Origin of the sequence: Aeromonas sp. XH (assembly GCF_033348475.1) — a bacterium.
Lineage (GTDB): Bacteria > Pseudomonadota > Gammaproteobacteria > Enterobacterales > Aeromonadaceae > Aeromonas > Aeromonas sanarellii.
Genome location: NZ_CP137630.1, coordinates 3238721 through 3294838, shown reverse-complemented (window position 1 = coordinate 3294838; position 56118 = coordinate 3238721). Strand labels below are relative to the sequence as shown.

Genomic DNA, 56118 nt, shown 5'->3' with positions numbered 1-56118 from the left:
GAACCCGGGGGGCGGGTACTGCTGCTCGGCAACGTGCGCTGCCTCGGCTTCTACTTCAGCCCGGTCAACTTCTACTTCTGCGAGCGGCAGGGGGAAGCCCGCTACCTGCTGGCCGAGGTGTCGAACACCCCCTGGAACCAGCGCCACTACTACCTGCTGGATCTGGCGGCGCTCGCCCCCCACGACAAGGATTTTCACGTCTCCCCCTTCATGGGGCTGGCCATGCGCTACCACTGGCGCATTCGGCCGCCGAAGGAGGAGGCATTGATCCACATCGAGAGCCATCCCGTATCCGGTGAGGCCAAGCTGTTCGACGCCACCCTGGCCCTGCGCCGGGCACCGCTGTCGCGCAGGGGGCTGGCGGCGCTGCTGGCCCGCTGGCCCTGGATGACCATGAGGGTGCTGCTCGGGATCTACTGGCAGGCCTTGCGCCTTTTTATCAAACGAACGCCCATCTTCACCCACCCGGAGAGCCGCTAATGGAACTTGCTCAATCAACCCTCTCTGCCTCTTTCATCGACAAGGGGGCCAGGCAATTGCTGCTCAGGCTGCTGGGGCGCCTCGAACATGGCCAGCTGCTGCTGCGCGATGGCGGCGAGCGTCACAGCTTCGGCGCCGCGGGCAGCGACCTGCACGCCGAGCTGGTGGTGCTGGATCCGGCCTTCTATCGCCGCCTGCTGCAGGGGGGCAGCATCGCCGCCGGGGAAACCTGGGTGGAAGGGCTCTGGACCAGCCCGGATCCGGTGGCCCTGGTGCGGTTGCTGGCCAGGAACCTGGCGCTGCTCGACAGCCTGGAGCGGCGCCTCGGCTGGCTCAGCTTCCCGTTCAACAAGGTGCGCCACTGGCTCAATCGCAATACCCTGACCGGGTCGAGATCCAACATCGCCGCCCACTACGATCTCGGCAACGCCCTCTATCAGGGCTTTCTCGACAGCCACATGCAGTATTCGAGCGCCATCTACCCGAGTGCCGATGCCAGTCTCGAGGAGGGGCAGCAGGCCAAGCTGCGCACCATCTGCGAACGGCTGGCACTGGGGCCTGACGATCATCTGCTGGAGATAGGCACCGGCTGGGGTGGCCTCGCCGTCTATGCCGCCCGTCACCATGGCTGCCGGGTCACCACCACCACCATCTCCCGGGCCCAGCACGACTACGCCAAGGCGTGGATCGAGCGGGAGGGGCTGGAGGATCGCATTACCTTGCTGCTGGAGGATTACCGCAAGCTGGAGGGCACCTACGACAAGCTGGTCTCCATCGAGATGATCGAGGCGGTGGGGCACGCCTTTCTGCCCGACTATTTCCGTCAGCTGTCACGCCTGCTCAAGCCCGGCGGTCGTCTGCTGATCCAGGCCATCACCATCGCCGATCAGCGCCACGCCCAGTATCTGCGCGGGGTGGACTTCATCCAGCGCTACATCTTCCCGGGTGGTTGCCTGCCCTGCGTCTCCCAGATGGCGGGGCTGCTGGCGCGGGAGACCGACATGCAGCTGGTGCGGCTGCACGATCACGGCCATCACTATGCCCGTACCCTGGCCCACTGGTGCGAGCGCTTCCTGGCGTTGGCCCCCGAGCTGCCGAGGCTCGGCTACAGCCAGGATTTCATCCGGCTGTGGCACTTCTACTTCGCCTATTGCGAAGGGGGCTTCTGGGAGCGGGCCATCAGCCTGGTGCAGCTGGAGGCGGCCAAGCCGGGCCCCCATGGCTGGGCGGGAGACCTGCCGGTAAGCGGTCACTGACCATGTGGCAGTGGGCCCACCTGCTGGGATTCAACCTCTACTGGGTGCTGGCGGTGAAATGGCAGCAACCGGGCCCGCTGCTGGCGCTGTTGCTGCTCCATTTTCTCTTCTCCCCCCGTCGCCGGCAGGACTGGCGGCTCATTCCCGTCGCCCTGGCTGGCTGCCTGCTCGACCTCCTGCTCTGGTGGCTCGGCCTGTTTCACTTTTCGTCCGGTTTTCCGCTCTGGCTGGTGCTGCTCTGGTGCGGTTTTGCCCTGACCCTCTCCCACGGCCTGCGCTGGCTGCGGCCCCTGCCGCGCTGGCAGCAGGGGCTGTTCGGCATGCTGGGGGGCGCCTCCTCCTATGTGGCGGGGGCCGCCATGGGGGCAGTAAACTTACCCTGGGGCATCTGGATCAGCACGGCACTGCTGGCGGTGATCTGGATGTGGTGGTTACCCGTACTCCTGTGGGTAACGGTCAAGCTGGAGGGTGATGCGAGATGAACACCTTTTCGACCGACGCCTTGTTGTTTTCCAAGTGGACCAGGGATGGCCAGTGCGAGCTGGCCGAGCGTTTCTATCTGGTGGTGGCCTGCCAGCGGGACGCCCAGGGCCACCTGGCGAGCGTGGTGATGCAGGATATCAATACCCTGCAGGAACAGGAGATGGACTGGCATGAACTGGAGGATCCCGCCCGTTGGCACATGGGGTGGAACTAGCCTGCTGCTGGCGGCCTTGAGCCTGCCGCTGTTTGCGACCGCCCAGACCTTAGCCGCACCCTGGCAGGGACTGCGCACCGTGGGGCAGGGGGAGATGCGCTGGCTCTGGTTCAAGCTCTATGACGCCACCCTCTACAGCGAGAGCGGCCGCTATCAGCCGGGACGCTATCCCCAGGCCCTCAGCCTCACCTATGCCAGGGCCATCGAACGCCAGGATCTGCTGGAGGCGACCGCCGCCGAGTGGCAACGGCTCGGCCTTGGCAGCGAGAGTGAGCGCCAACGCTGGCTGGCAAAACTGGCCGCCCTCTGGCCGGATGTGGCCCCCGGTGACAAACTGGTTTTCTATGTGGACGAGCAGGGCATGGGCCACTTCTGGTTGCGTGATCGCCTGCTCGGCTCTCTCGATGATCCCGCCTTCGCCCCTGCATTTCTTGCCATCTGGCTGACCGACGACAGCCGGGATCCCGCCCTTACCCGCCGCCTGCGCGGCCAATCCTGATGGAGTATTCCATGAAGCTCTCTTCCTGGTGGCGTCTTGCCTGGTTGTTGCCCCTGCTGTGGCTCTCTGGCTGCGGCGCCAGTCTGGACGATTATCGCGGCTCCCGGCCGGGTTGGGATCTGGCCCGTTTCTTCAATGGCAAGCTGGTGGCTCACGGCCTGGTGACGGACCGTAGCGGCGAAGTGACCAGTCGCTTTCGGGTCGAGATGCAGGGGCACTGGCAGGATGGCAAGGGGGAGCTGTTCGAGCAGTTCTACTTCGACGATGGCCGCAGGCAGACCCGCACCTGGTTTTTGAGCAAGGGGGCGGATGGTCACTGGCGCGGCACCGCCGCCGACGTGGTGGGGGAGGCCGTGGGCAAGACGGCAGGCTTTGCACTCAACTGGCGTTATCAGCTGGATCTGGCGCTACCGGACGGGGAGGTGGTGCGGGTGAGCTTCGACGACTGGATGTACCTGCTGGATGAAGATCGCCTGATCAACCGCGCCGAGATCAGCAAGTTCGGCATTCACCTCGGCGAGGTGATCCTATATATCGAGCGGCTCGAGCGATGAAAGGGAGGCTTTTGCCCATCGGCGATAGCCGTTCACTATGGATCGGCAAGGCAGAGCCGATTGTCCTTTGAGTCTGTGCGGGGATATGCTGACCCTGTTCCCGATAATGCTTACCACCTGGAGGTGAATCATGAAGAGCCCCATCGGTCTTGATACCGTTCAATCCCAAGCCCTGGCCGCCGAGCTGAACAGGCTGCTGGCCAGCTACCAGATCCTCTACATGAACGTTCGCGGCTTCCACTGGAACATCCGTGGCAACCAGTTCTTCGAACTGCACCTGAAGTTCGAGGAGATCTACAACGATCTGCTGCTGAAGGTCGATGCCCTGGCCGAGCGCATCCTGACCCTGGATGGGGTGCCTCTGCACAGCTTCAGCGACTACATCCAGGTGTCCGCCATCCCCGAGCAGAAGGGGTTGCACGACGGCCGTGCCTGCGTCGAATCTCTGCTGGAGAGCTTCCGCGAGCTGCTGGTGGCCCAGCGCCGCATCCTGGGGCAGGCCGCCGAGGCTGGCGACGAGGGGACAGCATCCATCCTCTCCGACTATGTGCAGCAGCAGGAGAAGCTGGTCTGGATGCTGCGCGCCTACCTGGCCTGATGACCCTGGGGCCGATGCCCATGCCCCGGCCCGTATCATTGCCCTGTTGTTGTAAACCCGAGTTGTCTCTCCTTTTATCCACCCGCTTGCCGCCCTGTTTGGGCGGCTTTTTTGTTTTTGATCTGCATCAATGAAAAGTTAATTGGTAAATTGAATGCCTATTAAGTTTTGAGTCGGAGGAATAGAATCGCCACAAAACAAACAACTGAAATGTCCAATTAGGAGAGGCATGATGTTTTGTGTGCAATGTGAACAGACAATTCGTACCCCGGCAGGCAATGGCTGCGCTTACGCACAAGGCATGTGCGGCAAGACGGCGGAAACCTCGGATCTGCAGGATGTGCTGATCTACACCCTGCAGGGTCTCAGCGCCTGGGCCCTGGCCGCTCGCGAGCACGGCATGATCGACAGCGAGATCGACGCCTTCGTGCCCAAGGCCTTCTTCGCCACCCTCACCAACGTCAACTTCGACTCCGCCCGCATCGTGGCCTATGTCAACCAGGCGTTGGCCTATCGCCGGCAGCTGGCCGCCAGGCTGGCTCACCTTGCCGTACAGGCCGATTCACTGCCCTCCGCCGCCCGCTTCGAGCCGGGTGCCGATCTGCTGACCCAGCTGGCGCAGGCGCCGCAGACCGCGGTCAACCGCGGCAAGAACGAGGTCAACGAAGACATCATGGGGCTGCGCCTGCTCTGCCTCTACGGCCTCAAGGGGGCCGCCGCCTACATGGAACACGCCCGGGTACTGGATCAGCAGGATGCCGGGGTGGCCGCCGAATTCCATCGCATCATGAGCTGGCTCGGCACGGATCCGAGCGATCTGGAACCGCTGTTCAAGTGCGCCATGGACATCGGCCTGCTGAACTTCAAGATCATGGAGATGCTGGATCTTGGTGAAACCACCGCCTTTGGCCATCCGGAGCCGACCCAGGTACGCGTCACTCCGGTACCGGGCAAGTGCATTCTGGTTTCCGGTCACGACATGGTGGATCTCAAGCTCATCCTGGAGCAGACCAAGGGCACCGGCATCAATGTCTACACCCACGGCGAGATGCTGCCGGCGCTGGCCTACCCCTTCTTCAAGCAGTACCCGCACCTGGTGGGCAACTACGGCTCCGCCTGGCAGAACCAGCAGAAGGAGTTCGCGAACTTCCCGGGCGCCGTGGTGATGACCTCCAACTGCATCATCGACCCGAACGTGGGCAACTACTCGGATCGCATTTTCACCCGCTCCATCGTCGGCTGGCCCGGCGTGACCCATCTGGAGGGGGAAGATTTCTCTGCAGTCATCGCCAAGGCGCAGGCGCTGGAAGGCTTCAAGCACGTTGAGCTCGAGCACTTCATCACCATCGGCTTTGCCCGCAACGCCCTGATGCAGGCCGCTCCCGCGGTGATCGACAAGGTGAAGGCCGGCGAAATCAGCCACTTCTTCCTGGTGGGTGGCTGTGACGGTGACCGTGCCGAGCGCGCCTACTACACCGAGTTTGCCAAGGCGATCCCGCAGGACAGCCTGCTGCTGACCCTGGGCTGCGGCAAGTACAAGTTCAACAAGCTCGATTTCGGCGACATCGGCGGCATTCCGCGCCTGCTGGACGTGGGTCAGTGCAACGACGCCTACTCCGCCATCCAGCTGGCGCTGGCGCTGTCCGAAGCGTTCGAGTGCGGCGTCAACGATCTGCCCCTGACCCTGGTGCTCTCCTGGTTCGAGCAAAAAGCCATCGTCATCCTGCTCACCCTGCTGGCACTGGGTGTGAAGGATATCCGCACCGGCCCGACCGCCCCTGCCTTCCTCACCCCGGCCCTGCTCAAGGTGCTGGAGGAGCAGTTCGGTCTGAAAGGTACCACTACCGCAGAAGCCGATCTCGCCGAGATCCTGGCGGCCTGACCCGAGACACAGCCTGACACGCTCAGCATGTTGTAAGCCTTTGGCGAGCCTGATGGCTCGCCTTTTTTTAACGACCCCTTTCCAACATTTTTCAACAATGAGGAGCCTTGCGATGACCTCCACCTCTCTCACCCTCAGGTGCATCGGCCGCCGGGCGGATACCCACGACGTGGCGAGCTGGCAGTTTGCCCCGCTGGCGGGCGAACTGCCCCCGGTGCTGGCCGGTCAGTGCGTCACCCTGCACACCGAGATTGACGGCAAGCCCCAGTGCCGCGCCTATACCCTCTCCTCCAGCCCGCAGGATCCTTTCTGGCAGGTCACCATCAAGGACGTGGGGCTGGTCTCCCACCACCTGCACCAGAGTCTGCAGGTAGGGGACGAGATCCGGGTCGACGGCCCCTTCGGCGACTTCCACCTGACGGTGCTCCCCTGCGAGCGGCCACTGCTGCTCAGCGCCGGCTCCGGCATCACCCCCATGTGGGCCATGCTGCGGGACGAGCTCGCCAAGCGGCCCGAGGCGGATATCCGCTTCATCCACAGCGCCAGATCCCCCGAGGATGTGATCTTCGCAGACGAGCTGGCCGCGCTGGCAGAGGCCCATGCCGGTGTGCGCCATGCCCTGATACTGGAAGAAGCCCCTTCAGAGTACCCCTGGGTAGGCAGGCTCACGCCGGAGATGCTGAGGGAATTGGCGCCGGATCTCTTGAGCCGCCACGTCTATCTGTGCGGACCCGCCCCCTACATGGCCGCGGTGAGCGAGATGCTGGCCGGGCTCGGCCTGCCCGCCGGGCAGTTGCACCAGGAGTCTTTCGGTCTGCCTGCTGTGACATCGAGCGCAGCGCCAGTGGAAACCGGCAGCGACCACTTCTGGCTGACCCTGAAAAAGAGCGGCAAGAAGGTGAAGATACTGCCGGGCCAGACCCTGCTGGCGGCGCTGGAGGGGGCGGGGGAGAGCATGATGGCGGCCTGTCGTGCCGGGGTGTGCGGGGCCTGTCGCTGTACCACGGAAGGGGAGATCGAGCGCCAGAGCGTGATGACATTGAGCGCGCAGGATCTCGAGAGCGGGGTGGCACTGGCCTGTTCCTGCACCGCCAGCGGGGATGTCAGCGTCGACTATTGAGGGGAGCATTGACATCCCGGCCTTTTCCCGGGCGGGTCAGGGGGGTAGACTCTGACCCAGTTTCAGCAAAGCACGGGATACACAATGACAATTCTGGTGACGGGGGGAGCCGGTTACATCGGTTCCCACACCCTGGTCGAGCTGCTCGGCACCGGGCAGCAGGTGGTAGTTCTGGACAACCTCTCCAACTCATCGCCTGAGTCCCTCAGGCGAGTGGAGCGGATCACCGGCAAGCCGGTCACCTTCGTGGAGGGGGACATTCTGGACAGGGCCTGCCTGCAGCGGCTGTTTGCCGAGCACAGGATCGAATCCGTGATCCACTTCGCCGGCCTCAAGGCGGTGGGGGAGTCCAGCCAGATCCCGCTCACCTACTATCAGAACAACATCACAGGCACCCTGGTGCTGTGCGAGGAGATGGCCAGGGCCGGCGTGTTCCGCCTGGTGTTCAGCTCCTCGGCCACCGTCTATGGAGATCCCGCGTCTGTGCCCCTGCGGGAAGACTTCCCCACCGGCGCCACCAACCCTTATGGCCGCTCCAAGCTGATGGTGGAAGAGATACTGAGGGATCTGTCCAAATCCGACCCCCGCTGGGCCATCGTCCTGCTGCGCTACTTCAACCCGGTCGGTGCCCACGAGAGCGGCCTCATCGGGGAAGATCCCAACGGCATTCCCAACAACCTGCTGCCCTATATCAGCCAGGTTGGGGTGGGCAAGCTCAAGGAGCTGGGGGTATTCGGCAACGACTACCCGACTCCGGATGGCACCGGGGTGCGCGACTACATCCACGTCGTGGATCTCGCCATCGGTCACCTCAAGGCGCTGGCCCGCATCCAGGGCGACACCGGGGTCTTCACCTACAACCTCGGCACCGGCCAGGGCTATTCCGTGCTGGAGATGGTCAAGGCGTTCGAGGCGGCCAGCGGCCGCGCCATCCCCTATCAGATCAAGCCCCGCCGCCCTGGCGACATCGCTGAGTGCTGGGCCGAACCCACCCTGGCCCGTGACGAGCTGGGCTGGCAGGCCGAGCGGGGACTCGCGCAGATGATGGCGGATACCTGGCGCTGGCAAAGCCAGAACCCCGACGGCTATCAGGCCTGAGTGTTAAAGCCTGAATAGCAAAACGCCCCGGCATGCCGGGGCGTTTTTCATGTGCCAATGGCAGAGTTACTGAATGCTCTTGCCTGCCCGCACATCCTTGACGATGGCCTTGAGGCTCGCCAGATCCCGCGGCGCGCCGCGCAGGATCTGGTCGCCGATGATGAACCCCGGGGTACCGGAGATGCTCATGGCCTCGGCCAGGGCGCGGTTGGTTCCCAGGTTCTGATCGATGCTGCCATCCTTGATCTTCGCCTCGACCTTGCTCCAGTCCACCCCGGCGGACTTGGCGACGGCCTGCACCTGGGCCTCGTCGGCCAGCGATCCCTGATGGGCGTACAGCTTGTCGTGGAAGGCCTGGTACTTGTCGGGCTGACCGAGCTGCACCGCCAGCGCCGCGCGGGCGGCGTAGTAGGAGGTCTCGCTCAGGATGGGGAACTGCTTGTAGATATAGCGGATGTCCTTGTCTTCATCGAGCAGTTGCTGGACGAGGGGATGGGCGCGTTTGCAATAACCGCAGTTGTAGTCGAAGAACTCGATCACGGTCAGGCTGCCCTTGGGATTGCCGCTCTCGGGATCCTGGTTGGAATAGAGCTGCTTGGCATGGGCCTGGATCAGCGTCTTGTCGTTCTCGGCCTGCTGGCTCTCCTGCTTGGCACGCAGGGCGTTGGACATCTCGACCAGGATCTCAGGATTTTTGACCAGATAGTCGCGCACTATCTGCTCGACATCGCTTTTGGTCAGCTCGCTCGCCTGTACCGGCGCCATGAGCAGGGTCGCGCCGGTGAGGGCGGCGAACAGGGCATGTGTGATTTTCATAAGTCCATCTTGCTGGGAATATCGTAGTGGTCACTATAGTGGGTGAGTCTGTTTTCAAGTCAAGCCATCTGCTTTAAAAAGCGGGGCTGGGGGCGAGTTTGCAGCCCTTGTGCGCCAGATAGCCCAATAAATGGGCAAACAAACTGGGTGGGGATTTACAAGGGCGGGGGGCATGGGTAATATGCGTCGCACTGCTGCGGAGGGGTGGCAGAGCGGCTGAATGCACCGGTCTTGAAAACCGGCGATGGGCGACCATCCGTGGGTTCAAATCCCACCCCCTCCGCCACATATTTAAACCCATCTCATTGAATGAGATGGGTTTTTTCGTTTATGGCCTGTCTCCTTTTCTTCCGCCTGCTGTCCTATGGGCTCCTCTGTCGGCCCCTTGCCACCAAGGTTCTTGGAGACTGGTCGCCTGCCGGGAAACCGGTATTGCCCAGGGCCGCGACCGGCCAGGCGGGGCGGGGGTCGTTGTGGCCGCGCATTGAGGCAGGGGGTCTATCGGAGTGCCGCCGCGTTGATCATTTCAATATTTCTTGTATAGTTGATTTATTGAAGTGAATGAAAGGCCTTGTCATGAACAAAGAGATCGCCACCAAGGTGTTTGAATCCCTCGCCTCCGGCATTCGCCTCGATGTGTGGCGCCTGCTGGTCAAGGCGGGGCTGGAGGGGCTGGTCGCCGGTCAGCTTGCCAGCGAGCTCGACATCGCCCCCAACACCCTCTCGTTTCACCTGAAGGCCATGCTGCACGCGGGCCTGCTCTCGGTGGAGCAGGAGGGGCGCTTCCTGCGCTATCGCGCCAACATTCCCCTGATGCTGAACCTTATCGGTTACCTCACCGAGGAGTGCTGCGCCGGTCATCCGGAAGCCTGCGGGGTGATGAGAGCCGAGTCCGGCTGCTCGCCCCATGTATTGCCTGCGCAGCCCTGCTGCAACAAGGAGTAATGCCATGTCCGTCATTCAAGTGTTCGATCCGGCACTGTGCTGTGCCAGTGGTGTGTGTGGCACCGAGGTAGAACAGCGCCTGGTGAGTTTTGCCGCCGATGTCGCCTGGGTCAGATCGCAGGGGGTGGCCATCGAGCGTTTCAATCTGGCTCAGCAGCCCATGCAGTTTGCCGAGACGCCTGCGGTCAGCGCTTTCCTGACTCATGCGGGAGAGGAGGGGCTGCCCCTGGTGCTGGTGGATGGCCAGGTGGTGCTCACCGGTCGTTACCCCGGCCGCGCTGAACTGGCCCGTTATGCCGGTCTGCCCGCCCCGCAGGCCGCCATCAAGGGGATCGTCAAGAGTGGATGCTGCTCCGGCAGCAGTGGTTGCTGCTAAATCGCCATCTCGCCAATCCTAGCCGTTGCCCAGAGAGGAGTCTCGTATGTCCCTATTGCTGGCCTGCCCGTGTCTGAACCATGCGTTTCTGACTGATGCGCCCCCGTTTCTCTTCTTCACCGGCAAGGGAGGAGTGGGCAAGACCTCGCTGGCCTGCGCCAGTGCGGTTGCCCTGTGTGACAGTGGCAAGCGGGTGCTGCTGGTGAGCACGGATCCGGCCTCAAACGTAGGCCAGGTGTTCGATACCCGGATCGGGAACCAGGTAACCCGGATCCCCCAGGTCGATGGGCTGTCGGCTCTGGAGATTGACCCGCAAGCCGCCGCGCAGGCCTATCGGGAGCGGATCGTCGGCCCGGTGCGTGGCAAGCTGCCCCCGAGCGTGGTGCGCAGCATCGAGGAGCAGCTCTCCGGTGCCTGCACCACCGAGATCGCCGCCTTTGACGAGTTCACCGGCCTCTTGACCGACAGCCGCCTGGTTGGGGAGTACGACCACATCGTCTTCGATACGGCCCCCACGGGTCACACCCTTCGTCTGTTGCAACTGCCGGGGGCGTGGAGCGAGTTCCTGGCCCAAGGCAAGGGGGATGCGTCCTGCCTGGGACCGCTGGCCGGACTGGAAAAACAGCGAAGCCAATACGCAGAGGCCGTCGCGGCCCTGTCGGATGCAAAGCGAACCCGGCTCATCCTGGTGGCCCGTGCGCAGGCCTCGACCCTGCGGGAAGTGGCGCGTACCCACGACGAGCTGGCGGCCATCGGCCTTGCCAATCAGCAGCTGGTCATCAATGGCATCTTCCCGCAAAGCGAGCTGGCCGAGGATCCCCTGGCCCGCGCCCTGTGGCAGCGAGAGCAAGAGGCGATGGCGCAGATGCCACCGTTGCTGACCAGTCTGCCGCAAGACAGAGTGCCGCTCCTGGCGACCAATCTGGTGGGGGTGGAGAGCCTGCGTCAGTTACTGGGGGCAGCGCCTGTCACTGAGACTGATGAGGTTGAGAGCGCAACCACTGAACCACACCCCGGATTGAAGCAACTGGTCGATGAGCTGGCCCGCGATGGGCACGGGCTCATCATGCTGATGGGCAAGGGCGGTGTGGGTAAAACCACTCTGGCGGCCGCGGTGGCGGTGGAGCTCGCCAGTCGCGGGTTGCCGGTGCATCTCACCACGTCCGATCCTGCCGCCCATCTGGGGGAGACCCTGGCAGGAGCACTGCCAAACCTGGCGGTGAGCCGCATCGATCCTCACGCCGAGACCGAGCGTTACCGTGCCCAGGTGCTGGCCACCAAGGGGGCGAGTCTGGATGCCCAGGGGCGCGCCCTGCTGGAAGAAGATCTGCGCTCCCCCTGTACCGAAGAGATCGCCGTGTTTCAGGCCTTCTCGCGGATCATTCGCGAGGCGGGCAGGCGCTTCGTGGTGATGGACACGGCGCCGACCGGCCACACCCTGCTGCTGCTCGATGCGACCGGTGCCTATCACAGGGAGATCGCCCGCCAGATGGGGGGCAAGGGGATGCACTTCACCACCCCCATGATGCAGCTGCAAGACCCGAAACAGACCAAGGTGGTGATAGTCACTCTGCCCGAGCCGACTCCGGTGCAGGAGGCCGCCAACCTGCAAGCCGACCTGCGCCGCGCCGGCATCGAGCCCTGGGCCTGGGTGGTCAATCATGTGCTCTCCCCGGCCGTCGTCACGTCCCCCCTGCTGGCCCAGCGCGCCCTTCGCCAGCAGCCCCATATCGCCGCGGTCAAGGAGGAGCATGGAAAGCGCTATGCCGTGGTGCCCTTGCAGGCCGTCGAGCCGGTGGGACTGAAGGCGCTGCAAGGGTTGTGTCACCCCACCCCGAAGAAGGGGTGAGCGAGTGGCAAGGTGCGGCGTGCATGGCCGCCTTCTCGTGCCCACGCGCGCCAGCCATCCCCGATTTTTCATCAATCTGACGTTCTCAACGAGACATGGAGTCGCTGTTTATCATGCACCCCTTTGACATTCTGAAGCTGGATAATGGCGCCCGCCTTATCTTCACTCCCTGCCCTGGCACCAAGGAGGCTTCCCTGCAAGCCTCCCTGAAGACCCTGCAAGCCGCCGGGGCTGATGCGGTAGTCACCATGATGCCTGATGCCGAGCTTGGCGAATTCAAGGCTGATGCCTTGCCCGCCGAATGCGCCGCCTTGGGGCTGGCCTGGTTCCACCTGCCGGTGGAGGACGACTGTGCACCCGAGGCGCCGTTCGCCGCGGCCTTTGCCAGCCACAAGGCGGATCTGCTGGCGCGGCTGGCGGCGGGTCAGACCCTGGCCATCCATTGCCGTGGCGGTTCGGGTCGTACCGGGTTGATGGCGGCCATCCTGCTGCTGGAGTCGGGTTATCCGCCCGCCGAGGTGAAGGCACTGGTACAGGGGCTGCGTCCCAAGGCGCTGACCCTGACCCCTCACGTCGACTACCTCAACACCCACTACGCATTCGCCGGTTAAGGAAAACAGCATGACTATCAAGGTTGGTATCAACGGTTTTGGCCGCATGGGCCGTCTCTCGCTTCGCGCCGCCTTCGACTGGGCGGATGTGGAGTTTGTGCGCATCAATGACCCGGCTGGCGATGCCGCCTCGCTGGCACACCTCATCACCTTCGATTCGGTCCATGGCCGCTGGCATCATGAAGCCAGCAGCGAGGGGGACGAGATGGTGATAGGCACCCACCGCATCCTCTGCACCCGCAACAAGGAGATAGGCCAGACCGACTGGTCCGGCTGTGACGTGGTGATCGAGGCCTCCGGCAAGATGAAGACCAAGGCGCTGCTTGACGCCTATCTGGCGCAGGGAGTGAAGCGGGTCGTGGTGACTGCGCCGGTCAAGGAAGAGGGGGTCCTCAACGTCGTCATGGGGGTCAACCACCATCTTTATGACAAGGCGCAGCACCCCATAGTGACGGCGGCCTCCTGCACCACCAACTGCCTGGCACCCGTGGTAAAGGTGATCCACGAGCAGCTCGGCATCAGGCACGGCTCCATGACCACCATCCACGACATCACCAACACCCAGACCATTCTGGATGCACCCCATAGCGATCTACGCCGTGCCCGCGCCTGCGGCCTGAGCCTGATCCCCACCACCACGGGTTCTGCAACAGCTATCACCCACATCTTCCCCGAGCTCAAGGGCAAGCTGAACGGTCATGCGGTGCGGGTGCCGCTCGCCAACGCCTCCCTCACCGACTGCGTGTTCGAGGTGAGCCGCCCCACCACGGAGGCCGAGGTCAATGGCCTGCTCAAGGCGGCCGCCATGAACGAGCTCGAGGGGATCATGGGCTATGAGGAGCGCCCCCTGGTGTCGGTGGATTACAGGACGGATCCGCGCTCCTGCACCATAGATGCGCTTTCCACCATGGTGGTCAATGACACCCAGGTGAAGATCTACGCCTGGTATGACAACGAGTGGGGCTATGCCAACCGCACCGCCGAGCTGATGTGCATGGTCGGCCGGATGGACAAGGCGCAAGGATAACCCGGCCATGGCAGCGACCCGCCTCTCCCCCGAGATCCGCCAGTATCTGCTGGTGACTGGCAACTACTGGGCCTTCACCCTGACCGACGGCGCCCTGCGCATGCTGGTGGTGCTCTACTTCCACGGGCTGGGCTACAGCCCCTTGGCCATCGCCTCCCTGTTCCTCTTCTACGAGATCTTCGGGGTGGTGACCAATCTGGTGGGGGGCTGGATTGGCGCTCGCCTCGGGCTCAACCGCACCATGAACATAGGCCTCGCCCTCCAGGTGCTGGCGCTGGGCATGCTGCTGGTGCCACCGCTCTGGCTGACGGTGCCCTGGGTGATGGGCGCGCAGGCGCTCTCGGGGATAGCAAAAGATCTCAACAAGATGAGTGCCAAAAGCGCCATCAAGTTGCTGGTGCCGGGAGAGGCGCAGGGTCAGCTCTACCAGTGGGTGGCACTCCTGACCGGCTCGAAGAATGCCCTGAAGGGGATGGGCTTCTTCCTCGGCGGCGCCCTGCTGACCCTGCTCGGGTTTCGGGGGGCCGTGCTGGTCATGGCCCTGGCCCTGGCGCTGGTGTGGTGCATCAGCCTGCTGACCCTGACACGGGATCTCGGCAAGGCCAGGAACAAGCCCAAGTTCAGCGAGATCTTCTCCAAGAGCCGGGCCATCAACTATCTGTCGGCGGCCCGCCTTTTCCTGTTTGGTGCCCGGGATGTCTGGTTTGTGGTGGCGCTGCCTGTCTACCTCGCCTCCAGCTTTGGCTGGGATCACGGGTATGTGGGGGGCTTCCTGGCGTTCTGGATCATCGCCTACGGGGTGGTACAGACCCAGGCCCCCCGCTTTACCGGCAAGCGCGAGGGGCGGGTGCCTGATGGCAAGGCCGCCATGGGCTGGGCACTGTCGCTGGCTCTGGTCCCGGCCCTGATTGCCCTGGCGCTCCACTATGAGGTGCATCCGGCCATCAGCCTGGTGGGCGGCCTGATGGTGTTCGGTGCCCTGTTTGCCATCAACTCCTCCCTGCACAGCTACCTCATCGTCAGCTATGCCGGGTCTGACGGGGTATCGCTGGATGTGGGCTTCTACTACATGGCCAATGCCCTGGGGCGCCTGCTCGGCACCCTGCTCTCCGGGCTGGTGTTCCAGCTTTATGGTCTCGAGGCCTGCCTCTGGATCTCCACTCTCTTTATTCTGCTGGCGGCGTTGATCTCCCTGGGTCTGCCGCGCCATCAGTTGAATGTTGGTAACGAGGGTCGCTGACCCTCGTCTGTTTGATGGGTCTGTGACCCTTTGGAGTCGTCATGTCAGCACAATGCAAGGCAGCCGAAGCGCCTGCCATCGGTTTTTTTGAACGCTATCTGACCGCATGGGTGGCAATCTGCATCCTGGTCGGGATCACCTTGGGGCAGGTATTTCCCAGCCTGTTCAAGGCGATTGGCGCCATGGAAATTGCGCAGGTCAATCTGCCTGTCGGTCTGCTGATCTGGGTCATGATCATCCCCATGCTGCTCAAGATCGACTTCTCTGCGCTGCATCAAGTGAAGGGGCATGTAAAAGGGATTGGTGTGACCCTGTTTATCAACTGGTTGGTCAAGCCCTTCTCCATGGCCTTCCTTGGGTGGTTGTTCATTCGTGTACTGTTTGCCGACATGCTTCCTGGCGATCAGTTGGATAGCTATATTGCCGGACTCATTTTGCTAGCCGCAGCGCCATGTACAGCCATGGTCTTTGTCTGGAGCAGACTGACGAACGGAGATCCCTACTTCACCTTGTCTCAGGTGGCCTTGAACGACCTCATCATGGTGTTTGCGTTTGCGCCCGTTGTGGGTCTCTTGCTGGGCGTGTCCAGCATTACCGTGCCATGGGACACCCTGCTTATCTCTGTGGTGCTCTACATCGTTATCCCGGTCATCATGGCTCAGCTTATCCGCAAAGCCTTGTTGCGCCACGGACAAGCCAGCTTTGATGAGGCGATGCACAAGATCCAGCCTTGGTCCGTGGCAGCGCTGCTGCTGACCCTGGTACTGCTGTTTGCCTTCCAGGGCAATGCCATCATTGAGCAACCCCTGGTCATTGCCCTGCTGGCCGTGCCCATCCTGATCCAGGTCATCTTCAATGCCAGCCTGGCCTACTGGCTCAACAAAAAAGTGGGAGAAAAGCATTCGGTGGCCTGTCCGTCAGCCCTCATAGGTGCATCCAACTTCTTTGAACTCGCCGTCGCGGCGGCCATCAGCTTGTTCGGTTTCCACTCGGGCGCCGCATTGGCAACCGTGGTTGGGGTATTGATCGAGGTGCCTATCATGCTGCTGGTCGTGAAGGTCGTGAATGCCACCAAGCCGTGGTACGAAGGCAAGACGGCGTAAGGCTCTGACTGCATACGCAATAAAGGGAACCATATGACTGCAATAACCATCTACCACAACCCTGCCTGCGGCACCTCCCGCAATACGCTGGCGCTTATCCGCAACTCAGGGGTTGAACCGACCGTTATCCACTATCTGGAGACACCGCCGAGCCGTGAAACCCTGATCGCACTCATTGCCGCCATGGCCATGCCGGTGCGCGAGCTGCTACGCCGGAACGTGCCCCCTTACGAGGCATTGGGGCTGGCCGAGGAGAGGTTCAGCGACGATGAACTGATCGACGCCATGCTGGCCCATCCCATCCTGATCAACCGCCCCATCGTCGTCACCCCGCTGGGCGTCCGGCTGTGCCGCCCGTCCGAAGTGGTGCTGGACATACTGCCCAACCCCCAGCGAGGGGCCTTCACCAAGGAGGATGGTGAACCGGTGGTGGACGCCCAGGGCAAGCGCATCCTGTGACCCTGATGCCCTGATCGGGGCTGCACTGGCGATATGACGACGCCGATGGCGGCCAGAGTCAGCTGGCTGGTCCCCGGGGCTGCCCTGGCATGGCGGCGCGTCGCCGCTCGCAGAGAGGGGGATGTGGCATCGTCTCCCCTCATCGTCAAGAGGATGCTCGATGAGCCCGGGTGTGTGGCAAGGTCTCGGGACTGCCTCTGGCTGTCAGGTGATATCGATCTCATTTGAGTAGCATGATGGGCTGCTTTCCCACCGCATTGTTATATGATCCCCAGGCAACACCCACAGTCTCATGCCTGCTGCCCAATCTCCATGAATGGCGTTTCTCTGCTGGCAGCTCCGGTTCTGATGACGAGGGGTTACCCCTTTGCCGCCATCGGGCGGTGCACGCGTCAAGCCCGGGCGACCTCCCGTCGCCACTTGTTGGCAGGCGATTCAGCTCCCATTGGGATTCATGCTGAACAATGTGGTTACCTTTTTTAAGCAATTCGATCACATGGAAACAACCTACGCATTAGACCTCATCTCCCGGTTCGAACGGGCTTGCGATGAGCACACCATAGTGGCGTTGCTGCGCCAGTTGACGGCACAGACGGGGTTTGACTATTTCCGGATGGCCCTGCTGTTTCCGAGCACCATACAGCGACCGGATGTGATCATCTTCAATGGCTGCCCGCAGGAGTGGGTAGACGCCTATACCCGGGCCAACTTCTTCGCCATCGATCCCGTCGTCAAGCGCGGCATGGAGCAGAGCACGCCCATCCTGTGGGCGGATCTCATGGTGTTGGGGGCCTGTGACGAGCAGAGCCTGGCCGTGATGACGCTCGCGCAGGAGGCGGGGTTGCGCGATGGCATCACCTTCCCCTGGCACGGTGCCAACGGACACGTGGGCCTGCTCTCCCTGATCAGCCGTGAACCTCGCAGTGAACAGGAGTGGCTGGCGGTCGTGCCCTCGCTGACCTGGCTCTCCATGCACATCTTCGAGGCGGTGGTGCGTGTCTGCCTGGTGGGGAATTCTCCCCACGATACCCTGAGCCTGCGCGAGCTGGAGGTGTGTCGCTGGGCGGCGGAGGGAAAGCAGACGAGCGACATTGCCCAGATCCTGGGGATCACCCCGCGCACCGTGACCTTTCATCTGAACAACGTGGTCACCAAGCTGGGTGCCAGCAGCAAGTGTCAGGCCATCTCCTGGGCTCTGAAGCAGGGTGTCGTGAGACTGAATGTGGAGTTGGCATCCGTCGCCAATGTGGATGAGCCACAGTGATCTTGTCCGCATGGCGCAAATAGTTGCGCAGGAATCGGAAGATTGAACTGCCAGGGCAATGATTGATGGTTTAAAAAGTTGAAAAGCACAATTTATTGCGCCGTGCATGCTGATGTGTGAGTGTTCATGATGCTAAGTTATTGAAATTTATCTATTAAAAAGAGTGGCATGGACGCTGCTAACAGGTTTGGGCGAGTGTCATTACCGTTCAACCCATCAGGAGCAATTCCATGCCAACTCCATGTTATATCAGCATCGAAGGTAAAACCCAGGGCAACATCACCGCAGGTGCCTTCACCTCCGATTCCGTCGGCAACATCTTCGTGCAGGGTCACGAAGACGAGATGCTGGTGCAAGAGTTCCAGCACGTCGTCACCGTGCCGACCGATCCCCAGTCCGGTCAGCCTGCTGGTCAGCGTGTCCACAAGCCGTTCAAGTTCACCGTTGCCCTGAACAAGGCCGTGCCGCTGATGTACAACTCCCTGGCATCCGGCGAGATGCTGCCGACGGTGACCCTGAAGTGGTACCGCACCTCCGTCGAGGGCAAGCAGGAGCACTTCTTCAGCACTGTGCTGACCGACGCCACCATAGTCGACATCGACTGCCAGATGCCCCACTGCCAGGATCCGGCGAAGTCTGACTTCACCCAGCTGATCCAGGTCTCCATGGCCTACCGCAAGATCGACTGGGAACACACCGTGGCCGGCACTTCCGGTGCGGACGACTGGCGCGCGCCCATCGAGGCGTGATCTTCGTCCGATTGTTGCCGTTATTCCTGTAGTGAACCCCAAAGGCCTGGTGCCGCCGTGTCAGCGGTTACCAGGTCAGTGCAAGCTTTCTCCGACCCGTTCGACCGGATGCGGTCGGAGCTTTTGTGCTTTGCCATATGGCCGCAGGGCGACCTTATGGCAAAGCACAACGTAGGCCAGCCCCGCTCGCTGTTCCGATGACAAGTCTGGGGCATGGCAGAGTTCATTGGTCGCGACCTAGCGCCAAGTCCCATCACAAGCCCCATTCGTGCAGCGCCTCTGGCTGCGGGCAGACAGGTTAAGGAGCCCTCATGGCAGACAGCACAGGATTACAATTCACCGTCAAGGTGGGAGCCCTGCCCGAGGGCACCTTGGTGGTGGCCGAATTTGCGCTGGATGAAGGGCTCAACCGGCCGTTCAGCCTGCGCCTGGAGCTGGCAAGTGCTCAGCCCGATATCGACTTTGGCGCCGTGCTGGACCAGCCGTGCGAGCTGATGGTGTGGTACAACGGCGAGCTGCAGCGCCGGGTGTGCGGGGTGGTGAGCGAGTTTGCGCAAGGGGACAGCGGCTTTCGGCGCACCCGTTACACCCTGGAGGTGAAACCGGCGCTATGGCGGCTCTCCTTGCGCCAGAACTCCCGCATCTTCCAGGCACAAAAGCCCGATGAAATCCTCTCAATTATCCTGCAAGAGCACGGCATCACCGACTATGCCTTTGCGCTCAAGAACGAGCATGCCAAGCGGGAGTACTGCGTCCAGTATCGGGAGAGCGACCTTGATTTCGTGAACCGCCTCGCCGCCGAAGAGGGGATGTTCTATTTCCACGAGTTTGAAGCGGGCAAACACCGTATCGTGTTTGCCGACGACGCGGCGGCATTGACCCAAGGCCCCGATCTCTTCTTCAACCTCGGCAACCGCTCGCTGGAGCAGGGTCCCTATGTCCGTCAGTTCCACTACCGCGAGGCGGTGCGCCCGAGCGATGTGGAGCTCAAAGACTACAGCTTCAAGACGCCGGCCTATGGCCTCTCCCACAAGAAGGTGGGAGCAGAGCTTGCGCACCAGCGCGATACCTACCAGCACTTCGATTTCCCGGGCCGCTACAAGCAGGACGGCAGCGGCAAGGCCTTTGTCCAGCACCGGCTGGATGCGCTTCGCAATGACGCCGTGGCCGGCAGTGGCAAGTCCAACTGCGCGGCTCTGCTGCCGGGGCAGACCTTCTCGCTGACCGAACACCCCAACGGCAGCCTCAATACCGACTGGCAAATAGTCCATATCCGCCATACCGGCGAACAGCCGCAGGCGTTGGAAGAGGAGGGGGGCAGCGGCCCCACCGTCTATCACAACGAATTTGGGGTGGTGAAAGCCAGCACCACCTGGCGGGCGCGTATCGGCAGCCCGGAGGCCCCTCACAAGCCCATGGTGGATGGCCCGCAAATCGCCATGGTGGTGGGTCCCGACGGGGAGGAGATTTACTGCGACGAGCACGGCCGGGTGAAGCTGCAATTCCCGTGGGACCGCTATGGCTCGAGCAACGACCAGAGCTCCTGCTGGGTGCGGGTCTCGCAAGGCTGGGCCGGCGGTCAATACGGCATGATGGCCATCCCGCGCATCGGCCACGAGGTCATCGTGAGCTTTTTGGAAGGGGACCCCGACCAGCCCATCGTGACGGGTCGCACCTATCACGCCACCAATCGGCCGCCGTACGAATTGCCGGCCAACAAGACCCGCACCGTGCTGCGCACCGAGACCCACCAGGGTGAGGGCTTCAACGAGCTGCGCTTCGAAGACCAGGCGGGGCAGGAAGAGATTTACATCCACGGTCAGAAAGACCTGAACGTGCTTATCGAAAATGATGCCGCCTGGCACATCAAGCACGACGAGCATCGGGATATCGACAACGAGCGGGTGACCCGCATCAAGGCCAATGACCACCTGACGGTGGAGGGTGAGAAGCGCGACCAGATAAAGGCCGACTACTCGCTGACGGTGGATGCCAGCTTGCACCAGAAGCTGGGTCAATCCCTGCTGGTGGAGGTGGGGAGCGAGGTACACCACAAGGCGGGCATGAAGATAGTGATGGAGGCGGGGGCCGAGCTGACGCTCAAGGTAGGAGGCAGTTTTGTGAAGCTGGATGCCGGTGGTGTCACGCTAAGTGGTGGCTCCATCAAGATGAACTCCGGCGGCAGCCCCGGAACTGGTTCCGGCTGGGGTGGCAAAGCTCCCGTTCTACCAGGCAATGTCGAGGTGCCAACACCACCACCAGCAAGGTTGCCAACCCCGGCTATCCACAAGAGCATGGAGTCCATGGCACCGCTGGCCAAGCCTTGTCCAGCAGCTCCACCACCTGTACCACCTCCGCCTGCCGGGAGCCCACCAGCTCCACCGCCTGTCCCACCCCAGCTTGCCGGAGGCCCAATGATGCCACCGCCACCGCCACCGCCACCTGTTGCGGCCACAGGGGAAGGCAAAAAGCCGGCAAAGAAGTGGGCGACGGTAGAGATATCCAAAGCGGATGAAGCACTTAGATACTATTCGGCGCAAGGGTACACATTGCTCAATAACTATTTGCGTGATCGCCCCTACAAGCAGCGAGAGGCCATCGATACCCTGCTTAGTCGCAGTTATTTGAATGATGAGCCGACATCTGCGAGTGAGTTTGACCAGGCAATGAAGGCCTATGTTGCCGATGTGGAGGCTGGTCTGGCGAAATTGCCGGCCTCACCTGAGTTGTCTTTCGTCTACCGGGGATTGGCGCTGGACAAGCCGGAGCTTGCAGCCCTGAAAGATCAGTTCACAGGGGTGGGCAATATCGTTGTTGAGCCAGGATTTATGAGTACCTCACCGGACAAGGCCTGGGTCAACGATACCTTGTTGAAGATCCGATTGCCTGCCGGTCATGGTGGTCGTCTGCTGGGAGACGCAGCGCACTTCAAGGGGGAAGCTGAGATGCTGTTTCCGACGCAGACCAGGCTAAGGGTCGATCGAGTAGTTTCCTCCATGAGCGGTGAGTTCGATACCTTGCTCAATACGATTCCAACTTCTGACAATGCATCGGATAACCGCAGCAGGATCAAGCGACTGATCGAGGTTTCCGTATTATGACGTTATCTGATTGGCTTGCTGGCGAGCAAGCGGGTGAGAGGTATGCCGTCATCGATGGAGCCCAGGCAGAGTCAGCCGTGGCGGATTTTTATACCTATGATGGAGAGAATGCCAATCCACTTTTTGCCGGTACCGCTTTCGATGAGCACTCTGCGTTGGGGCCTTGGTTGCTGCCTGCCCCTTCCACTGAGTTCATGATGGCCAATCCCGCTCTGAGCGGCTTCTACCTGATCAGCGACCAATCAGTGGAGCTGATCCGCCGCCATTGGCAGAGTCTGATAGAAGCGATACGCGAGGGAGAAGCAGTCTGGTTTCGTTTCTCTGACCCACGCATTTTCCTGCCCATGCTCAGTGCCATGACCCCTGATGAACGCGATAGTGTGCTGGGGCCCTGTTCCGGGCTCTGGATTCAGGGCAAGGTCTTCTCTCGCACGCCTCATGCCCGGTTCCAACCCGCATTGCAAACCCCCTGGTTTCATATCCGGTCTCATCATCTGGCTGGACTATACGACGAGAACCGTCATGCCTACATCTTGCGGCGGCGGTTATGGCAGACCATGACGGCTATGATGGAGCGCCATCCTGACCCGGCCGGGGCTATTTTACCCACACTCAAACAGGCCAATCAGGATGGGCTGCAAGAGGATGTGCGCGATGGTGTGGTGGCTGGCGTCTTGACCTTGCAAGCCAATTTGCCTCTTGAAGAGATACGGGGGCCTTTGATGCTGACCGACGATGAGCTGGTTCAGGTAGCCAACTGGCTGAACAAACATCACGAATTGACAGGAGCATCCTGATGGCGGCAGATCCCCACTGTATCCCTTGCGAACGTTATGATAACTGGATAGAGGTAGACATTCGCGATGAGCACAACCGTTCGTTCAAGGGGCTCAAGGCCACTTTGACTGACGAAACCGGCAAGTCAGAGACGGTCACCCTGCAGGATGGACCCACTCTGGTGCGAGGGTTTGCAGTTGGTCCGGTGGCAGTAAAAATCGAGACGCCAGCCTGGCTCAAGGCGGCGCAGTCCCGTGAGGTCCTCAAGGAGGGTGAGACCACACAAGTACCCGCCTATACAGACAAGTTACTCGGGCACTGTGACGTGAAGCGCGAGCATGTCAAGGTGACCACAGGCGACCTCTGCCTCACTGACCCAGAACAGCCGCTACCGAAAGGACATCAGTCAGGACAGGCCCAGCCTACTCGCTTTTTCACCAAGCACTCCTACGTGATTGAGGTGAAGGGATATCAGCTCACCACCCTGCGCATCGGGGTGTTTTTTGATGGCACCTCCAACAACACCTTCAATCATGAAAAGGGGAAAAATGCACTGGAGGCGGCACTGGCCAAGTGCAGCCCGCAAGAGCAGGCGGCGTTACTGGAGCAATGCTTTGAGGGAACGCTGCCGGGTGGTCTCAATAACAGCGAGAAAAACGACGTCACCAATATTGGCAAGGCCAGTGACTTATATTTGCTCAGTGACAAAGCACCATTGTTGAGCATCCCTGTCTATGTCGAAGGTATTGGCACAGCCAAAGGGCAGGATGACACCAAGGCTGGGGCGGGGGCCGACAAGGGCGAGACTTCCAGCACCTCGCGGGTTGAGCAAGCGTGCCGCACCCAGATCGTGGCGAAGATAAAAGAACAACTGAGTGAGATTCTGCCCAGTATCGAGTGCATCCACAAAGTCGAGTTCGATGTGTTTGGTTTTAGCCGGGGGGCCTCAGCCGCCCGCCAGTTTGTAAACCGTATCGATAAGAAAGGGGACCACCCACTGGTGGAGGCGATGGCCAATGCCCCCGATATCCCCCTGAAAGCGGGCTTTGACTGGAGCAGCCGCGACGATGTGCGAATCCAGTTTGTCGGGCTGTTTGATACTGTGGTCAGCTCCTATCTGTGGGGCAAACGCAGTGTGACGCTGGCCCCTGACTGCGCCGAGCGGGTGGTGCATATTATCGCGGCCGATGAGTGGCGCTATCACTTTGACCTGACCCGGATTAAGAATATGGCCAGCGAGCTGCCCGCCACCTTTACCGAAGTGATCATCCCCGGTGCTCACTCCGATATTGGCGGTGGTTATTACAGTCGTTGGAGTCTACGTGATCCCAACTACGCGTCCCCCGTCATCAACGAAACCAAGGTGATCGCCACCTTCAAGTCAACCGAATCGCGCTACAGCACGGCAAAAGACTCACATGCATATAGCCAGGCAACCGCCTATGCCAAAATGCGCGCAGCGCAGGGGTGGGCGAAGGGCGTTGAGCTGCTCTCCTCCTATAACAGCACAACGGTATCGGGCTACCTCAATGTGCGCCCCCAACGACCAGGAACCGTGAGCAAAGATGCGTCAGAGCAGGAAGTGAAGGTCGATGTGGTGCTGCACCGGGTGGTGGAGGGGGAGTATTCACGCATTCCGCTCCATATGATGGTGGAAGCAGCACGGGATGCCGGTGTGCCATTTATTAAGTGGGACCCTACTCGACGGGACTTGATGATGAACAGCGCCCTTTCATACCCCACCTTAAACCTGGCTGCGCTTGATGCACGTTGGGTCGATGCTGCCAAACGGCGCGGAGAGGTGGTTGATTTGACTCGCACCCTCTCGCCACAGGAGTATCAAGCTCTGCGGCTCGGTTATTTGCACTACAGCGCAGATACCGGGATGGTCAATAAACCCAATCGAGTTGGCGACCAAGAGGTGCGCCAAGTCACAGACAATCAAAAGGGAGGTTATTAATGTGCAGGATATTGTTGTTGCTGCTGTTACCGTTTATCACCGCCTGCCAGGCCGCCCCCTCAGCCCCCCACGACTTGGATTGGGGGCATATGGTGGGCACCAATGCTGATCAGATCTGGGTGACAGAGGTGCACTTTTATCGTCAGGGCGAGTTGGTGGATGCCTCAACCAATGGGGCTATCAGGTCAGTTAGCGACCAATCTCTCAAAGGGAAAGATTATCGCTGGAGCATAGGCAAGGGCCGCCGTGATATCCACCCAGCTCCCGATCGGGTTGAGGTGGAATGGGTGTCGTATCACGACAAGAAACGCTATCGCATCAGCCTTGACTTACCCGCCGCGCAGCTGGAAAGGATGATAGCGCAGCGTTACCGGGTAAAAGTAGGCAAGGAGTGGCGCGAAGATCGCCGCGATAATATTGGGTTGGGCATGGCAACCGGGGGCTATGTCGAGGCGTTTTTGAGAGACCCTCGTGTTACTCCCGATATCTTGCTAGCCCGAGGGATCGCAAAAGAGGTAACGGATGATCCCTATGATCAACGTTTCCCTCTCTCCAGCCAGTTTGAAAACTCTTGGGCTGACTTTGATGCCAACTATCGTCATCTCTATCAACAGTACCCCGTTCCAAGCGGCATGGCCTGGGCTCCCATCATGGATGCCTATCGTGCCGCGCAACCCAAGACGGATACTGACCCCGTGCAATGATGACTTGTACGCGCTGGATTCTCTTATTGCTGCTGTTGCCGTTAGTCACTGCCTGCCAAGCAGCCCCCACAGGCCTCAAGCAACTGGACTGGCGCCATATGGTGGGTTCGAACGCTGATGAGTTATGGGTGACGGAGGTACTCTTTTATCGTCAGGGCCAATTGGTAGATGCCTCAACCAACGGATCGTCGAGTCGCGTTGATGCAGAATCACTTCGTGCAAGGGACTATCGCTGGTTGATAACTGCCGGTCGCCGAGATATTCACCCCGCCCCCGATCGGGTAGAAGTGGAGTGGATTTCATTCCACGATAAAAAGCGCTATCGCATTAGCCTGGCCTTGCCAGCAGAGCTGGAAAGCATGATTGCGCAACCTTATCGCATCAAGGTGAGGGATGAGTGGCGTGAAGTACGCCGAGATAACATTGGCTTAGGTATGGCCACCGGCGGCTATGTGGAAGCATTTTTAACCAACGCGAAAGTGAAGCCTGATATCTTGCTGGCCAGGGGGATTGCTAACGAAATTCAAACCTCGCAAGACAAGGAAAATCCCGTCACCAAAGTTTACAAAGAGTGGTTTGACGATTTTGACAAAGCATACGGTAATGCCTACAAGCAATATCCTACCCCCAGTGGTATGGACTGGGCACCTATCATGGATGCATATCGCACTGCCCAACCCAAGACGGATACTGACCCAGTAAGGTGATACCTACGGAGCTTGAAAATGTCGATCAAAAGTGCCAGATATCCTCCCTCGACAGCTCACGCCAGAGGAAAATGAAGCTCTGCACCTGCCTGCACATTGATAATATGAAGGTGCTAGAAACCATGGACCTCTCCCATCTCGAGCAGGAAGTACCAACACAGAGATGAAATATATCGTCGCATTGCTGGGGTTCTACCTGTCATTGATGGCCTGTGCAGCGCCCCAATCTCTGCCTAAATTTGCTTGGCGTTATGGTACAGGTAGCAATATAGACCTTACTAAGAACACCAAGACCGAGTTCTATCTTGGAGGGAAACTGGTTTATGCCGACAGCTTGGCTGGAGGCGGGGCTGGAGGTTTACTTGCCGACAGAATCAAGGGACAGCGTTACTATTGGGCGGGCGGTGGAGGCCTGCCTACCGATGGCGTTTCCATCCCCGATAAAGCTGTGATTGAGTTGGTTTCCTTCCATGATCGCAAGCGCTACCGCATCAAAGTGGATTTACCTACCGATCTAGAGCAAAAAATGCGTCAGGTGTATTTAGTCGAAGGACGTTACGATAGACGAAATCGCCTCTATTTTGGTTTGGCTCCTGGTGGTTATTTCGAAGTCATGTTAACCGGGGGGGGATTACAACTCAGCCCTGATCTACTGCTCGCCCGTGGTATCGCCGAAGAGGTGACCGATGATTGGTATGACCAGAGAGTACCGATAGCACGCCAATATGGTATGGATGATTTCGACAAGAAATATGGTGAGCTATTCAAGCAATTCCCAGTTCCTAGCGGGATGGACTGGGCTCCCATCATGGATGCCTACCGCGCCAAACAGCCCAAGACAGATGTGGTGCCGGTTGACTAGCGCAGGCACGATTTGCCGACAGGATGGATAACGAGCATATCCTGTTGGATTGCAACGCTCTTGTCGCGAAATGAATAGTTCAACAGCGAAGTATTAGCGGAAGAGCAGATCTTAAGATGCAGGTTGTCGTTTGATAACCCCCCATCGAGATGGCGTCGATGGGGGGATCTTTCTTGGGGTGGCACAAGAGCGGCTGAAAGATAATTGGCCGCCCGACAACCTGAGCCTATGGCAACACCATGGGCCCGGCTACCGCACGGGCGGTTTCATCGCCGCGCAGCACCCGCACCAGTTCGAGGGCGAACTCGATGGCGGTGCCCGGGCCCTGACTGGTGATCAGGTGATGGGCGTCGTCCCGTACCACCCGTGCCGCGCTCAGCTGCGCCGCAGGCAGGCGGGCCTGAAAGCCGGGATGGCAGGTGACGCTGGCATCCCCCAGCAAGCCGTGATGGTGCAGCACCACGGCGGGGGCGGCGCAGATGGCCGCACGCCAGCGGCCGAGCTGGGCCTGTTCTCTCAGCAGGTCGATGGCGAGGGGGGTGTCGCGGATCACTTCGCTGCCGGGCAGCCCGCCGGGCACGACCATGGCTTCGAAGTCACGGCTGGTCAGCTCGTCGAGGTGGCAATCCGCCACCAGCTGCACGCCGCGAGAGGCGCGGATCTGGCGCTGCCCCGCCGGACAGCAGGAGGCCAGCACCACCTCCATTCCCCCGCGCACCAGGGTGTCGACGATGGCGACCGTCTCTATCTCTTCCGACCCGGGGGCCACCAATACCAGTACGCTCATCCTGCACTCCTCCGCCGCCCGCACTCCCGGGCTCAGCATTTCTCTTTGACGGCCTGATAGAGGCCCTGGTTGACCGGTACCGCGATGCCGTGCGCCGCGGCCTTGCCGAGCAGGAAGCCGGTGATGGTCTCGATCTCGGTCTCTCGGCCCTGCTCCATGTCCTGATACATGGAAGAGTAATTGTCGGCGGTGAGCTCCACCACCGTCATGACCCGGCGCAGCAGCTCATCGCTGCCGGTCGGCTGGCCTTCGGCCTGCATCACGTCCGCCACTTCCACGCAGATCTGCTGCAAGACGTCGGCAAAGCGCGGGCCCGCCAGCTCGCCATTCTTGAGTCGATACAGGGCGGTGAGCGGATTGATGGCGCAGTTGACGGCGAGTTTCTGCCACTGGCGGGTCAGGATCTGCTCATCCCAGCCGGCCTGGCCGAGGGCGCGAGCGAGTTCGTCCGCCAGATGGGCACAGGAGCGGGCCGCCTCATTGACGGGGCCGAGCCAGGTTTCCCCCTTGCCGGTGTGACGGAACACGAAGTGGCCGCTCTGCATGGCGCCGTGGCTGGTGACGCCGGCGATGACAGGATTGTGGGGGAAAAGGGCCGCCACCCGTTCGGCGACCCCCATGCCGTTGTGCAGCAGTACGATGGGAACCCCTGCGGCCAGTTGCCCGACCAGGGGGGTGAGGGCCGAAATGACTTGCCCCGCCTTGGTCATCACCAGCAGGCGTCTGATGGGGCCTGGCTTGTCGATGAAGGCGCGCTCGATGGCAAGGAGCTGGGTATGGCTGTCGAGGGAGGTGAAGTCGATGCCGGGGTGCAGGGTGGCACGGTGCCGCTCGCGCAGCAGGATGCGCGTCGGTTGGCCGCTTAGGGTCAACAGGGAGGCGAAGACGCCACCCAGGGCGCCGCAGCCCAGCAAGGTCCACTCGGGAGAGACGGGGTGACGGCGGGTTTTCAGGTTGTTGTCGCGTAATCCGCTTGGCATGGAGAGGCTCGATCAGGGTAAGGGCTGCAATCCGGTCAACCGCCTACCGGGATAAGGGAAGATGTCGCTGGTGGACACCAAGAACCGGTTCATGATCTTGCTGAGAGGTTGTGTTCAAGGCTCATGCGCGGCCCGCTTATGTGAAACCGGAGGCTCATGCATTCATATACACTCCGGTTCCTGCGGCGCTCTTCACCGAGTTTCCCGATCTCTCGCGACAGATCCTGAAAGGGTTCTAACGGGTCTCACCATTCCTGTGCGCAGGGGATTCTAGCAGAGCAGTCCCATCGAAATCAGCAAATTTGCCCGTTTTCTGGTAGATTTGCCCACCGATAAGCACAACCTGAAGCACAGCATGAGGAGCCCGGCTATGCCGTCATTCGATATTGTCTCTGAAGTCAAAATGAACGAGGTGTTGAACGCCGTCGATAACGCCAATCGTGAACTGGCGACCCGTTTCGATTTTCGTGGCGTGGAAGCCAGCTTCGAATTGAACAAGGAAGAGGTGAAGCTGGAGGCCGACGCCGACTTCCAGCTCAAGCAGATGGTCGAGATCCTGCGCGGCGCCCTGCTCAAGCGCAACATCGAGAACAGCTCCATGGACGTGGGTGACAGCGTTCACTCCGGCAAGCGTTTCCACCTGACCGTGAAATTCAAGCAGGGGATCGACAAGGAAGTCGCCAAGAAGCTGGTGAAGCTCATCAAGGACTCCAAGATCAAGGTGCAGGCCGCGATCCAGGGCGACGAGGTGCGGGTCACCGGCAAGAAGCGCGACGATCTGCAGGAGACCATGGCCCTGGTGCGTGGCGCCGAGCTGGGTCAGCCGATGCAGTTCCAGAACTTCCGCGACTAATGGCGGACGGGGAGGGCTCGGTCCTCCCCATTGTCACGGCAAAGAGGTCGGCGAAGGCGCCATAAAAAAACCGGAGCGACTGCTCCGGTTTTTTGTTTCTGCGTAACCCGTTCGATTAGAACTTGTAGGTCACGGAGAAGTAGTGGCCAAAACCAGTGGTCTTCAAACCGTAGGAACCATTCTGGATACCGTAGATGTCGTTGAAGTACTTCAGGCCGTAACCGACGGCGTAGCGGTCGGAGTGCCAGTACAGGCCGTTGAACATGGCGGTACCGTCGGTGGAAGTGTCCTTGGCATCAAACAGGTGATCCAGGTAACCCTGATAGGCTACGAAGCTGCCGTTGGAGAAGGTGTAGAAAGGCTTAAACCAGTTCATGGAGAACTGATAGCCGTTCCAGCCCTGCTCGCCACCGCCTTCGTTGACGTGACGGGCATACAGGTTCATGCCAACCTTGCCGAACCAGGGCACTTGTACGTCTGCACCCAGACCGGTCATTGCTTCAAACAGACCATCCGGACCCCCCACGTTGATCAGGTTGGCGATGTAGACTTCCTGCACCGGGCCGAAGGAGAGATCTTTGCCGGTCATGGCATCGATGGAGATACGCGGTGCGAACTTGATGAACAGGTTGTCCTGGTTGTGCTTGTCGTCGTGACGGTTCTGGAAGATGTCGAACACGTCGACGTAACCGTACAGATCGAAGATACCGGAACGGCCACCAAACTCCATTTCGAAGTAGGTATCGTTGTAGCCACCTTCGGACTCAGCGTAGGGCAGCTGGTCGATGGTGTGCATCACGTTGAACTGGAACCACTTGTAGTCGTTCTTGTGGATGTCGCCGCTGTAATCGGCAGCCAGGGCCGGAGTGGCGGAGGCAGCCAGCAGACCGGCAGCGATCAGAGTCTTGGTAAATTTGGCCATTTTATTGGTCTCTTGTGCGTTAGTTGAGGTTTTCCGTAGCCTGCCCACAAGGAGCGGAAGGGATTCTAGCCAAATAAATTCAACGGATAAACAAGAGCCAGGGAACTTTGTCAGGATTTGTGAATCTAATCACCCCCAAAAATCCGCAAACGCTTGCTATTTGTTCGTTTCTGGTGACAAAGCACTGCCTCGTTTGGCAACCATAATGATCAGTATCATCACCGGAATGCCGAGCAGGCTGGTGCCGATGAAGAAGTGGCTGTAGCCGATCAGCTCGACCACCCGACCGGAGAAACCCGCAAGCAGCTTGGGCAGCAGCAGCATGATGGAGCTGAACAGCGCGTACTGGGTGGCCGAGAAGGCCACGTTGGTGAGGCTCGACAGATAGGTCACAAACGCAGCCGTCGCGATGCCGGCGCTGAGGTTGTCCAGCGAGATGATGAGGGTCAGCAGCTCCAGGTTGTGGCCCACCTCGTTGAGCAGGGCGAACAGCAGGTTGGTGCTGGCGGTCAGCACGGCGCCGAGGAACAGGATGCGCAGGGTGCCGAAGCGCATCACCAGCACCCCACCGAGCGCCGCCCCCACCAGCGTCATGATGACGCCGTACACCTTGGTGATGGTGGCCACTTCCGTCTTGCTGAATTGCAGGTCCACGTAGAAGCTGTTGGACATCACCCCCATCACCACGTCCGAGATGCGATAGCAGGCGATAAGCCCGAGGATCAGCAGGGCCGAGGAGCCGTAGCGGCGGAAGAAGTCGGCGAAGGGACACCAGATGGCCTCGTAGGTCCAGGCGCCCAGCCCGGCCAGCGTGGGCGCCCAGCCCCGCTCCAGCAGCAACGCCTTGCGTGCCATCTGCTGCTCGTCCTGACCCTTGAGATCGATATCCGGCTCGTGACTGACCAGGGTGGTGATGACGCCGAGGGACATCAGGCCCCCCATCAGCAGATAGGTAAGCTGCCAGCCGCGATAGTCATAGCCGCTGTTGCTGCCGAGCCAGGCGGCCAGCGCCAGGGCCCCGGCACCGGCCATGATCATGGCGAGCCGGTAACCCGTCATGTAGGAGGCCGCCATGGCCGCCTGCAGCCGCTCCGGTGCAGACTCTATACGATAGGCGTCGATGACGATGTCCTGGGTGGCGGAGGCGAAGGCCACCAGCAGGGCGAACAGGGCGAGCTGGGCGAGCTGGGTCTTGGGATCGCAATAGGCCATGCCGACCAGGGAGAGTGCGATCAGCACCTGGGAGAGCAGCATCCAGCTGCGCCGCCGCCCCAGCAGCCGTGAAAGCAGGGGCAGGGGCAGTCGATCCACCAGGGGTGACCATAGCCATTTGAAGCCATAGGCCAGCGCCACCCAGCTCATGTAGCCGATGTCGGTCAGGCTGACATCCGCCTCGCGCAACCAGAACGACAGGGTGCCAAAGACCAGCAGCAGCGGCAGGCCGGAGGAAAATCCCATGGCAAACAGGATGAGCACCCGCGCTTCCAGATAGACGGCGAGGGCATCTCGCCAGCTGGTGGCACGGCCCGGGGTATGGCTGGGCGGGCTGAGATTGTTCAACTGCCTGACTCCTCTGGGAAAAGGGGGTCATTTTGTCAGGTTCGCGCGGCCTAGCCAAGGCAAGCCGAACGGGACGGGCAGGATTCAGGGGCGCGAGCCGATGCAGTGGCCCGGGCAGGGCCCCTCGGCGACGAGAAAATTGGCGCAGGCCATCAGCTGCAGGCGCAGCCAGGTCTCGCTGACGAGTTGCTGTTCATCCCACAGGTGCAGGCTGTGCAGCAGGTGCCAGAATACCCCCTCCTGTTCGCTGGCGGGGGCCTTGTCCAGGGGGATGGCGGGGAGGGCCTGCCAGAGGGAGAGGAGCTGCCAGCTCAAGTCTTCCAGCTGGTGATAGGGGATTTCCCGTGCCAGGAAATGACGGACCGCCTGGGCCAGCGGGCCGGCGTGTTGGGCTATGTAATCGTGACAGGTCACCGGTTCCTCCTGGCTCAGTCGCTGCATCTCCCGCAAACCTCGGGCAAGGGCTGAGTATAGAAAAAGAGACCGGTGACCCGTTCATGGGGGGCGGCGGAGTGTGATCCGGCGCGCGTTATTTGTCCGCCAGCAGCACCACTTTTTTCAGGATGATGGGGCTGGTGGGCACGTCGTTGGCGCGCAGGATGGAGCTGTAGCCCGTCTGGACCTGGGCCAGCTTATCCAGCACCTCCATGCCCTGCACCACCTGGCCGAACACGGTGTAACCGGCGCCGGCATTGGCGTTGAGGTTGTCGTTGTCCACCAGGTTGAAGTAGAACTGGCGAGTGGCGCTGTCGACTGCCTGGGTGCGGGCCATGGCGATGCTGCCGCGCTTGTTGGGCAGGCCGCCCCTGGACTCGTTGACCACGGGATCGAAGGTCGGCAGCGGCTGGAACTGCTGATTGTAGCCCCCGCCCTGTACCACGAAGTTCTGGATCACCCGGTGGAAGAGGCTGCCGTCATAGCTGCCGTCCGCCACGTAGCGCAGGAAGTTCTTCACCGTCTGCGGCGCCTGCTTGGGAGCCAGCTCGACCACTATGGTGCCATGATTGGTCTCCATCTGGACCTTTTGGCCGGCAAAGGCCAGGGGGGCGATCAGGGTGATCAGTAACCAGAGTTTCTTCATCTATATGTCCTCGCTCAGCTCGGCTGACCCTTGAGATAGCCGCGCAGCGCCTCGTCGGCCATGATCTGCTGCAGCACGCTGCCCAGTTGCTGGTTCAGGGTGGACTCCAGATCCGCCATGCTCGGCTCACCCGGGCCTTCCTTGCTGGAGGACATGTTGAACTGCTTGGTCAGCTTGCTGCCCTGGAAGTCGGCGATCACCTGCAGGCTGACGCGGGACTTGGTGACATAGGTGAAGGTCTTCTCTTCCACGGTGACGGCGGCGGTGGAGATGGCCAGGGTCAGGTTGGTGGTGCCGCTGTTGCCCACTTCCAGCCCCTGGCTGCGCAGCCCTTCCGCCAGTTTTTCCGCCAGCAGGCTGTTGAGGGGCTGGCTGCTGTTGACCAGCACGGGGGCCTTCTCTTTCTTCTTGATGGAGAAGACGTAGGCGGCCTCGCGCTTGTCCACCCCTTCCATGGTGATGCGGTTGCCTGAGTAGTACTGCTGGTTGGAGGGGATGATTTGCGGGTTGAGCAGGGCGCTCTCCGGCCAGTGGGTGGCACAACCACCCAGCACCAGGGCGGCCAGCAGCAAGAGTGACTTTTTCATCATGGGTTTCCTTTGGCTTTAGCTTCAGCGTTTGATGGCTTTCAAAATAACGAATTTGCTGTTCGACGCAACGACTTGTGCGTTGCCAAACAGGCGCTTGAGTTTGTTGTGATAGTCCAGGTGACGGTTGCCTACTATCCAGAGTTCCCCCCCCTGAGGCAACACCCGGTGCGCATCGGTGAACATCTGCCAGGCGATGTGATCGGTGATCGCCTGCAACTGATGGAACGGCGGGTTGCAGAGGATGCGATCCGCCGAGCCGGCCGGCACGCCGTCGAGACAGTTGTTGACCAGGAAGTGGGCGCGGGGCAGGGCATCCGGCAGGTTGTGCTCGACGTTCAGCCGCGCCGAGGCGACCGCCATATAGGACTCGTCGATGAAGGTCACCTCTACCTCGCTGTCCTTGGCCAATAGCGAAAGCCCGAGCACGCCGTTGCCACAGCCCAGATCGATCACCCTGCGGGCACTGTGGGTGGGCAGGTTGTCCAGCATGAAGCGGGCACCGATATCCAGACTGGTGCGGGAAAACACGTTGGCATGGTTGTGGATCAGCATGCCGCTGCCCTCCAGCGGCCAGACGGTCGGGAAGGGGTTGGGCAGGGGCGGGCGCTCGGCGGCCGGCGTGCAGTGGATGAGCCGTGCCTTCTTCCAGGCGAGCGAGGTGCGGGTCTCGCCCAGATACTTCTCGAACAGCTTGAGGGTGGAGGTGTGAATGTCCTTGGCCTTGCCGGCGGCCAGGATGCGGGTCGCCGGCGTGACCACCTGGCGCAGCGCCAGGAGTTGCTGCTCCAGCAGCGCCTGGTACTTGGAAACCTTGATCACCACCAGAGCCGGGGCATCGGGCAGTGGTGCCAGGGCATCCTGCAGGCGGATGGCATCGGGATCCAGGCCATTTTCCGCCAGGTTGGCCAGGGTCGCCCGCTCGCTGACATGGGAATCGGTCACGCAGACGGGGGCGTGGGCGTGCAGGAAGGCCGCCAGGGCGCCGAAGCCGTCGTTCATGATGATGACGGGACCATCAGGTGCTTGCTGCGATTCGGCAAGCTCATTGATCAGATACTCGTCCGCCGCATCCCAGGCCTGCAGGGGATCCTGGTTCTGCCGCGGGTAACGGTACAGGGTCAGGCGGCAGTGGGCCGTGTCGAGCAGGGTTTGCATAGGCAGGAGTCCAACATTGTGGTTGATGAATGGCGACCGTCTGCCCCGTATTGCCCGGCAGCGGTGAAAGTGGCGCTATTCTAGCGGCGACGGAGAAATTCACCAGCCCGGTGCGACCGGGGGATGGCCAAATCCCTCACGCCTGATGCATCCGGCAGGCAACCCTGGCTACAATGGCGGGACATTAATGGCCGGACATTCGACGAGGAGTCTTCACCGTGAGCATGCAACAGCAGATAGAGGCCAAGCTGGCCGCCGCCCTCTCCCCCAGCCACCTGGAGGTGATCAACGAGAGCTACATGCACAGGGTAGCACCTGGGTCTGAAAGCCACTTCAAGGTGGTGGTGGTGAGCCAGGCGTTCGAGGGGCAGCGCCTGCTGGGGCGCCATCGCCAGGTCAATGCCGTGCTGGCCGAGGAGCTGGCGGGCGCCATCCATGCGCTGGCGTTGCATACCTATACACAAGCCGAGTGGCTGGCCCGGGAGCAGGCCCCCAAGACGCCGGGCTGTGTCAGCAAATCCCCCTTTGCGTGAGTCATTGACCTTTTGATTACTCAATCCTCGACCAATTAACAGAATCATCACGAGCGGATCGCCCCAGGCGGGCAAGAGGAGGATTATTTTTTCTAATCCTTCTCCGCACACCCCAAAAAATACCCCTATAGGGTTAGCTTTGCGAAAAATCCTTTAAAACCACGGGTTGCAGGGGCGGAGGGAAAATATTCATTGAAGGTTAATTTTGTGATAGGGCGGGGATTTTCCCCATTTGGCGTGGCGGCAAACTTGCCTAAGGTGGTAAACTCAGGCGCTTTTGAATGATCCTGTATGTTGCTGATTTGTTTGTTTTCTCGACAGTTTGTCGCGATATGGACGGGCTCATTCAACAACTCGTCGTGATGTATTTCTCGGCGCTAACCAACCTGTCTTCCCTTAACGGTAGTGCAAGTGAGTATGATTACAATTAAAAGAGGACTGGACATCCCCGTGCTGGGTGCTCCGGAGCAAGTAATCTACGATGGCCCGGCCATCACCCGTGTTGCTACACTCGGCGAAGAGTTCGTGGGGATGCGTCCTACTATGTTTGTCAAAGTAGGTGATCGCGTCATTAAAGGTCAGGAGCTCTTCGAAGATAAGAAGAATCCCGGCGTTAAATTCACGGCCCCTGCCACCGGTGTGGTTTCTGAGATCAACCGTGGTGCCAAGCGTGTTCTGCAATCCGTTGTCATCGACATCGATGGCTCTGACGAGCAGGTGACCTTCGAGCACTTTGCCTCCGCCGAGCTGCCCAAGCTCGAGCGCAGCAAGGTGCAGGAGATCCTGGTCGCATCGGGCCAATGGACCGCGCTGCGTACCCGTCCGTTCAGCAAGGTGCCGGCCCTGGGCTCAGCCCCGCGCGCCATCTTCGTCACCGCCATGGACACCAACCCGCTGGCCGCCAGTGCGGAGCTGATCATCAAGGAACAGGCCCAGGCCTTCCTCGACGGTCTGGCCGTGCTGAGCCGATTGACCGACGGCACAGTCCACGTCTGCAAGGGCGAAGGCAGCCTGCCGCACTCCTCCCTGGCCCAGGTCAAGGAAGCCGTGTTCGTCGGCCCACACCCCGCCGGTCTGCCGGGCACCCATATCCACTTCCTGGATCCGGTCGGTGCCAACAAGGTGCAGTGGCACATCAACTACCAGGACGTGATCGCCTACGGCAAGCTGTTCACCTCCGGCCAGATCTTCACCGACAAGGTGATCTCCCTGGCCGGCCCGAACGTGATCAAGCCGCGCCTGCTGCGCACCCGCCTCGGTGCCTGCCTCAGCCAGCTCACCAACAACGAGCTGCGCGCCGATGAAAACCGCGTCATCTCCGGTTCCCTGCTGAGCGGTGCCAAGGCCGAAGGGGTCCATGACTACCTGGGTCGCTTCCACAACCAGGTGAGCGTGCTGGGCGAAGGTCGCGAGAAAGAGTTCCTGGGCTGGGTCAAACCCAGTGCCAGCAAGTTCTCCATCACCCGTACCACCCTCTCTCACCTGATGAAGGGCAAACTCATCAACTTCACTACCACCACCAACGGTAGTGATCGCTCCATGGTGCCTATCGGCAACTATGAGCGCGTGATGCCGCTCGACATCCTGCCGACCCTGCTGCTGCGGGATCTGATCTCCGGCGACACCGACAGCGCGCAGGCGCTCGGCTGCCTGGAGCTGGATGAGGAAGATCTGGCGCTCTGTACCTTCGTCTGCCCCGGCAAGACAGAGTACGGCCCGGTCTTGCGTGAGTGCCTGACCAAGATAGAACTGGAAGGTTAAGCGATGAGTTTCAAGCAACTTCTTGAAAATATGGAACATCACTTCGAGCCGGGTGGCAAGTACGCCAAGTACTATGCCCTGTTCGAAGCGGCGTACACCCTGTTTTATACCCCGGGTTCCGTGACCCGCAATGCCGCCCACGTCCGTGACGCCATCGATCTGAAGCGCATGATGATCATGGTGTGGCTGGCCGTGTTCCCGGCCATGTTCTGGGGCATGTACAACGTCGGCAACCAGGCCATCGCCGCCATCGCCCACCTGGGCACGGCAGCCGGTGCCGATTCCTGGCAATACGCCCTGGCTACCCTGTTCGGTGCCTCGCTGGATCCGGCCGTGGCCGGCATCGGCAGCAAGATGCTGATCGGTGCTGCGCACTTCTTCCCGATCTACATCACCGTCTTCATCGTCGGTGGTTTCTGGGAAGTGCTGTTCGCCATGGTGCGCAAGCACGAGATCAACGAAGGCTTCTTCGTGACCTCCATCCTGTTTGCCCTGATCGTGCCGCCCGAGCTGCCCCTGTGGCAAGCCGCCCTCGGCATCACCTTCGGTGTGGTGCTGGCGAAGGAAGTGTTCGGTGGTACCGGCAAGAACTTCCTGAACCCGGCGCTGGCGGGTCGTGCCTTCCTGTTCTTCGCCTACCCGGGTCAGATCTCCGGTGATGCGGTCTGGGTCGCCGTCGACGGCTTCTCCGGCGCCACCGCGCTGAGCCAGTGGGCACAGGGTGGCCAGATGGCGCTGATCAACGGTGCCACCGGCGAGGCCATCAGCTGGATGGACGCCTTCCTCGGCAACCTGCCGGGTTCCATCGGTGAAGTCTCCACCCTGATGATCCTCATCGGCGCGGCCATGATCGTCTACATGCGCATTGCCTCCTGGCGCATCATCGCCGGCGTCATGGTGGGCATGGTAGCGACCTCCCTGCTGTTCAACGTCATCGGCTCCGATACCAACCCCATGTTCAACATGCCGTGGCACTGGCACCTGGTGCTGGGTGGCTTCGCGTTCGGCATGGCCTTCATGGCGACCGATCCGGTCTCTGCTGCCTTCACCAACAAGGGCAAGTGGTGGTATGGCGCCCTGATCGGGGTGATGGTGGTGCTGATCCGGGTCGTGAACCCCGCGTTCCCGGAAGGCATGATGCTGGCCATTCTGTTTGCCAACCTGTTTGCCCCCCTGTTTGACCATTTCGTGGCGCAGGCGAACATCAAGCGGAGGATCGCACGTGGCGTTTAATAAAGACTCTACTACCGGCACTCTCGCCGTAGTGACCGGTCTGTGTCTGGTCTGCTCCATCGTGGTCTCCGTGGCCGCCGTGGGTCTGCGTCCGGCCCAGCTGGAAAACAAGGCGCTGGACAAGCAAAGCAACATCCTGTCCGTCGCCGGCGTCGACATCAGCGCCGTGGCCAAGCGTGACCTGGCCAAGCTGTACGGCGACAAGATTGAGGCGCGTCTGGTCGATCTGGCCACCGGCGAGTTCGTCGACGGCGATGCCGACAACTTCGACACCAAGCTGGCGGCGAAAGACCCGGCCAAGAGCATTCGTCTGGCCCCGGCCGACGACAAGGCCGGCCTGCGTCAAATCTCCAAGCTGGTCCCCGTGTTCTTCGCGAAAGACGCCGAAGGCAAGGTCGACAACATCATCCTGCCGATCTACGGCCAGGGTCTGTGGTCCACCATGTATGCCTTCGTGGCGGTCGCGGCCGACGGCCAGACCATCAAGGGCATCACCTACTATGACCACGGCGAGACCCCGGGTCTGGGGGGCGAAATCGAGAACCCGGCCTGGCGCGAGCTGTTCGTCGGCAAGAAGCTGTTCGATCAGGATGGCCAGCCGGCGCTGCGGGTGATCAAGGGCCATGCTCCGGCTGGCTCCGAGCATGAAATCGACGGCCTGTCTGGTGCAACCCTGACCGGCAATGGTGTACAGCACACCTTCGACTTCTGGATGGGCCCCAAGGCCTTCGGTCCCTTCCTGGCCAAGGTACGTGCAGGAGAAATCAACAATGGCTGACAAGAGCGAAATGAAAAAGTTGCTGTTGACGCCTGTGCTCGGCAACAACCCCATCGCACTGCAGGTGCTGGGTGTCTGTTCCGCGCTGGCCGTTACCAGCCAGATGAAGACGGCGTTCGTGATGACGCTGGCGGTGACCGCGGTCACCGCCTTCTCGAACCTGTTCATCTCCCTGATCCGCAACCAGATCCCGAACAGCGTGCGGATCATCGCCCAGATGGCGGTGATCGCGTCCCTGGTTATCGTGGTTGACCAGGTGCTCAAGGCGTATGCCTACGACATCTCCAAGCAACTGTCGGTATTCGTCGGCCTCATCATCACCAACTGTATCGTGATGGGCCGTGCCGAAGCCTACGCCATGAAGAGTGCCCCGCTGCCCTCCTTCCTGGACGGCATCGGCAACGGTCTGGGTTATGGCGCCGTGCTGCTGACCGTGGCCACAGTGCGCGAGATCCTGGGTTCCGGCACCTGGTTCGGCATCGAGCTGCTGCCGCTGGTGAACAATGGTGGCTGGTATGTGCCCAACGGCCTGCTGCTGCTGCCGCCGAGTGCGTTCTTCATCATTGGTCTGATCATATGGGGCGTGCGCACCAAGGATCCCAAGCAGGTGGAGGCGAAGGATTAAGGTATGGAACACTATATCAGTCTGTTGATTCGCTCGATCTTCATCGAGAACCTGGCGCTCTCCTTCTTCCTGGGGATGTGTACCTTCCTGGCGGTGTCCAAGAAGGTCAAGACCGCCATGGGCCTGGGGATCGCCGTTATCGTGGTTCAGACCGTGGCCGTCCCGGCCAACAACCTGATCTACAACTACGTGCTCAAAGACGGCGCCCTGGTGTCCGGTCTGGATCTCAGCTTCCTGAGCTTCATCACCTTCATCGGGGTGATCGCGGCCTTGGTGCAGATCCTGGAGATGGCGCTGGACAAGTATTTCCCGGCCCTCTACAACGCGCTCGGTATCTTCCTGCCGCTCATCACCGTGAACTGCGCCATCTTCGGCGGCGTCTCCTTCATGGTGCAGCGTGACTACAACTTCGTGGAGTCCGTGGTCTATGGCGTGGGATCGGGTGCAGGCTGGATGCTGGCCATCGTCGCGATGGCGGGGATCCGCGAGAAGATGAAGTATTCCGATGTTCCGGAAGGCCTGCGCGGCCTCGGCATCACCTTCATCACCGCGGGTCTGATGGCGCTGGGCTTCATGTCCTTCTCTGGTATTTCCCTGTAATCGGAAAGGAAATATAGATGGAAATTATTTTGGGTGTGGTCATGTTCACCGTGATCCTGCTGGCCTTGGTGGCAGTCATTCTGTTCGCCAAGTCCAAGCTGGTGACCGCCGGTGACGTGACAATCAGCATCAACGGCGACCCGGCCAAGGCTGTGACCAGCCCGGCGGGTGGCAAGCTGCTCGGCGTGCTGGCCGGCAGCGGTATCTTCGTCTCCTCCGCCTGCGGCGGCGGCGGCTCCTGTGGTCAGTGCAAGGTGCGGGTGAAATCCGGCGGCGGCGACATCCTGCCGACCGAGCTGGATCACATCAGCAAGGGTGAAGCCCGTCACGGCGAGCGTCTGGCCTGCCAGGTCACCGTGCGCTCCGACATGGACATCGAGCTGCCGGAAGAGATCTTCGGCGTGAAGAAGTGGGACTGTACCGTCATCTCCAATGACAACAAGGCCACCTTCATCAAGGAGCTCAAGCTGCAGATCCCCGATGGGGAGAGCGTGCCGTTCCGCGCCGGTGGTTATATCCAGATCGAAGCCCCTGCCCACCACGTGCAGTACAAGAACTTCGACATTCCCGAGGAGTATCGCGGCGACTGGGATCGCTTCAAGATCTTCGAGCTGGAGTCCAAGGTCAACGAGCCGATCATCCGTGCCTACTCCATGGCGAACTATCCGGAAGAGTTCGGCATCATCATGCTGAACGTGCGGATCGCGACCCCGCCGCCCAGCAACTGGACCGCTCCTCCCGGCCAGATGTCCTCCTACATCTTCAGCCTGAAGGCGGGGGACAAGGTGACCATCTCCGGTCCGTTCGGCGAGTTCTTCGCCAAGGACACCGATGCCGAGATGGTGTTCATCGGCGGTGGTGCGGGCATGGCGCCGATGCGTTCCCACATCTTCGACCAGCTGCGCCGTCTGAAGACCAAGCGCAAGATGAGCTTCTGGTACGGTGCCCGTTCCAAGCGCGAGATGTTCTATGTCGAGGACTTCGACATGCTGCAGGCCGAGAACGACAACTTCCAGTGGCACGTCGCCCTGTCGGATCCGCAACCGGAAGACAACTGGGACGGCTACACCGGCTTCATCCACAACGTGCTCTATGAGAACTACCTCAAGAACCACGAGGCGCCGGAAGATTGCGAGTTCTACATGTGCGGGCCTCCCGTGATGAACGCGGCCGTCATCAACATGCTGAAAAATCTCGGCGTTGAAGACGAAAACATCCTGCTGGATGACTTCGGTGGTTGATACATGCACAGCGTTGTAAAGACCTGGCTAGCCTTCGGGCTAGCCTTTTTCTTGACGGGGTGCGGTCAGGAAACGGTTCAATCCAAGCCGGAGATCCACATCACCGGCAGCACCATGGGGACCTACTACTCCATCAAGGTGGCGGATGACGCCGTCAAGGATGGGGCCAAGTTGCAGGCGGAGGTCGACGTCCTGCTGGAGCGGGTCAACGATCAGATGTCCACCTACAGACCCGATTCCGAGTTGTCGCGCTTCAACCAGCACAGGGACAATACCCCTGTGGTGGTCTCCCGCGACACCGCACGGGTGGTGACCGAGGCCATACACATCGGCCGCGAGAGCCGCGGCGCGCTGGACGTGACCGTGGGCCCCCTGGTCAATCTGTGGGGCTTTGGCCCGGATGCCAAGCCGACCAAGGTGCCGTCCGACGAGCTGATTAGCCAGACCCGTCAGAAGACCGGGCTCGGCAATCTGCACGTGATCACCTCGGTAGACGCGGACACCCTGCAGAAGGACATCCCGGATCTCTACGTGGACCTCTCCGCCATCGCCAAGGGCTTCGGGGTGGACAAGGTGGCCGAGTATCTGGAATCCTTGGGGGCGCGCAACTACCTGGTGGAGATCGGCGGCGAGCTGCGCATCAACGGGGTCAACGGCAAGGGGCATCCCTGGCGGGTGGCCATCGAGAAGCCGACTCTCAACGCCGGCTCGGTGCAGGAGGTGATAGTGCCGGGCGACAATGGCGTGGCCACCTCGGGGGACTATCGCAACTACTACGAGATGGACGGCAAGCGCTTCTCCCACACCATAGATCCGCTGACGGGCAAGCCTATCCAGCATCGCATGGTGTCGGTGACCGTGATCCACCCCTCCTGCATGACGGCGGACGGGTTGGCCACGGCGCTGACCGTCATGGGCCCGGAGAAGAGCCTGGCCTATGCCAGGGAGCGGGGCCTGGCGATCTTCGTGATCACCAAGACGGACGACGGCTTCGAGGAGACCTACTCGGAGGCCTTCAAACCCTATCTGGTCAAGAAGTAAGGGGTAACTACATGCAGATTTTTCTGATCACCTTCGGGGTGTTTCTGGCGGTGGTGGTGGCCATGGCCATCGGCTACATCTTCCAGAAGAAGAGCATCTCCGGCTCCTGTGGCGGCCTTGGTACCATAGGCATCGAGAAGGAGTGCGACTGCCCCGAGCCCTGCGACAACCGCAAGAAGAAGATGGCCAAGGAAGAGGCCCGTCGCAAGATGCTGGTGGACAACCGCATCATCTAACGGCGGATATCGCTCTGAAGGCAGCCTTGCAACGAAACGAGCCGCCCCCTGGGTCGGCTCGTTTTTTATGTGGCATGGGGTCAGTAGTCATATTGGCTGCATGCCTTTGCTTTGAACTCTTTCTTTCGCTTTGCCAGCTCTTCCCTGGTGCCCAGTTCATCCCCCTGCCTGATGGCGGTTTCCAGTATCTCGATGCGCTTGTATAGCCAGCTGCATTCGGCTGTCGGGTGATCCTTGGCCATGGTCGCTAGCGGCAACAGCAGCAGGCAGAGCCCCGCCCGGATGATGCTCATGCTTCTCCTCCTTGAGTCTCGTGTGGATGTGGCCTTGAGAGTCTATGCCGCCGCGCCCGCGCGCAGACTGGCAGAAATGACAGGCTTGGGGTAGCATGGGTCACCAAACTGGTTATATATACAGTATTTTTGTCGTTCGACACGCCTCCTAGCCGGAGGCCCAGGGTCTATCCCTATGATCTGTCCGGGAGGCTGTCGACACAGCAACAGACACGGCCATGCGCAAGATCATTCACATCGACATGGACTGCTTCTTCGCCGCGGTGGAGATGCGGGACAACCCGGCCCTCAGGGAGGTGCCGCTCGCCATTGGTGGCGCCGCCGACCGACGCGGGGTCATCTCCACCTGCAACTACGTGGCGCGCCGCTTCGGGGTGCGCTCCGCCATGCCGAGCGCCCTGGCCAGAAAGCTCTGTCCGCCATTGGTGCTGATCCCCGGGCGGATGGCCGTCTACAAGGAGACCTCCCGCCAGTTGCGCGCCATCTTCCTGCGCTACACCGAGCGGGTGGAGCCCCTGTCGCTGGATGAGGCCTACCTCGACGTCACCGACAGCCCCCACTGCGGCGGCAGCGCCACCCTGATGGCGATGGAGATCCGTGCCGCCATCCTGGCCGAGCTGGGGTTGACCGCCTCCGCCGGGGTGGCGCCGAACAAGTTCCTGGCCAAGCTCGCCTCCGAGCAGCGCAAGCCGGACGGCCTGTTCGTCATCCACCCCCGGGAGGTGGACGAGTTCGTGCGCCAGCTGCCTTTGGCCAAGCTGCCCGGGGTCGGGCGCAAGACGGCGGAGCGGCTGGAGTCGCAAGGCCTCTACTCCTGCGAGGATGCGCGCCAGCTCGGCAACGAGGAGCTGATCGCCCGTTTCGGCAAGCTCGGGGAGATGCTGGCCGGGCGGATCTGGGGTCACGACGAGCAGCCGGTGCAGCCCCAGCGGGTGCGCAAGACGGTCGGCGTGGAGACGACCCTGGCCAGCGACGTGCTGGACGAGGCGGCCTGCTGGGAAGTGCTCAGCCGGCTCATTCCCGAGCTGGAGCTGCGTTTCGCCAAGTCCTGCCCCGCCGAGGCGCTGATGGGGCAGGGGATCAAGCTGAAATTCGCCGACTTTCACCAGACCACCGTCTATCGCAAGGGCAGCTATCAGGCGACCCGCTTCCACGATCTGCTGCACGAGGGCCTGCAACGGGCTCAAGGAAAGCCCATTCGTCTGCTCGGCCTGGTGGTCGGTCTGCCCGGCAGCGATGAAATCAACCAACTGAGCCTGGATCTGAGTTGATTTAGTTAAGTTTTTGTTTCCAAATCCGATACAGTGTCTACCTCTGTAGAAGTCAGGAAATCATACATGAGTGCTTTTTCTGTTCAGGGACGGATCACCCTGATCGCCGGTTGTTGCCTGTTGGCCAGTGCCGCCGCCCTGGTCGCCTCTTCCCTCTTCAACGCGGCCCGCATGCAGGAGCAGGTGCTCACCTCCACCACGCTGGAGGGGCAGCACGCGGCAGAAAACTGGATGCAGGCCATGGGGGCCACCCAGGCGGCCCGGGTCACCAGCTACCTCGACGAAGCCTATTTCAGGGCCACCCTGCTGGCCGAAGGCATATTGTTCCAGCGCAAGAATGCGGCCGACAACTTCGTCCACTCCGAGGCGCTGCGCAATGCGGTCAACCAGCAGTTGCAGGATGCGGCGGAGTCTTCCGCCAACCTGATCGGGGTCTACGGGGTGTTCGAGCCGAACCAGCTCGACGGCGAAGACGCCAACTATCAGGGCTCGACCGCGCTCGGGGCCAACGACAAGGGACGTTTCTCCAGCTACTGGGCCAGGGTCGATGGCAAGGTGACCCTGGAGGTGATGGACGAGGCCATGCTGGCCAATGACAAACCGTCAGAGCACGGTGGCCTGGAGAACGACTGGTACAGCTGCAGCATTCGCAGCAAGGCCCTCTGCCTGCTCGAACCCTATGTGGACGAGGTGGGGGGCAAGCCGGTGCTGATGACCTCGGTGACGGCTCCCCTGCTGGAGGAGGGCAATCTGCTCGGCATGGTCGGGGTCGACATCTCGCTGGCCACCTTGCAAAACCTGGTGGAGGAGATGGACAAGACCCTCTACGGGGGGCAGGGCAAGGTGCTGCTGCTCAGCCACGAGGGACGGGTCGCCGGCGTGGAGGGATTCCAGGTCGCCCCTGGCAACCGCCTGGCGCAATCGCCGTTGGCGCAGGATCTCGACGGCTGGCTCGCCAAGGGGGACGTGGCCACCCGTTGGAGCCCGGACGGCGCCCTGTTGCAGACCTTCGTGCCGGTCAGCATGCGCGGCACGGATCGCAAGTGGGGCATCTACATCGAGCTGCCCCGCGCCGTGGTGCTCGCCTCCGCCCTGCAACTGCAGGGGCAGCTTGAGGAGCAGGCCCAGCACAGCGTGGCCGCCCAGCTGCTGATCGGTGGAGGGATCTCGGTGATCGCCCTGTTCTGCATCTGGCTGATGGCGCAGCGCATCGTTGCGCCCATCCGGACCGTGGTGGCTCGTCTCAAGGACATCGCCAGCGGCGAGGGGGATCTGACCCAGCGTATCGTGCTGCAGCGGGACGACGAGATAGGCGAGCTGGCCAAGTGGTTCAACAACTTCCTGGACAAGCTGCAATCTACCATCAGCCAGGTGATCGACACCGTCTCGGGTACCCGGGCCAGCGCGGCCCTGGCGGCCCAGGGCGCTGCCCGGACCAGTGCCGGCATGCAGGCCCAGTATCAGGAGGTGGACCTGGTGGCGACGGCGTTCGAGGAGCTGAGCGCCACCGCCCTGCAGGTGGCCGGCAACGCGAATTCGGCGGTGAGTGCGGCGGACCAGGCCGACCGGGCGGCCCAGGAGGGCAAGTCCGTGGTGGCACAGACACAGGAGGCCATGTCCAGGCTGATGACGGTGATCAGCGACGCCAAGCCGGTGGTGGAGCATTTGGCCGCCAACAGCGACAACATCAACGACATCCTGGTGGTGATCCAGGGAATAGCCGAACAGACCAACTTGCTGGCGCTCAACGCCGCCATCGAGGCGGCGCGGGCCGGCGAGCAGGGGCGCGGGTTCGCCGTGGTGGCGGACGAGGTGCGCAATCTGGCGGGTCGCACCCAGAACGCCATCGTCGAGATCCAGACGCTGATCACCGAGCTGCAGTCCGGCACCGAGGCGGTGGTGAAGGCGATCCTGACCGGCCACAGCCAGGCGGACGTGACCCTCGGCAAGGTGGAGCTGTCGGTCAGCGTGCTGGAGCAGATCATCCAGTCGGTCGGCACCATCCACCAGATGAACGAGCAGATCGCGAGGGCGGCGCAGGAGCAGAGCGGGGTGGCGGACGAGATCAACCGCAACGTCAGCAACATCCGCGACGTGAGCCACAGCATCCGGGCCGAGGCGGCCAACTCCGCCGACAACGGACGGGAGCTGTCGCAACTGGCGGACAAGCAGCAGCAACTGGTGGGGCAGTTCCGGGTGTAGTGACGCGTGCAGGGATAAGAAAAAAGGCGCCATCCAGGGGAGGCGCCAAACACATTCAGATGACAGACTGGGTTAAATCGACCTGATTTAGCCCCTTCTTCCCGCAGAGGAAGAAACACAACACCACAATCTTTGTCAGCCCACCCACAAAAACCACATGTAAACCAACATGGAAGAGAAGGTGTGAGCCATATGACAACGAATTGCAGGGCGAATTATGTTTATTCACTGGTCGACCCGCAACCGACAATTTATAATGCGCCCCATTAGAAAAATTCATCGTCGGCCGATCCCATGTCTCGTCGTTTACCTCCGCTCAATGCACTGAAGGCGTTTGAAGCCGCGGCTCGTCACTTGAGCTTTACCCGCGCAGCAGAAGAGCTGTTCGTGACCCAGGCCGCCATCAGCCACCAGATAAAGGCGCTGGAGGAGTACCTCGGCATCAAGCTGTTTCGCCGCAAGAACCGCTCTCTGCTGTTGACCGAGGAGGGGCAGAGCTACTTCCTCGACATCAAGGACATCTTCGCCTCCATCTCGGAGGCGACCGACAAGCTGCTGGCGCGCAGCGCCAAGGGGGCGCTCACCGTTTCCCTGCAGCCGAGTTTCGCCATCCAGTGGCTGGTGCCCAGGCTGGTGAAGTTCAGCGAGCGCCACCCGGATATCGACGTGCGGATCAAGGCGGTGGACATGGACGAGGGCTCGCTCACCGACGACGTGGACGTGGCCATCTACTACGGTCGCGGCAACTGGCCTGGGTTGCGCTCTGACAAGCTGCACACCGAGTACCTGATCCCGGTCTGTTCGCCGCTCTTGCTGAGCGGCCCCAAGCCCCTGCGCACCCCGGAGGATCTGATCCGGCACACCCTGCTGCACGACACCTCCCGACGCGACTGGAAGGCCTGGTTCCGCCAGCTCGACATCGACGCGCCAAACGTCAACCAGGGGCCCATCTTCAGCCACTCCACCATGGTGATCCAGGCGGCGATCCACGGTCAGGGGGTGGCGCTCGGCCACAGCGTGCTGGCCCAGCCGGAGATCGAGGCGGGGCGCCTCATCTGCCCGTTCGAGCAGGTGCTGGTGAGCAAGAACGCCTTCTACCTGGTGTGCCAGGAGCAGCAGTCCGATCAGGGCAAGATAGTGGCCTTCCGCGACTGGATGCTGGAGCTGGTGGAGCAGGAGGAGGCCCGTCGCCGGGCCCGGCTCGCCGATGGCTGAGGCGCTGGACGTGATCCGGGAGGGGGCGCACGACGCCCCGGTTCGCATTCTGCTGGCCCACGGCGCGGGTGCCGACATGGAGCACGACTTCCTCGCCCGGCTCTCGGCTCTGCTGGCCGGGTCTGACATCGAAGTGGTGCGCTTCAACTTCCCCTACATGACCAAGCGGGCCCAGGACGGCAAGCGCAGGCCGCCGGACCGGCAGCCGGTGCTGCTCGCCCACTGGCGCCAGGTGGTGAAGGATTTTGCCCATCCCCGGCTGTTTCTGGCGGGCAAGTCCATGGGCGGGCGCATGGCGGCAGAACTCTATCAGGACGGTGAGGACGAGATGGATGCTGCAGGATTGATCGTTCTCGGGTATCCTTTCCACCCCCCGGCCAGGCCCGACCGCTGGCGAGGCGAGGTGCTCAAGCAGATCACCACGCCCACCCTGCTGCTGCAGGGGGAGCGCGATACCTTCGGCAGCCGCGCCGAGCTGGCCGACTTCCCCTTCTCACCCGTCGTATCGGTCCACTGGCTGACCGACGGGGATCATGGTTTCAAGCCGAGAAAGGCGAGCGGTCTTGGCGAGCAGGACAACCTGCGGGAGGCGGCGGAGCGGATCCGGGCCTTTGTCGCCGACAGGCTGGCGCACGCCTGAGGGGCGCGAATGCAAGGAGAGAGGATGCAGATCCAACGACACTGGCTGGTGCTTGCCGGTTTCTTCGGCCTGACGGCCACCCTGCTGGGGGCCTATGGCGCCCACGGGCTGGCGGCGACCGGTATCACGCCCGAGCGCCTGGCGGCGTTCAACACCGCCGTGCAGTATCAGTTTTTCCACGCCCTGGCCCTGATGGTGCTGGGGCTCTGCGACGTGCGCAGCAAGGTGATCACCTTCGCGGGCACGGCCTTTGTGCTGGGGATCCTGGGATTCTCCGGCAGTATTTACGCCATGGTGCTGCTTGGCAGCAAGGGGCTGGGGCTCATCACCCCTGCCGGTGGCCTCTGTTTTATGTTGGGATGGGCGGCTCTGATATGGGCCGGCTGTCGTCTTGGAGGAAAGAATGAATAATCTGCTGCTTTATTGCCGCCCGGGTTTTGAGAAAGAGGCGGCGGCAGAGATCACCGAGCGTGCCAGCAACATGCAGTGCTACGGTTTCGCCCGGGTCAAGGACGACAGCGGTTACGTGCTCTTCGAGCTGTATGACGAGGAGCAGGCCGACCTGCTGGCCCGCAAGCTGCCGTTCCGGGAGCTCATCTTCATCCGCCAGATGCTGGTGGTGACCCACGAGCTGAAGGAGCTGGATCTCTCCGATCGGGTCACTCCCATCGTCGAGGCGACCCGGGGCTACGCCATCTGCGGTGATCTGCGGGTGGAGACGGCCGACACCAACGAGGCGAAGGAGCTCTCCGCCTTCTGCCGCAAGTTCACCGTGCCCCTGCGCCAGGCCCTGCGCGGCAACGAGATCCTGACCAAGAAGGAGACGCCCCACCGTCCGGTGTTCCACGCCTTCTTCCTGGCCAACGATCACCTGATGCTGGGTTACTCCTACTCCTTCAACAACTCCGCGTTCCACATGGGGATCCCGCGCCTGCGCTTCCCGGCCGATGCGCCGAGCCGCTCCAGCCTCAAGCTGGAAGAGGCCTTCTACGTCTTCGTGCCGCGGGAAGAGTGGGACTTGCGCCTGTGCTCCGGCCTGAAGGCGGTGGATCTCGGCGCCTGCCCGGGGGGCTGGACCTATCAGCTGGTGCGTCGCGGCATGATGGTGACCGCGGTGGACAACGGCATGATGGCGCAGTCCCTGATGGATACCGGTCAGGTCAAGCACATCCGCGATGACGGCTTCGTCTGGCGTCCGAGCAAGAAGAACACCTACTGGCTGGTGTGCGACATGGTGGACAAGCCGGCGCGGGTGACCCACATGATCGCCGACTGGTTCCGGGAGAACGACTGCCAGGAGGCGATGTTCAACCTCAAGCTGCCGATGAAGAAGCGCTACGCCGAGGCGGTGCACAACATCGAGGTGCTGCGGGAGCTGCTCAGGGAGATCGACAACAGCTTCGTGATCCAGGCCAAGCAGCTCTACCACGATCGGGAAGAGATCACGGTACACGTCTACAACAAGTTCTGGGTCTCCAAGCTGTCGCCCAAGACCTGATCGCCGGTCAGAAAGCCAGTTCGATTGGCGAGACGTAATCGGACGATCACGACCATAGTGATGGCAAGAGTGATGGCAAAAAAAACCGGACGGGGTAACCCGTCCGGTTTTTTTGTTCCCTGACCCCGTTAGAAACGGTAGTCGAAGGTAACCTTGGATTCGTCGTCCGTGACCTTGATCTCCACCTGCAGGGGGATGCTCTTGTCGGTCGGGGTGAACTGCATCTTGACGCCGTCTCCGCGCAGCTTGACCGCGGTGTTGAGTCCCCCGGCGTTGAACTTGATCCTGGGTTTGTGCTTCTCGAAGGAGAGGCTCACGCTCTTCTCGGCGGTCAGGTTCAGTTTCTGATAGGGGGTCACCTGGCTGTTGCCGTTGCTGTCGGTCACGATGTCCAGGCCGAAGGAGAGGGGTTTGGGGGCCTTGAGCAGGTCGTTGGTATCCAAGTTCGACGTCCAGACCTGCTTGGCAGGCGGCTCGTGCTGGGGAGGTTTTGTCAGCCAGGCATTGTCGATGGGCCTGTCCAGGGCCAGGGCACTGCTGCTGACGATCAGCAAGATGAAAGTGGCACGCATGGTGGATCTCCTTATCCTCCATATGAACATAGTATTCATCTGACGAGGGAGGTAGGGGGATCCGGCATGAAATGAAGGGAGCCTAAGCTCCCTTTTTAGATCAATCGGTTAGACAGGATTCACAGACGATCTATGATGGCCTGGGTGAATTCGCTGGTGGAGGCGGAGCCCCCCAGGTCCCGGGTCACCCGATCGCCGGACTCGATGGTCGAGCGCACGGCCTCGCGAATGCGCTCCGCCTTGTCCTGCATGCCCAGGTACTCCAGCATCTGGATGGAGGCGAGGATCACCGAGGTGGGGTTGGCGATGTTCTTGCCGGCAATGTCCGGCGCAGAGCCGTGCACCGCTTCGAAGATGGCGGCCCCTTCACCTATGTTGGCGCCCGGCGCCATGCCTAAGCCCCCCACCAGACCGGCGCACAGATCCGAGAGGATGTCGCCGAACAGGTTGGTGGTGACCATGACATCGAACCGCTCCGGGTACATCACCAGGTTCATGCAGGCGGCGTCGACGATCATCTCCTCGTTCTGGATGTCCGGGTAGCGGGCGGCCACCTGGCGGGCCACTTCCAGGAACAGGCCGGAGGTGGACTTGAGGATGTTGGCCTTGTGGATGATGGTGACCTTCTTGCGCCCTTCCTGACGCGCCAGCTCGAAGGCGAAGGTGACGATTCGCTCGGCCCCTTCCCGGGTGATGATGCTCATCGCCTCGGCGCTCTGGTTGTCATCGCTGCGCTTCTGGCCCGCGCCCGAGTACATGCCCTCGGTGTTCTCGCGCACCGTGATGATGTCGATGTTGTCGTAGCGGCTCCTGGTGCCCTTGAAGGAGAGCACGGGGCGCACGTTGGCGTAGAGGTTGAACTTCTTGCGCAGGGAGACGTTGATGGAGGTAAAGCCGCCGCCGACCGGGGTGGTGAGCGGGCCCTTCAGGGTGACCTTGTTCTTCTCGATGAGATCCAGCGTGGACTGGGGCAGCAGCTCGCCGTGTTTCTCCAGCGCGACCAGGCCTGCGTCTGCATATTCGTAGTCGAAATCACACCCCGCGTGGGTCAGGATCTGGATGGCGGATTCGATGATGCTGGGGCCTATGCCGTCGCCCGGGATGACGGTAATTTTTCTTTTTGACATGAGACGTATCCACTTCTAGGGAACAGAGGGGGAGGATTCGGCGGTTTTATACCATTTTTGCACCACTTTCTCCATGTTTCTTTACATATATCCCATTTATGTCAACAGGTACGGCCTGTCTGGGGGAAGGGGGTGCTGGTGATCAGGCCCCTGCTTCCTGTGCGGGCGGGTAGCGGATCTCCCTGAGGTTGAAGCCGAGGGGAATGTCCAGCTGCAGCCGTACCAGCCGCTGGGCCAGCAGGGCGTCATCCCTGTGCTGGCGCAGCTTGAGCAGGGGCTTGGCCGCGCTCTCCTGCTCGCAGGCATCGAGCAGGGCGGCCAGGGTCCCGTATTGCTGCAGCAACTGGGTGGCGGTCTTGGGACCTATGCCGGGCACCCCCTTGATGTTGGAGCCGCCTATCCCGGTCAGGGCCCAGAAGTCCACCAGCTGCGACGGCGCAACGCCGTACTGCTGCTGGACGAAGGCGGCATCCAGCCAGCGCTTGTTGAAGTAGTCCCGTACCCGGATCTGCGGGCAGATGAGCTGGCAGAACCCCTTGTCGGTGGAGATGATGGTGGCCCGCGCCCCGCGCCTGGCCATGCCGTCGGCCAGGGTGGCGATGAGATCGTCCGCCTCGTCGGTCTGGGAGAGCAGGGCATCGACGCCGCACTCCCAGAAGGCATCCTGCAGCTCGGCGAGCCCCTCTCTCAGCTCCTGGGGCATGGGGGTTCGCCCCTCCTTGTAGGCCGGATAAATCTCCTTGCGCCAGCTGTGCACCTCGCCGTCGAATACCGCGATGGCATGGGTCGGCTCGCTGTTGGCCAGCAGCTTCTTGCTGGTGTTGATGAGGTTGGCACGGGTGGCGATCAGGGCCTGGGCCGGAGTCAACCCCTGCTGGGCCTGGACCGCGTGCAGCCGGCGGATCAGGTTGAGGGCATCGATGATAAGCAGGTGAGGCCTGAGGTTTGGCATGGAAGGGGCACTCTTGGCGGTCGGGACGGCCCATTGTAACAAGGGATGAACGCCTTGCTAACCCTGAAGGGGCGTGACGGCAAGATGCGAAGAAGGGGCCTGTCGGCCCCTTGGGTCACTCGGGGGCATGCCCCTCATTTCACGATTTCGTAGCAGGGGATGTACTGGCTGCCCGGCAGCTTCATGCGCTGCTGCCTGACGAAGCTCTCCAGCAGCCTGTCCATCAGGTGCATCAGCTCCTTGTCGCCGTGCAGCTTGAAGGGGCCCTTCTTCTCGATGGCCCGGATGCCCCCTTCCTTGACGTTGCCGGCGACGATGCCGGAGAAGGCGCGGCGCAGGTTGGCCGCCAGCAACTGGGGCGGCTGGTTGCGGTGCAGATCCAGGCTGGCCATGCTGGCGTGATCCGGCTCGAACGGCAGCTGGAACTCCGGCTCTATCCGCAATGACCAGTTGAAGGAGTAGGCATCCCCCACCGACTTGCGATACTCGCGGATCTTCGGCATCGCCTCCTTCATGACGCGGGCCACCTCGGGCGCATCGCCGATGATGATCCGGTAGAGGCTGGTGGCGGTTTCCCCCAGGGTCGCCTTGACGAAGTCGTCGATGGCGCGGAAGTAGTCGGCGCTCTCCTTGGGGCCGGTTAGCACTATGGGGATGGGTTGGCGCTCGTTGGCCGGGTGCATCATGATGCCGAGCAGGTAGAGCAGTTCCTCGGCGGTGCCCACCCCGCCCGGGAAGATGATGATGCCGTGGCCCAGGCGCACGAAGGCCTCCAGCCGCTTCTCGATGTCCGGCAGGATCACCAGTTCGTTGACGATGGGGTTCGGCGGCTCGGCGGCGATGATGGAGGGTTCGGTCAGGCCGATGTAGCGGCCGTTGCGCACCCGCTGCTTGGCGTGGCCGACGGCGGCTCCCTTCATGGGGCCCTCCATGGCACCCGGGCCGCAGCCGGTGCAGATGTTGAGCTCCCGCAGCCCCAGCTCGCTCCCCACCGCGCGGGTGTACTGGTACTCCACCTCGTTGATGGAGTGGCCGCCCCAGCAGACCACCAGGTTGGGGTCGGCGCCGGGCAGGATCGCCTTGGCGTTGCGCAGGATGGCGAACACCACGTTGGAGATGTGGGTGGAGCTGGTCAGGTTGACCAGTCGGTTGGACTCGAGCTGGGTCGACACATAGAGGATGTCCCGCAGCACGGAGAAGAGGTGCTCCTGGATGCCGCGGATGATCTCGCCATCGACGAAGGCGTGCTCGGGGGCGTTGAACAGCTCGAGCTTGACCCCGCGCTCGCGCCGGATCACGTGAATATCGAAGGACTTGAAGCGTTCCAGTATCTCTTTGGAACTGTCGGTGTGGCTGCCGGAGTTGAGCACCGCCAGCGAGCAGTTGCGAAACAGTTGATAGATATCGCTGGAGGCGGTCTGCTTGAGGCGATCCACCTCGAGCTGGGACAGCAGGTCCATGCTGCCCACGGGATTGATGTGTGTAATCATAATTTCCCCTTTCACTCGCTTGTTATCGTTGTGCTTTCCCTGGGGAGAAAACGGGATGCCTTGGCATCCCTCGGTTCGATAGTAGAGGCAAGGGGGTGGGCAGGGGAATAGGGGGAAAGTGCGTTTGCCGGTTTTTTAGCCGCGGTCAAGTCCGGATTCAGGCGAGATTGACCTGATCCCGGCCCGAGTGCTTGGAGCTGTAGAGCGCCTTGTCGGCGCGCTCGAAGACGTCCGTGGTATGGTCGCCCGGGCGGAACAGGGTGGCCCCGATGGAGATGGTGATCTCGACCCTGGCATCGCGGAAGCGGAACGGGATGCTCTTGACCGTCTGGCGCAGGTTCTCCAGGGGCTTCTGGTACTTGTCCGGGTTGATGTTCGGCAGCAATACCACGAACTCCTCCCCGCCGAAGCGGGCGATGAAGTCGGTGTCGCGCAAGGCGTTCTGCAGGGCCTTGGCCACCACTTTCAGGGCCTTGTCGCCGGCCATGTGGCCGTAGTTGTCGTTGATGTGCTTGAAGTGATCGATGTCGATGATGGCCAGGCACAGTGGGGTGCCGTAACGCAGCCAGCGCTTGTATTCGAGTTCCAGCCGTTCGTCGAGGGCCGCCCGGTTGTGCACCTGGGTCAGGCTGTCGAGGAACAGCTTGTGCTTCTGGATGGTGAGCCGCTTCTTGTACTCGGCCGTTTCCTCCTTCATCAGCCGCAGCTTGGCTTCCATGTTGGAGAGGTGGGTGAGCAGATGGCGTTCGCGGCTGACCATCTCCTCCCGTTCCTGCTGCAGGCGGCGGATGGTGTCCAGGTGACCGCCGATGGCTCCCTTGAGCCGTGCGGGGGAGTCATGGGTGATCAGGGCCCGATCGATGGCGGCCAGTTCCCGTTCCAGCGCCTGGCCGCTGAGGTGGGCGGCATCCTGCAGGGCGCGCCCCTCGTCCAGGGTCTCGGTGAAGCTGAAATGGACCGCGGAGAGGCTCTCGTTCAGGGTGCTGAGGAAGGCCTGGGAGGCTTTGCGCTCCTCCCGGGTGCCTTCGATGATGAGCTCGATGATCTGCAGGCAGACTTCGGCCAGCAGGGCAGGGGTGATGCCCCCGAGCAACTGGCGGCGGATGTCGGCCAGGCTCTCGCCCACGGCGCCGGCAAAATCCAGCTCTGTGATGAGGCGCTGCAACTCATCGGAGATCTGGGCGTGCGCCTTGACATCGAATGAATCTGAAGGGGACGGACTGGAGAGCTCGGTGGGGATCTCCGCCGAAGGCGGGATCAGCGGCTGGCGTGGCAGCAGCTGGATCTTGATGGCCTGCTGGTAGAACTCCAGCAGGCGGATCACCTTCTTTTGGTGATCCCCGATGCCGTAGCTCTCCGGGCTGGCGAGAAACTCCTTGAGCGCTCGCCGGGTCTCTTCCGGGAAGCCCTTGATGGTCTTGAGCTGCTTGCTGCCCAGATCGATGGCGGCCCGGGTCAGGCTGATGGACTCCTCCATGGCGTGGCTGTGCTGCTGCAACAGCTTCTCGATGGCGGCGAGTTCGGCATCGATGGAGGTGAGCGGGGGGGAGCCGTCCAGCTTCTGCTTGAGCTTGGCCAGCCGGTTGTCCAGCTCGCGATCGTGGCCACGGCAGGCCTGCATCAGCTTGCCGATGAACTGGATGCTGCGGGCACGTTCGGTTTCGGAGAACGTGGCCATGCCATCGAGTTCCTGCTGTTTTTGCTGGAGGGATTCCCTGAGTCTTGCCAGTTGTCCGGTTACGGCAGCCATATCATTCATTGTTCAGGTCGCCCTGTTGTCATTATCGTTTTTGTATCGTCCAGCAACAGTCAGCCAATGAAAGACCCCGTTGAGTACCTTTTTGTCACGCATGGTCCGGCGCTTTCGTCCGTGAAAGAGCAAGCCAGTTAACCCATTGCTTTTCATGAGAAGAATTTACTTTTACCAGTCCCTTGTCAATTGCCATCAAGCAGCATTGCCACACATCCCCATTAAAAAATGCGGCCTGCTGGCAGTCGATGGCCGCGAGTTCGAGCCAGACGTTTTGCTGGTATTTGTCGCTGAGCTGCATGGCCCCCGACAGCGCCAGGTAGCAGAGGTCGAACAGGCCGTGGTGGTCGAGTGCCATGGCCGCCTTGGGCAGGAAGGGGTGGCTGACGATGCCGAGG

At 61.4% G+C, this 56118-nt stretch carries 58 protein-coding genes, 1 tRNA gene and 1 pseudogene (2 of these 60 only partly in view); 44 read left to right on the top strand and 16 right to left on the bottom strand.

Going from position 1 to position 56118, the window contains the following annotated elements; all coding sequences use genetic code 11:
- From R2B70_RS15105 to galE, 10 genes are all read left to right on the top strand, one after another.
- Positions 1-480 carry the 3' portion of a DUF1365 domain-containing protein gene (locus tag R2B70_RS15105; protein ID WP_318161893.1) on the top strand. 258 nt of this gene lie to the left of the window's left edge, so the window shows 480 of its 738 coding nt (coding positions 259-738); the start codon falls outside the window, past its left edge; the stop codon is at positions 478-480.
- The gene (locus tag R2B70_RS15100; RefSeq protein WP_202211572.1) at positions 480-1736 is read left to right on the top strand and encodes an SAM-dependent methyltransferase; all 1257 of its coding nucleotides are present in this window, start codon (positions 480-482) and stop codon (positions 1734-1736) included. Before R2B70_RS15105 ends, R2B70_RS15100 begins: the two co-directional genes overlap by 1 nt.
- A 2-nt stretch (positions 1737-1738) precedes the next feature.
- Positions 1739-2218 carry a DUF2878 domain-containing protein gene (locus R2B70_RS15095; protein WP_216990845.1) on the top strand — a complete coding sequence of 160 codons (480 nt, stop codon included), beginning with the start codon at positions 1739-1741 and terminating at the stop codon, positions 2216-2218.
- Positions 2215-2433 carry a TIGR02450 family Trp-rich protein gene (locus R2B70_RS15090; protein WP_042074816.1) on the top strand — a complete coding sequence of 73 codons (219 nt, stop codon included), beginning with the start codon at positions 2215-2217 and terminating at the stop codon, positions 2431-2433. The genes R2B70_RS15095 and R2B70_RS15090 overlap by 4 nt, the downstream gene beginning before the upstream one ends.
- Complete coding sequence (locus tag R2B70_RS15085; RefSeq protein ID WP_042074815.1) at positions 2390-2932, top strand: chalcone isomerase family protein; 543 nt, start codon at positions 2390-2392, stop codon at positions 2930-2932. The genes R2B70_RS15090 and R2B70_RS15085 overlap by 44 nt, the downstream gene beginning before the upstream one ends.
- An 11-nt stretch (positions 2933-2943) precedes the next feature.
- A complete protein-coding gene (locus R2B70_RS15080; RefSeq protein ID WP_318161892.1) occupies positions 2944-3486 on the top strand; it encodes a DUF3833 domain-containing protein in 543 nt (180 codons plus the stop codon).
- Between the two features lie 130 nt (positions 3487-3616).
- Positions 3617-4084: a Dps family protein gene (locus tag R2B70_RS15075; protein WP_042074812.1), complete on the top strand. Its 468-nt coding sequence runs from the start codon at positions 3617-3619 to the stop codon at positions 4082-4084.
- A 232-nt stretch (positions 4085-4316) separates the two neighbouring features.
- Complete coding sequence (gene hcp / locus R2B70_RS15070; RefSeq protein WP_318163364.1) at positions 4317-5966, top strand: hydroxylamine reductase; 1650 nt, start codon at positions 4317-4319, stop codon at positions 5964-5966.
- Between the two features lie 112 nt (positions 5967-6078).
- Positions 6079-7086 carry a hybrid-cluster NAD(P)-dependent oxidoreductase gene (locus tag R2B70_RS15065; RefSeq protein WP_318161891.1) on the top strand — a complete coding sequence of 336 codons (1008 nt, stop codon included), beginning with the start codon at positions 6079-6081 and terminating at the stop codon, positions 7084-7086.
- 84 nt (positions 7087-7170) lie between these two features.
- Positions 7171-8184: a UDP-glucose 4-epimerase GalE gene (gene galE / locus R2B70_RS15060; protein WP_209793948.1), complete on the top strand. Its 1014-nt coding sequence runs from the start codon at positions 7171-7173 to the stop codon at positions 8182-8184.
- A 66-nt stretch (positions 8185-8250) separates the two neighbouring features.
- Here the strand turns inward: galE and R2B70_RS15055 are convergent, their stop codons facing one another.
- Positions 8251-9000, bottom strand: a complete 750-nt coding sequence (locus tag R2B70_RS15055; protein WP_318161890.1) for a DsbA family protein — start codon at positions 8998-9000, stop codon at positions 8251-8253.
- Positions 9001-9198: 198 nt separating this feature from the next.
- On the opposite strand from R2B70_RS15055, the gene R2B70_RS15050 reads away from it, so the two are divergent.
- From R2B70_RS15050 to R2B70_RS14965, 18 genes and pseudogenes are all read left to right on the top strand, one after another.
- A tRNA-Ser gene (locus R2B70_RS15050) sits at positions 9199-9286 on the top strand.
- 290 nt (positions 9287-9576) lie between these two features.
- Positions 9577-9945, top strand: a complete 369-nt coding sequence (locus R2B70_RS15045) for a helix-turn-helix domain-containing protein (RefSeq protein ID WP_318161889.1) — start codon at positions 9577-9579, stop codon at positions 9943-9945.
- Positions 9946-9949: 4 nt separating this feature from the next.
- Entirely contained in the window at positions 9950-10321 is a 372-nt protein-coding gene (arsD, locus tag R2B70_RS15040; protein WP_042074801.1) for an arsenite efflux transporter metallochaperone ArsD, read from the top strand.
- Between the two features lie 46 nt (positions 10322-10367).
- Positions 10368-12170 carry an arsenical pump-driving ATPase gene (gene arsA, locus R2B70_RS15035; RefSeq protein WP_219142664.1) on the top strand — a complete coding sequence of 601 codons (1803 nt, stop codon included), beginning with the start codon at positions 10368-10370 and terminating at the stop codon, positions 12168-12170.
- A 113-nt stretch (positions 12171-12283) separates the two neighbouring features.
- Complete coding sequence (locus R2B70_RS15030; protein WP_245196009.1) at positions 12284-12781, top strand: tyrosine-protein phosphatase; 498 nt, start codon at positions 12284-12286, stop codon at positions 12779-12781.
- A 10-nt stretch (positions 12782-12791) separates the two neighbouring features.
- Positions 12792-13808 carry an ArsJ-associated glyceraldehyde-3-phosphate dehydrogenase gene (locus tag R2B70_RS15025; protein WP_209793942.1) on the top strand — a complete coding sequence of 339 codons (1017 nt, stop codon included), beginning with the start codon at positions 12792-12794 and terminating at the stop codon, positions 13806-13808.
- Between the two features lie 7 nt (positions 13809-13815).
- Positions 13816-15048, top strand: coding sequence for an organoarsenical effux MFS transporter ArsJ (gene arsJ / locus R2B70_RS15020; RefSeq protein ID WP_318161888.1), 1233 nt, complete (start codon positions 13816-13818; stop codon positions 15046-15048).
- A 41-nt stretch (positions 15049-15089) separates the two neighbouring features.
- Entirely contained in the window at positions 15090-16151 is a 1062-nt protein-coding gene (arsB, locus tag R2B70_RS15015) for an ACR3 family arsenite efflux transporter (protein WP_219142658.1), read from the top strand.
- Positions 16152-16184: 33 nt separating this feature from the next.
- Positions 16185-16610: a glutaredoxin-dependent arsenate reductase gene (gene arsC / locus R2B70_RS15010; protein WP_318161887.1), complete on the top strand. Its 426-nt coding sequence runs from the start codon at positions 16185-16187 to the stop codon at positions 16608-16610.
- Positions 16611-17106: 496 nt separating this feature from the next.
- A complete protein-coding gene (locus R2B70_RS15005; RefSeq protein WP_209793938.1) occupies positions 17107-17874 on the top strand; it encodes a LuxR family transcriptional regulator in 768 nt (255 codons plus the stop codon).
- A 230-nt stretch (positions 17875-18104) separates the two neighbouring features.
- The gene (gene hcp1, locus R2B70_RS15000) at positions 18105-18623 is read left to right on the top strand and encodes a type VI secretion system effector Hcp1 (RefSeq protein WP_318161886.1); all 519 of its coding nucleotides are present in this window, start codon (positions 18105-18107) and stop codon (positions 18621-18623) included.
- A 311-nt stretch (positions 18624-18934) separates the two neighbouring features.
- Positions 18935-20845, top strand: a pseudogene (locus tag R2B70_RS14995) (type VI secretion system tip protein VgrG); the annotation flags it as partial.
- 72 nt (positions 20846-20917) lie between these two features.
- On the top strand, positions 20918-21724 hold the full coding sequence (locus R2B70_RS14990) for an ADP-ribosyltransferase (RefSeq protein WP_318163363.1): 807 nt from the start codon (positions 20918-20920) through the stop codon (positions 21722-21724).
- Positions 21721-22521, top strand: a complete 801-nt coding sequence (locus R2B70_RS14985) for a DUF4123 domain-containing protein (protein WP_209793936.1) — start codon at positions 21721-21723, stop codon at positions 22519-22521. Before R2B70_RS14990 ends, R2B70_RS14985 begins: the two co-directional genes overlap by 4 nt.
- Entirely contained in the window at positions 22521-24461 is a 1941-nt protein-coding gene (locus R2B70_RS14980) for a DUF2235 domain-containing protein (protein WP_318161885.1), read from the top strand. The genes R2B70_RS14985 and R2B70_RS14980 overlap by 1 nt, the downstream gene beginning before the upstream one ends.
- Positions 24461-25165: a DUF2931 family protein gene (locus R2B70_RS14975; RefSeq protein WP_318161884.1), complete on the top strand. Its 705-nt coding sequence runs from the start codon at positions 24461-24463 to the stop codon at positions 25163-25165. The genes R2B70_RS14980 and R2B70_RS14975 overlap by 1 nt, the downstream gene beginning before the upstream one ends.
- Positions 25162-25872 (top strand): DUF2931 family protein, encoded by a 711-nt coding sequence (locus tag R2B70_RS14970; protein WP_318161883.1) that lies wholly within the window; start codon positions 25162-25164, stop codon positions 25870-25872. The genes R2B70_RS14975 and R2B70_RS14970 overlap by 4 nt, the downstream gene beginning before the upstream one ends.
- 163 nt (positions 25873-26035) lie before the next feature.
- On the top strand, positions 26036-26734 hold the full coding sequence (locus R2B70_RS14965; RefSeq protein ID WP_318161882.1) for a DUF2931 family protein: 699 nt from the start codon (positions 26036-26038) through the stop codon (positions 26732-26734).
- A 226-nt stretch (positions 26735-26960) separates the two neighbouring features.
- Here R2B70_RS14965 and R2B70_RS14960 read toward each other — a convergent pair whose 3' ends face one another.
- Both R2B70_RS14960 and R2B70_RS14955 read right to left on the bottom strand, forming a co-directional pair.
- Positions 26961-27521 carry a DJ-1 family glyoxalase III gene (locus tag R2B70_RS14960; RefSeq protein WP_318161881.1) on the bottom strand — a complete coding sequence of 187 codons (561 nt, stop codon included), beginning with the start codon at positions 27519-27521 and terminating at the stop codon, positions 26961-26963.
- 32 nt (positions 27522-27553) lie between these two features.
- Entirely contained in the window at positions 27554-28501 is a 948-nt protein-coding gene (locus R2B70_RS14955; protein WP_318161880.1) for a 2-dehydropantoate 2-reductase, read from the bottom strand.
- A 370-nt stretch (positions 28502-28871) separates the two neighbouring features.
- Here R2B70_RS14955 and R2B70_RS14950 point away from each other — a divergent pair, with 370 nt between their 5' ends.
- Entirely contained in the window at positions 28872-29354 is a 483-nt protein-coding gene (locus R2B70_RS14950) for a YajQ family cyclic di-GMP-binding protein (RefSeq protein WP_005303589.1), read from the top strand.
- A 115-nt stretch (positions 29355-29469) separates the two neighbouring features.
- On the opposite strand, the gene R2B70_RS14945 is transcribed toward R2B70_RS14950, so the two are convergent.
- The 6 genes from R2B70_RS14945 to R2B70_RS14920 form a co-directional block, all read right to left on the bottom strand.
- Positions 29470-30276: an outer membrane protein OmpK gene (locus tag R2B70_RS14945; protein ID WP_042074788.1), complete on the bottom strand. Its 807-nt coding sequence runs from the start codon at positions 30274-30276 to the stop codon at positions 29470-29472.
- A gap of 156 nt (positions 30277-30432) precedes the next feature.
- Positions 30433-31836 carry an AmpG family muropeptide MFS transporter gene (locus R2B70_RS14940; RefSeq protein ID WP_042074787.1) on the bottom strand — a complete coding sequence of 468 codons (1404 nt, stop codon included), beginning with the start codon at positions 31834-31836 and terminating at the stop codon, positions 30433-30435.
- Positions 31837-31920: 84 nt separating this feature from the next.
- Entirely contained in the window at positions 31921-32250 is a 330-nt protein-coding gene (locus R2B70_RS14935; RefSeq protein WP_318161879.1) for a hypothetical protein, read from the bottom strand.
- Positions 32251-32365: 115 nt separating this feature from the next.
- Positions 32366-32917: a peptidylprolyl isomerase gene (locus R2B70_RS14930; RefSeq protein WP_209793929.1), complete on the bottom strand. Its 552-nt coding sequence runs from the start codon at positions 32915-32917 to the stop codon at positions 32366-32368.
- A 14-nt stretch (positions 32918-32931) separates the two neighbouring features.
- A complete protein-coding gene (locus R2B70_RS14925; protein ID WP_042074785.1) occupies positions 32932-33504 on the bottom strand; it encodes a YajG family lipoprotein in 573 nt (190 codons plus the stop codon).
- A 24-nt stretch (positions 33505-33528) separates the two neighbouring features.
- Positions 33529-34662, bottom strand: a complete 1134-nt coding sequence (locus R2B70_RS14920) for a methyltransferase (RefSeq protein ID WP_318161878.1) — start codon at positions 34660-34662, stop codon at positions 33529-33531.
- A 224-nt stretch (positions 34663-34886) separates the two neighbouring features.
- Here R2B70_RS14920 and R2B70_RS14915 point away from each other — a divergent pair, with 224 nt between their 5' ends.
- The 9 genes from R2B70_RS14915 (at position 34887) to nqrM (ending at position 42710) form a co-directional block, all read left to right on the top strand.
- Entirely contained in the window at positions 34887-35195 is a 309-nt protein-coding gene (locus R2B70_RS14915) for a BolA family protein (RefSeq protein WP_209793982.1), read from the top strand.
- Positions 35196-35612: 417 nt separating this feature from the next.
- Positions 35613-36956 (top strand): Na(+)-translocating NADH-quinone reductase subunit A, encoded by a 1344-nt coding sequence (locus tag R2B70_RS14910; RefSeq protein ID WP_318161877.1) that lies wholly within the window; start codon positions 35613-35615, stop codon positions 36954-36956.
- Between the two features lie 3 nt (positions 36957-36959).
- On the top strand, positions 36960-38189 hold the full coding sequence (locus R2B70_RS14905) for an NADH:ubiquinone reductase (Na(+)-transporting) subunit B (RefSeq protein WP_209793926.1): 1230 nt from the start codon (positions 36960-36962) through the stop codon (positions 38187-38189).
- The gene (locus R2B70_RS14900; protein WP_042074780.1) at positions 38179-38967 is read left to right on the top strand and encodes a Na(+)-translocating NADH-quinone reductase subunit C; all 789 of its coding nucleotides are present in this window, start codon (positions 38179-38181) and stop codon (positions 38965-38967) included. Before R2B70_RS14905 ends, R2B70_RS14900 begins: the two co-directional genes overlap by 11 nt.
- Entirely contained in the window at positions 38960-39592 is a 633-nt protein-coding gene (locus R2B70_RS14895) for an NADH:ubiquinone reductase (Na(+)-transporting) subunit D (protein ID WP_005303545.1), read from the top strand. The genes R2B70_RS14900 and R2B70_RS14895 overlap by 8 nt, the downstream gene beginning before the upstream one ends.
- Positions 39593-39595: 3 nt before the next feature.
- Positions 39596-40192 (top strand): NADH:ubiquinone reductase (Na(+)-transporting) subunit E, encoded by a 597-nt coding sequence (nqrE, locus tag R2B70_RS14890; protein WP_005303538.1) that lies wholly within the window; start codon positions 39596-39598, stop codon positions 40190-40192.
- 17 nt (positions 40193-40209) lie between these two features.
- Positions 40210-41433: an NADH:ubiquinone reductase (Na(+)-transporting) subunit F gene (gene nqrF, locus R2B70_RS14885; protein WP_318161874.1), complete on the top strand. Its 1224-nt coding sequence runs from the start codon at positions 40210-40212 to the stop codon at positions 41431-41433.
- A 3-nt stretch (positions 41434-41436) separates the two neighbouring features.
- Complete coding sequence (locus R2B70_RS14880; RefSeq protein ID WP_042074777.1) at positions 41437-42474, top strand: FAD:protein FMN transferase; 1038 nt, start codon at positions 41437-41439, stop codon at positions 42472-42474.
- Between the two features lie 11 nt (positions 42475-42485).
- The gene (nqrM, locus tag R2B70_RS14875; RefSeq protein ID WP_318161872.1) at positions 42486-42710 is read left to right on the top strand and encodes a (Na+)-NQR maturation NqrM; all 225 of its coding nucleotides are present in this window, start codon (positions 42486-42488) and stop codon (positions 42708-42710) included.
- Between the two features lie 80 nt (positions 42711-42790).
- Here nqrM and R2B70_RS14870 read toward each other — a convergent pair whose 3' ends face one another.
- Complete coding sequence (locus tag R2B70_RS14870) at positions 42791-43003, bottom strand: hypothetical protein (protein ID WP_039040708.1); 213 nt, start codon at positions 43001-43003, stop codon at positions 42791-42793.
- Positions 43004-43221: 218 nt separating this feature from the next.
- On the opposite strand from R2B70_RS14870, the gene dinB reads away from it, so the two are divergent.
- The 6 genes from dinB (at position 43222) to rlmM (ending at position 49829) form a co-directional block, all read left to right on the top strand.
- Positions 43222-44274, top strand: coding sequence for a DNA polymerase IV (gene dinB, locus R2B70_RS14865; protein ID WP_318161870.1), 1053 nt, complete (start codon positions 43222-43224; stop codon positions 44272-44274).
- Positions 44275-44340: 66 nt separating this feature from the next.
- The gene (locus R2B70_RS14860) at positions 44341-46476 is read left to right on the top strand and encodes a methyl-accepting chemotaxis protein (protein ID WP_318161869.1); all 2136 of its coding nucleotides are present in this window, start codon (positions 44341-44343) and stop codon (positions 46474-46476) included.
- A 294-nt stretch (positions 46477-46770) separates the two neighbouring features.
- Entirely contained in the window at positions 46771-47691 is a 921-nt protein-coding gene (locus tag R2B70_RS14855) for a transcriptional regulator GcvA (protein WP_202211517.1), read from the top strand.
- Complete coding sequence (locus R2B70_RS14850) at positions 47684-48331, top strand: alpha/beta family hydrolase (protein WP_318161868.1); 648 nt, start codon at positions 47684-47686, stop codon at positions 48329-48331. Before R2B70_RS14855 ends, R2B70_RS14850 begins: the two co-directional genes overlap by 8 nt.
- A gap of 24 nt (positions 48332-48355) precedes the next feature.
- Positions 48356-48742, top strand: a complete 387-nt coding sequence (locus tag R2B70_RS14845) for a DUF423 domain-containing protein (protein WP_202211515.1) — start codon at positions 48356-48358, stop codon at positions 48740-48742.
- The gene (gene rlmM, locus R2B70_RS14840) at positions 48735-49829 is read left to right on the top strand and encodes a 23S rRNA (cytidine(2498)-2'-O)-methyltransferase RlmM (protein ID WP_318161867.1); all 1095 of its coding nucleotides are present in this window, start codon (positions 48735-48737) and stop codon (positions 49827-49829) included. Before R2B70_RS14845 ends, rlmM begins: the two co-directional genes overlap by 8 nt.
- 128 nt (positions 49830-49957) lie before the next feature.
- Here the strand turns inward: rlmM and R2B70_RS14835 are convergent, their stop codons facing one another.
- The 6 genes from R2B70_RS14835 to R2B70_RS14810 all read right to left on the bottom strand — a co-directional run.
- Positions 49958-50401, bottom strand: a complete 444-nt coding sequence (locus tag R2B70_RS14835; RefSeq protein ID WP_042074763.1) for a hypothetical protein — start codon at positions 50399-50401, stop codon at positions 49958-49960.
- Between the two features lie 119 nt (positions 50402-50520).
- Positions 50521-51528 carry an isocitrate dehydrogenase gene (locus tag R2B70_RS14830; RefSeq protein WP_318161866.1) on the bottom strand — a complete coding sequence of 336 codons (1008 nt, stop codon included), beginning with the start codon at positions 51526-51528 and terminating at the stop codon, positions 50521-50523.
- Between the two features lie 142 nt (positions 51529-51670).
- Positions 51671-52480: a flap endonuclease Xni gene (gene xni / locus R2B70_RS14825; RefSeq protein WP_318161865.1), complete on the bottom strand. Its 810-nt coding sequence runs from the start codon at positions 52478-52480 to the stop codon at positions 51671-51673.
- 134 nt (positions 52481-52614) lie between these two features.
- Positions 52615-53970, bottom strand: a complete 1356-nt coding sequence (ppnN, locus tag R2B70_RS14820; protein WP_216990821.1) for a nucleotide 5'-monophosphate nucleosidase PpnN — start codon at positions 53968-53970, stop codon at positions 52615-52617.
- Positions 53971-54127: 157 nt separating this feature from the next.
- Positions 54128-55729, bottom strand: coding sequence for a GGDEF domain-containing protein (locus tag R2B70_RS14815; protein ID WP_209793919.1), 1602 nt, complete (start codon positions 55727-55729; stop codon positions 54128-54130).
- An 85-nt stretch (positions 55730-55814) separates the two neighbouring features.
- On the bottom strand, positions 55815-56118 hold the final stretch of the coding sequence (locus R2B70_RS14810) for a hypothetical protein (protein WP_318161864.1). The gene runs 1967 nt beyond the window's last position; the window shows 304 of its 2271 coding nt (coding positions 1968-2271); the start codon falls outside the window, past its right edge — the gene reads right to left on this strand; the stop codon is at positions 55815-55817.

Coding starts and splice junctions, on each gene's coding strand:
- R2B70_RS14970 (WP_318161883.1), top strand. CDS start 25,162: ATGATGACTTGTACGCGCTGGATTCTCTTATTGCTGCTGTTGCCGTTA.
- R2B70_RS15065 (WP_318161891.1), top strand. CDS start 6,079: ATGACCTCCACCTCTCTCACCCTCAGGTGCATCGGCCGCCGGGCGGAT.
- arsC (WP_318161887.1), top strand. CDS start 16,185: ATGACTGCAATAACCATCTACCACAACCCTGCCTGCGGCACCTCCCGC.
- R2B70_RS14880 (WP_042074777.1), top strand. CDS start 41,437: ATGCACAGCGTTGTAAAGACCTGGCTAGCCTTCGGGCTAGCCTTTTTC.
- arsA (WP_219142664.1), top strand. CDS start 10,368: ATGTCCCTATTGCTGGCCTGCCCGTGTCTGAACCATGCGTTTCTGACT.
- R2B70_RS14815 (WP_209793919.1), bottom strand. CDS start 55,729: ATGAATGATATGGCTGCCGTAACCGGACAACTGGCAAGACTCAGGGAA.
- R2B70_RS14895 (WP_005303545.1), top strand. CDS start 38,960: ATGGCTGACAAGAGCGAAATGAAAAAGTTGCTGTTGACGCCTGTGCTC.
- R2B70_RS15100 (WP_202211572.1), top strand. CDS start 480: ATGGAACTTGCTCAATCAACCCTCTCTGCCTCTTTCATCGACAAGGGG.
- nqrM (WP_318161872.1), top strand. CDS start 42,486: ATGCAGATTTTTCTGATCACCTTCGGGGTGTTTCTGGCGGTGGTGGTG.
- R2B70_RS14980 (WP_318161885.1), top strand. CDS start 22,521: ATGGCGGCAGATCCCCACTGTATCCCTTGCGAACGTTATGATAACTGG.
- R2B70_RS15030 (WP_245196009.1), top strand. CDS start 12,284: ATGCACCCCTTTGACATTCTGAAGCTGGATAATGGCGCCCGCCTTATC.
- R2B70_RS14830 (WP_318161866.1), bottom strand. CDS start 51,528: ATGTCAAAAAGAAAAATTACCGTCATCCCGGGCGACGGCATAGGCCCC.
- R2B70_RS14965 (WP_318161882.1), top strand. CDS start 26,036: ATGAAATATATCGTCGCATTGCTGGGGTTCTACCTGTCATTGATGGCC.
- R2B70_RS15005 (WP_209793938.1), top strand. CDS start 17,107: ATGGAAACAACCTACGCATTAGACCTCATCTCCCGGTTCGAACGGGCT.
- R2B70_RS15085 (WP_042074815.1), top strand. CDS start 2,390: ATGAACTGGAGGATCCCGCCCGTTGGCACATGGGGTGGAACTAGCCTG.
- R2B70_RS14905 (WP_209793926.1), top strand. CDS start 36,960: ATGAGTTTCAAGCAACTTCTTGAAAATATGGAACATCACTTCGAGCCG.
- R2B70_RS15090 (WP_042074816.1), top strand. CDS start 2,215: ATGAACACCTTTTCGACCGACGCCTTGTTGTTTTCCAAGTGGACCAGG.
- R2B70_RS15045 (WP_318161889.1), top strand. CDS start 9,577: ATGAACAAAGAGATCGCCACCAAGGTGTTTGAATCCCTCGCCTCCGGC.
- R2B70_RS14850 (WP_318161868.1), top strand. CDS start 47,684: ATGGCTGAGGCGCTGGACGTGATCCGGGAGGGGGCGCACGACGCCCCG.
- dinB (WP_318161870.1), top strand. CDS start 43,222: ATGCGCAAGATCATTCACATCGACATGGACTGCTTCTTCGCCGCGGTG.
- R2B70_RS14845 (WP_202211515.1), top strand. CDS start 48,356: ATGCAGATCCAACGACACTGGCTGGTGCTTGCCGGTTTCTTCGGCCTG.
- rlmM (WP_318161867.1), top strand. CDS start 48,735: ATGAATAATCTGCTGCTTTATTGCCGCCCGGGTTTTGAGAAAGAGGCG.
- R2B70_RS14855 (WP_202211517.1), top strand. CDS start 46,771: ATGTCTCGTCGTTTACCTCCGCTCAATGCACTGAAGGCGTTTGAAGCC.
- R2B70_RS15075 (WP_042074812.1), top strand. CDS start 3,617: ATGAAGAGCCCCATCGGTCTTGATACCGTTCAATCCCAAGCCCTGGCC.
- R2B70_RS14835 (WP_042074763.1), bottom strand. CDS start 50,401: ATGCGTGCCACTTTCATCTTGCTGATCGTCAGCAGCAGTGCCCTGGCC.
- R2B70_RS14920 (WP_318161878.1), bottom strand. CDS start 34,662: ATGCAAACCCTGCTCGACACGGCCCACTGCCGCCTGACCCTGTACCGT.
- R2B70_RS15095 (WP_216990845.1), top strand. CDS start 1,739: ATGTGGCAGTGGGCCCACCTGCTGGGATTCAACCTCTACTGGGTGCTG.
- R2B70_RS15025 (WP_209793942.1), top strand. CDS start 12,792: ATGACTATCAAGGTTGGTATCAACGGTTTTGGCCGCATGGGCCGTCTC.
- R2B70_RS14955 (WP_318161880.1), bottom strand. CDS start 28,501: ATGCCAAGCGGATTACGCGACAACAACCTGAAAACCCGCCGTCACCCC.
- galE (WP_209793948.1), top strand. CDS start 7,171: ATGACAATTCTGGTGACGGGGGGAGCCGGTTACATCGGTTCCCACACC.
- R2B70_RS14960 (WP_318161881.1), bottom strand. CDS start 27,521: ATGAGCGTACTGGTATTGGTGGCCCCCGGGTCGGAAGAGATAGAGACG.
- hcp1 (WP_318161886.1), top strand. CDS start 18,105: ATGCCAACTCCATGTTATATCAGCATCGAAGGTAAAACCCAGGGCAAC.
- arsJ (WP_318161888.1), top strand. CDS start 13,816: ATGGCAGCGACCCGCCTCTCCCCCGAGATCCGCCAGTATCTGCTGGTG.
- R2B70_RS14860 (WP_318161869.1), top strand. CDS start 44,341: ATGAGTGCTTTTTCTGTTCAGGGACGGATCACCCTGATCGCCGGTTGT.
- nqrE (WP_005303538.1), top strand. CDS start 39,596: ATGGAACACTATATCAGTCTGTTGATTCGCTCGATCTTCATCGAGAAC.
- R2B70_RS14950 (WP_005303589.1), top strand. CDS start 28,872: ATGCCGTCATTCGATATTGTCTCTGAAGTCAAAATGAACGAGGTGTTG.
- arsD (WP_042074801.1), top strand. CDS start 9,950: ATGTCCGTCATTCAAGTGTTCGATCCGGCACTGTGCTGTGCCAGTGGT.
- R2B70_RS15080 (WP_318161892.1), top strand. CDS start 2,944: ATGAAGCTCTCTTCCTGGTGGCGTCTTGCCTGGTTGTTGCCCCTGCTG.
- R2B70_RS15055 (WP_318161890.1), bottom strand. CDS start 9,000: ATGAAAATCACACATGCCCTGTTCGCCGCCCTCACCGGCGCGACCCTG.
- arsB (WP_219142658.1), top strand. CDS start 15,090: ATGTCAGCACAATGCAAGGCAGCCGAAGCGCCTGCCATCGGTTTTTTT.
- R2B70_RS14990 (WP_318163363.1), top strand. CDS start 20,918: ATGGAGTCCATGGCACCGCTGGCCAAGCCTTGTCCAGCAGCTCCACCA.
- xni (WP_318161865.1), bottom strand. CDS start 52,480: ATGCCAAACCTCAGGCCTCACCTGCTTATCATCGATGCCCTCAACCTG.
- R2B70_RS14870 (WP_039040708.1), bottom strand. CDS start 43,003: ATGAGCATCATCCGGGCGGGGCTCTGCCTGCTGCTGTTGCCGCTAGCG.
- R2B70_RS14975 (WP_318161884.1), top strand. CDS start 24,461: ATGTGCAGGATATTGTTGTTGCTGCTGTTACCGTTTATCACCGCCTGC.
- R2B70_RS14910 (WP_318161877.1), top strand. CDS start 35,613: ATGATTACAATTAAAAGAGGACTGGACATCCCCGTGCTGGGTGCTCCG.
- R2B70_RS14930 (WP_209793929.1), bottom strand. CDS start 32,917: ATGAAGAAACTCTGGTTACTGATCACCCTGATCGCCCCCCTGGCCTTT.
- R2B70_RS14915 (WP_209793982.1), top strand. CDS start 34,887: ATGCAACAGCAGATAGAGGCCAAGCTGGCCGCCGCCCTCTCCCCCAGC.
- hcp (WP_318163364.1), top strand. CDS start 4,317: ATGTTTTGTGTGCAATGTGAACAGACAATTCGTACCCCGGCAGGCAAT.
- ppnN (WP_216990821.1), bottom strand. CDS start 53,970: ATGATTACACACATCAATCCCGTGGGCAGCATGGACCTGCTGTCCCAG.
- R2B70_RS14945 (WP_042074788.1), bottom strand. CDS start 30,276: ATGGCCAAATTTACCAAGACTCTGATCGCTGCCGGTCTGCTGGCTGCC.
- nqrF (WP_318161874.1), top strand. CDS start 40,210: ATGGAAATTATTTTGGGTGTGGTCATGTTCACCGTGATCCTGCTGGCC.
- R2B70_RS14985 (WP_209793936.1), top strand. CDS start 21,721: ATGACGTTATCTGATTGGCTTGCTGGCGAGCAAGCGGGTGAGAGGTAT.
- R2B70_RS14925 (WP_042074785.1), bottom strand. CDS start 33,504: ATGAAAAAGTCACTCTTGCTGCTGGCCGCCCTGGTGCTGGGTGGTTGT.